This is a genomic window from Chroogloeocystis siderophila 5.2 s.c.1, from assembly GCF_001904655.1.
Lineage (GTDB): Bacteria > Cyanobacteriota > Cyanobacteriia > Cyanobacteriales > Chroococcidiopsidaceae > Chroogloeocystis > Chroogloeocystis siderophila.
Window position 1 is genome coordinate 1 of the sequence record NZ_MRCC01000003.1, and the last position, 57671, is coordinate 57671.

54 protein-coding genes, 1 tRNA gene, 1 pseudogene and 1 riboswitch (1 of these 57 running past the window's edge) are annotated in these 57671 nt (G+C 42.6%); of the genes and pseudogenes, 26 read left to right on the forward strand and 30 right to left on the reverse strand.

Features of this window, described 5'->3' with window-relative positions; all coding sequences use genetic code 11:
* Window positions 1–37: 37 nt before the first annotated feature.
* The gene (locus NIES1031_RS03425) at window positions 38–679 is read right to left on the reverse strand and encodes a site-specific integrase (RefSeq protein WP_073548124.1); all 642 of its coding nucleotides are present in this window, start codon (window positions 677–679) and stop codon (window positions 38–40) included.
* A 46-nt stretch (window positions 680–725) separates the two neighbouring features.
* On the opposite strand from NIES1031_RS03425, the gene NIES1031_RS03430 reads away from it, so the two are divergent.
* Window positions 726–790 (forward strand) — tRNA-Ala (locus NIES1031_RS03430).
* Window positions 791–881: 91 nt separating this feature from the next.
* On the opposite strand, the gene NIES1031_RS03435 is transcribed toward NIES1031_RS03430, so the two are convergent.
* From NIES1031_RS03435 to NIES1031_RS03455, 5 genes are all read right to left on the reverse strand, one after another.
* Complete coding sequence (locus NIES1031_RS03435; RefSeq protein ID WP_073548125.1) at window positions 882–1697, reverse strand: pentapeptide repeat-containing protein; 816 nt, start codon at window positions 1695–1697, stop codon at window positions 882–884.
* 55 nt (window positions 1698–1752) lie between these two features.
* The gene (ccmP, locus tag NIES1031_RS03440; protein ID WP_073548126.1) at window positions 1753–2394 is read right to left on the reverse strand and encodes a beta-carboxysome protein CcmP; all 642 of its coding nucleotides are present in this window, start codon (window positions 2392–2394) and stop codon (window positions 1753–1755) included.
* A gap of 236 nt (window positions 2395–2630) precedes the next feature.
* A complete protein-coding gene (locus NIES1031_RS03445; protein WP_073548127.1) occupies window positions 2631–2936 on the reverse strand; it encodes an RNA recognition motif domain-containing protein in 306 nt (101 codons plus the stop codon).
* A gap of 270 nt (window positions 2937–3206) precedes the next feature.
* Window positions 3207–3386: a hypothetical protein gene (locus NIES1031_RS03450; protein WP_073548128.1), complete on the reverse strand. Its 180-nt coding sequence runs from the start codon at window positions 3384–3386 to the stop codon at window positions 3207–3209.
* A gap of 246 nt (window positions 3387–3632) precedes the next feature.
* The gene (locus NIES1031_RS03455) at window positions 3633–4184 is read right to left on the reverse strand and encodes a dTDP-4-dehydrorhamnose 3,5-epimerase family protein (RefSeq protein ID WP_073548129.1); all 552 of its coding nucleotides are present in this window, start codon (window positions 4182–4184) and stop codon (window positions 3633–3635) included.
* Between the two features lie 2269 nt (window positions 4185–6453).
* On the opposite strand from NIES1031_RS03455, the gene uraH reads away from it, so the two are divergent.
* From uraH to hpxO, 3 genes are all read left to right on the forward strand, one after another.
* Window positions 6454–6816 carry a hydroxyisourate hydrolase gene (gene uraH / locus NIES1031_RS03460; protein ID WP_073548130.1) on the forward strand — a complete coding sequence of 121 codons (363 nt, stop codon included), beginning with the start codon at window positions 6454–6456 and terminating at the stop codon, window positions 6814–6816.
* Between the two features lie 538 nt (window positions 6817–7354).
* Window positions 7355–8791 carry a uracil-xanthine permease family protein gene (locus NIES1031_RS03465; protein WP_073548131.1) on the forward strand — a complete coding sequence of 479 codons (1437 nt, stop codon included), beginning with the start codon at window positions 7355–7357 and terminating at the stop codon, window positions 8789–8791.
* Between the two features lie 53 nt (window positions 8792–8844).
* Window positions 8845–10002, forward strand: a complete 1158-nt coding sequence (gene hpxO / locus NIES1031_RS03470; protein WP_073548132.1) for an FAD-dependent urate hydroxylase HpxO — start codon at window positions 8845–8847, stop codon at window positions 10000–10002.
* Window positions 10003–10128: 126 nt separating this feature from the next.
* Here hpxO and NIES1031_RS03475 read toward each other — a convergent pair whose 3' ends face one another.
* The 6 genes from NIES1031_RS03475 to NIES1031_RS03500 form a co-directional block, all read right to left on the reverse strand.
* Window positions 10129–10830: a globin family protein gene (locus NIES1031_RS03475; protein ID WP_073548133.1), complete on the reverse strand. Its 702-nt coding sequence runs from the start codon at window positions 10828–10830 to the stop codon at window positions 10129–10131.
* A 376-nt stretch (window positions 10831–11206) separates the two neighbouring features.
* Window positions 11207–11983, reverse strand: a complete 777-nt coding sequence (locus NIES1031_RS03480) for an ABC transporter ATP-binding protein (protein ID WP_073548134.1) — start codon at window positions 11981–11983, stop codon at window positions 11207–11209.
* 41 nt (window positions 11984–12024) lie between these two features.
* Window positions 12025–12876, reverse strand: a complete 852-nt coding sequence (locus tag NIES1031_RS03485; protein ID WP_073548380.1) for an ABC transporter permease — start codon at window positions 12874–12876, stop codon at window positions 12025–12027.
* A 38-nt stretch (window positions 12877–12914) separates the two neighbouring features.
* Window positions 12915–13961, reverse strand: coding sequence for an ABC transporter substrate-binding protein (locus NIES1031_RS03490; protein WP_073548135.1), 1047 nt, complete (start codon window positions 13959–13961; stop codon window positions 12915–12917).
* Window positions 13962–14189: 228 nt separating this feature from the next.
* Window positions 14190–14337, reverse strand: a riboswitch (guanidine-I (ykkC/yxkD leader).
* A 348-nt stretch (window positions 14338–14685) separates the two neighbouring features.
* Window positions 14686–16917: a selenide, water dikinase SelD gene (gene selD, locus NIES1031_RS03495; protein ID WP_073548136.1), complete on the reverse strand. Its 2232-nt coding sequence runs from the start codon at window positions 16915–16917 to the stop codon at window positions 14686–14688.
* A 12-nt stretch (window positions 16918–16929) separates the two neighbouring features.
* Entirely contained in the window at window positions 16930–17907 is a 978-nt protein-coding gene (locus tag NIES1031_RS03500; protein WP_073548137.1) for an NAD(P)-dependent oxidoreductase, read from the reverse strand.
* Window positions 17908–17938: 31 nt separating this feature from the next.
* On the opposite strand from NIES1031_RS03500, the gene NIES1031_RS25390 reads away from it, so the two are divergent.
* Both NIES1031_RS25390 and NIES1031_RS25395 read left to right on the forward strand, forming a co-directional pair.
* Complete coding sequence (locus NIES1031_RS25390; RefSeq protein WP_236738704.1) at window positions 17939–18166, forward strand: glutathione S-transferase N-terminal domain-containing protein; 228 nt, start codon at window positions 17939–17941, stop codon at window positions 18164–18166.
* 87 nt (window positions 18167–18253) lie between these two features.
* Window positions 18254–18427 carry a glutathione S-transferase family protein gene (locus NIES1031_RS25395; protein ID WP_236738705.1) on the forward strand — a complete coding sequence of 58 codons (174 nt, stop codon included), beginning with the start codon at window positions 18254–18256 and terminating at the stop codon, window positions 18425–18427.
* 110 nt (window positions 18428–18537) lie between these two features.
* On the opposite strand, the gene NIES1031_RS03510 is transcribed toward NIES1031_RS25395, so the two are convergent.
* The 4 genes from NIES1031_RS03510 to NIES1031_RS03525 all read right to left on the reverse strand — a co-directional run bounded on the left by NIES1031_RS03510 (window position 18538) and on the right by NIES1031_RS03525 (window position 23346).
* Complete coding sequence (locus NIES1031_RS03510) at window positions 18538–19770, reverse strand: M20 metallopeptidase family protein (RefSeq protein WP_073548138.1); 1233 nt, start codon at window positions 19768–19770, stop codon at window positions 18538–18540.
* A 45-nt stretch (window positions 19771–19815) separates the two neighbouring features.
* Window positions 19816–20508 carry a Uma2 family endonuclease gene (locus tag NIES1031_RS03515; protein ID WP_236738706.1) on the reverse strand — a complete coding sequence of 231 codons (693 nt, stop codon included), beginning with the start codon at window positions 20506–20508 and terminating at the stop codon, window positions 19816–19818.
* Between the two features lie 60 nt (window positions 20509–20568).
* A complete protein-coding gene (bioD, locus tag NIES1031_RS03520) occupies window positions 20569–21243 on the reverse strand; it encodes a dethiobiotin synthase (protein WP_073548139.1) in 675 nt (224 codons plus the stop codon).
* 186 nt (window positions 21244–21429) lie between these two features.
* Entirely contained in the window at window positions 21430–23346 is a 1917-nt protein-coding gene (locus NIES1031_RS03525) for a serine/threonine-protein kinase (protein ID WP_073548140.1), read from the reverse strand.
* Window positions 23347–23663: 317 nt separating this feature from the next.
* On the opposite strand from NIES1031_RS03525, the gene NIES1031_RS03530 reads away from it, so the two are divergent.
* Together NIES1031_RS03530 and NIES1031_RS03535 are read left to right on the forward strand one after the other, a co-directional pair.
* Window positions 23664–24680 (forward strand): ribose-phosphate pyrophosphokinase, encoded by a 1017-nt coding sequence (locus NIES1031_RS03530; RefSeq protein WP_015191018.1) that lies wholly within the window; start codon window positions 23664–23666, stop codon window positions 24678–24680.
* A gap of 156 nt (window positions 24681–24836) precedes the next feature.
* On the forward strand, window positions 24837–25151 hold the full coding sequence (locus NIES1031_RS03535) for a DUF6888 family protein (protein ID WP_407919479.1): 315 nt from the start codon (window positions 24837–24839) through the stop codon (window positions 25149–25151).
* Between the two features lie 33 nt (window positions 25152–25184).
* Here NIES1031_RS03535 and NIES1031_RS03540 read toward each other — a convergent pair whose 3' ends face one another.
* The 3 genes from NIES1031_RS03540 to NIES1031_RS03550 all read right to left on the reverse strand — a co-directional run bounded on the left by NIES1031_RS03540 (window position 25185) and on the right by NIES1031_RS03550 (window position 27157).
* Window positions 25185–25613 carry an NUDIX hydrolase gene (locus tag NIES1031_RS03540; protein WP_073548141.1) on the reverse strand — a complete coding sequence of 143 codons (429 nt, stop codon included), beginning with the start codon at window positions 25611–25613 and terminating at the stop codon, window positions 25185–25187.
* Between the two features lie 6 nt (window positions 25614–25619).
* Window positions 25620–26081 (reverse strand): DUF3531 family protein, encoded by a 462-nt coding sequence (locus tag NIES1031_RS03545; RefSeq protein ID WP_015191016.1) that lies wholly within the window; start codon window positions 26079–26081, stop codon window positions 25620–25622.
* Window positions 26082–26236: 155 nt separating this feature from the next.
* Window positions 26237–27157, reverse strand: a complete 921-nt coding sequence (locus NIES1031_RS03550) for a Sll0314/Alr1548 family TPR repeat-containing protein (protein ID WP_073548142.1) — start codon at window positions 27155–27157, stop codon at window positions 26237–26239.
* A gap of 275 nt (window positions 27158–27432) precedes the next feature.
* On the opposite strand from NIES1031_RS03550, the gene NIES1031_RS03555 reads away from it, so the two are divergent.
* Together NIES1031_RS03555 and rsmG are read left to right on the forward strand one after the other, a co-directional pair.
* Window positions 27433–28155: an ABC transporter ATP-binding protein gene (locus NIES1031_RS03555; RefSeq protein WP_073548143.1), complete on the forward strand. Its 723-nt coding sequence runs from the start codon at window positions 27433–27435 to the stop codon at window positions 28153–28155.
* Window positions 28156–28183: 28 nt separating this feature from the next.
* Window positions 28184–28861 carry a 16S rRNA (guanine(527)-N(7))-methyltransferase RsmG gene (gene rsmG / locus NIES1031_RS03560; protein ID WP_073548144.1) on the forward strand — a complete coding sequence of 226 codons (678 nt, stop codon included), beginning with the start codon at window positions 28184–28186 and terminating at the stop codon, window positions 28859–28861.
* A 49-nt stretch (window positions 28862–28910) separates the two neighbouring features.
* On the opposite strand, the gene NIES1031_RS03565 is transcribed toward rsmG, so the two are convergent.
* From NIES1031_RS03565 to rpiA, 3 genes are all read right to left on the reverse strand, one after another.
* The gene (locus NIES1031_RS03565; protein ID WP_073548145.1) at window positions 28911–29657 is read right to left on the reverse strand and encodes a superoxide dismutase; all 747 of its coding nucleotides are present in this window, start codon (window positions 29655–29657) and stop codon (window positions 28911–28913) included.
* Between the two features lie 306 nt (window positions 29658–29963).
* A complete protein-coding gene (locus NIES1031_RS03570; RefSeq protein ID WP_073548383.1) occupies window positions 29964–31145 on the reverse strand; it encodes an aldo/keto reductase in 1182 nt (393 codons plus the stop codon).
* 79 nt (window positions 31146–31224) lie between these two features.
* Window positions 31225–31935 (reverse strand): ribose-5-phosphate isomerase RpiA, encoded by a 711-nt coding sequence (rpiA, locus tag NIES1031_RS03575; RefSeq protein WP_073548146.1) that lies wholly within the window; start codon window positions 31933–31935, stop codon window positions 31225–31227.
* A 176-nt stretch (window positions 31936–32111) separates the two neighbouring features.
* Here rpiA and NIES1031_RS24155 point away from each other — a divergent pair, with 176 nt between their 5' ends.
* Together NIES1031_RS24155 and NIES1031_RS24160 are read left to right on the forward strand one after the other, a co-directional pair.
* Window positions 32112–32471 (forward strand): NAD(P)/FAD-dependent oxidoreductase, encoded by a 360-nt coding sequence (locus tag NIES1031_RS24155; protein WP_178378035.1) that lies wholly within the window; start codon window positions 32112–32114, stop codon window positions 32469–32471.
* 243 nt (window positions 32472–32714) lie between these two features.
* Window positions 32715–32885 carry a hypothetical protein gene (locus NIES1031_RS24160; protein ID WP_178378036.1) on the forward strand — a complete coding sequence of 57 codons (171 nt, stop codon included), beginning with the start codon at window positions 32715–32717 and terminating at the stop codon, window positions 32883–32885.
* Window positions 32886–32938: 53 nt separating this feature from the next.
* Here NIES1031_RS24160 and NIES1031_RS03585 read toward each other — a convergent pair whose 3' ends face one another.
* The 3 genes from NIES1031_RS03585 to NIES1031_RS25405 all read right to left on the reverse strand — a co-directional run bounded on the left by NIES1031_RS03585 (window position 32939) and on the right by NIES1031_RS25405 (window position 34747).
* Window positions 32939–34105 (reverse strand): cysteine desulfurase family protein, encoded by a 1167-nt coding sequence (locus NIES1031_RS03585; RefSeq protein ID WP_073548147.1) that lies wholly within the window; start codon window positions 34103–34105, stop codon window positions 32939–32941.
* A 5-nt stretch (window positions 34106–34110) separates the two neighbouring features.
* Window positions 34111–34347 (reverse strand): hypothetical protein, encoded by a 237-nt coding sequence (locus NIES1031_RS25400; RefSeq protein WP_236738708.1) that lies wholly within the window; start codon window positions 34345–34347, stop codon window positions 34111–34113.
* 112 nt (window positions 34348–34459) lie between these two features.
* Window positions 34460–34747, reverse strand: a complete 288-nt coding sequence (locus NIES1031_RS25405) for a hypothetical protein (protein WP_236738709.1) — start codon at window positions 34745–34747, stop codon at window positions 34460–34462.
* A gap of 124 nt (window positions 34748–34871) precedes the next feature.
* Between NIES1031_RS25405 and NIES1031_RS03595 the strand changes: the two genes are divergently transcribed.
* Entirely contained in the window at window positions 34872–35726 is an 855-nt protein-coding gene (locus NIES1031_RS03595) for an FAD-binding domain-containing protein (protein ID WP_218596654.1), read from the forward strand.
* An 84-nt stretch (window positions 35727–35810) separates the two neighbouring features.
* Here the strand turns inward: NIES1031_RS03595 and NIES1031_RS03600 are convergent.
* Window positions 35811–36866, reverse strand: a pseudogene (locus tag NIES1031_RS03600) (potassium channel family protein).
* A gap of 127 nt (window positions 36867–36993) precedes the next feature.
* On the opposite strand from NIES1031_RS03600, the gene NIES1031_RS03605 reads away from it, so the two are divergent.
* The 8 genes from NIES1031_RS03605 to NIES1031_RS03640 all read left to right on the forward strand — a co-directional run bounded on the left by NIES1031_RS03605 (window position 36994) and on the right by NIES1031_RS03640 (window position 47875).
* Entirely contained in the window at window positions 36994–37410 is a 417-nt protein-coding gene (locus tag NIES1031_RS03605; RefSeq protein ID WP_073548149.1) for a hypothetical protein, read from the forward strand.
* Window positions 37411–37613: 203 nt separating this feature from the next.
* The gene (locus tag NIES1031_RS03610; RefSeq protein WP_073548150.1) at window positions 37614–39389 is read left to right on the forward strand and encodes an ABC transporter ATP-binding protein; all 1776 of its coding nucleotides are present in this window, start codon (window positions 37614–37616) and stop codon (window positions 39387–39389) included.
* A gap of 176 nt (window positions 39390–39565) precedes the next feature.
* Entirely contained in the window at window positions 39566–40564 is a 999-nt protein-coding gene (locus NIES1031_RS03615) for a helix-turn-helix transcriptional regulator (RefSeq protein ID WP_073548151.1), read from the forward strand.
* A 54-nt stretch (window positions 40565–40618) separates the two neighbouring features.
* On the forward strand, window positions 40619–41116 hold the full coding sequence (locus NIES1031_RS03620) for a DUF29 domain-containing protein (protein ID WP_073548152.1): 498 nt from the start codon (window positions 40619–40621) through the stop codon (window positions 41114–41116).
* Window positions 41117–41299: 183 nt separating this feature from the next.
* Window positions 41300–43879, forward strand: a complete 2580-nt coding sequence (locus tag NIES1031_RS03625; protein ID WP_073548153.1) for a TonB-dependent receptor — start codon at window positions 41300–41302, stop codon at window positions 43877–43879.
* Between the two features lie 212 nt (window positions 43880–44091).
* Window positions 44092–44922, forward strand: coding sequence for an iron-siderophore ABC transporter substrate-binding protein (locus NIES1031_RS03630; protein ID WP_178378037.1), 831 nt, complete (start codon window positions 44092–44094; stop codon window positions 44920–44922).
* Between the two features lie 50 nt (window positions 44923–44972).
* The gene (locus tag NIES1031_RS03635) at window positions 44973–45932 is read left to right on the forward strand and encodes a ferredoxin family protein (protein ID WP_236738712.1); all 960 of its coding nucleotides are present in this window, start codon (window positions 44973–44975) and stop codon (window positions 45930–45932) included.
* Between the two features lie 128 nt (window positions 45933–46060).
* Complete coding sequence (locus NIES1031_RS03640; protein WP_073548155.1) at window positions 46061–47875, forward strand: ATP-binding cassette domain-containing protein; 1815 nt, start codon at window positions 46061–46063, stop codon at window positions 47873–47875.
* 94 nt (window positions 47876–47969) lie between these two features.
* Here the strand turns inward: NIES1031_RS03640 and lepA are convergent, their stop codons facing one another.
* Window positions 47970–49781, reverse strand: a complete 1812-nt coding sequence (gene lepA / locus NIES1031_RS03645) for a translation elongation factor 4 (RefSeq protein WP_073548156.1) — start codon at window positions 49779–49781, stop codon at window positions 47970–47972.
* A 359-nt stretch (window positions 49782–50140) separates the two neighbouring features.
* Between lepA and NIES1031_RS03650 the strand changes: the two genes are divergently transcribed.
* From NIES1031_RS03650 to nblB, 5 genes are all read left to right on the forward strand, one after another.
* Complete coding sequence (locus NIES1031_RS03650) at window positions 50141–50368, forward strand: hypothetical protein (RefSeq protein WP_015190992.1); 228 nt, start codon at window positions 50141–50143, stop codon at window positions 50366–50368.
* A gap of 173 nt (window positions 50369–50541) precedes the next feature.
* Window positions 50542–52251 carry an ATP-binding protein gene (locus NIES1031_RS03655; RefSeq protein ID WP_073548157.1) on the forward strand — a complete coding sequence of 570 codons (1710 nt, stop codon included), beginning with the start codon at window positions 50542–50544 and terminating at the stop codon, window positions 52249–52251.
* Window positions 52252–52304: 53 nt separating this feature from the next.
* Window positions 52305–53339, forward strand: a complete 1035-nt coding sequence (locus tag NIES1031_RS03660; RefSeq protein ID WP_073548158.1) for a M42 family metallopeptidase — start codon at window positions 52305–52307, stop codon at window positions 53337–53339.
* A gap of 137 nt (window positions 53340–53476) precedes the next feature.
* Window positions 53477–53938, forward strand: coding sequence for a CBS domain-containing protein (locus NIES1031_RS03665; RefSeq protein WP_015190989.1), 462 nt, complete (start codon window positions 53477–53479; stop codon window positions 53936–53938).
* Between the two features lie 108 nt (window positions 53939–54046).
* Window positions 54047–54718, forward strand: a complete 672-nt coding sequence (gene nblB / locus NIES1031_RS03670) for a phycobilisome degradation protein NblB (RefSeq protein WP_073548159.1) — start codon at window positions 54047–54049, stop codon at window positions 54716–54718.
* 575 nt (window positions 54719–55293) lie between these two features.
* On the opposite strand, the gene NIES1031_RS03675 is transcribed toward nblB, so the two are convergent.
* The 3 genes from NIES1031_RS03675 to NIES1031_RS03685 form a co-directional block, all read right to left on the reverse strand.
* Entirely contained in the window at window positions 55294–56613 is a 1320-nt protein-coding gene (locus NIES1031_RS03675; protein WP_073548160.1) for a bactofilin family protein, read from the reverse strand.
* A 47-nt stretch (window positions 56614–56660) separates the two neighbouring features.
* Complete coding sequence (locus tag NIES1031_RS03680; protein ID WP_236738713.1) at window positions 56661–57152, reverse strand: DUF3122 domain-containing protein; 492 nt, start codon at window positions 57150–57152, stop codon at window positions 56661–56663.
* A 251-nt stretch (window positions 57153–57403) separates the two neighbouring features.
* A protein-coding gene (locus NIES1031_RS03685) for a universal stress protein (RefSeq protein WP_073548161.1) crosses the window boundary here: on the reverse strand, window positions 57404–57671 show its 3' portion. The gene runs 260 nt beyond the window's last position; 268 of the gene's 528 nt are visible here — the last part of the coding sequence; the start codon falls outside the window, past its right edge — the gene reads right to left on this strand; it ends in the stop codon at window positions 57404–57406.

The window sequence follows — 57671 nt, forward strand, 5'->3', positions numbered from 1 at the left end:
GTTCATCCTTTTTTTCTAGCGCACCAACGCTTTTTTCTCAACTGCGTAACTCCTGCTCAGATAATCTAGCACCAGTAAGAAACAGGAACTTCACAAAGGGAGTGTAGTGCGGTGCTAGCTGTTCAAAGCCTTGAGAGATAGCTAATATCTCTGTGACTGTAAAAGGTTTGATTCTAGTCACTGGGGACTTCTTAAGCTTGATATTTAGATAGGGGTTAGCATCCACCAAACCTTGGGATATTGCCCAGTTGTAGCAGGCTCTGAGCATAGATAGCCTGTCCTTGATGGTTCTAGGTGCTAACTTAGAATCAGTTAGACTCAGTGGCTCTGTAAGGCTAGGGTTAACCTTGGCTATCATGGTTCTGACAGCCTTGTAGTGATTGGCTCTAGTTGCAGGTGATAAGTCCAAACTAGACACCCAAGCATCCCATAACTCTAACAACCTACTGGGCTTAGGCTTGTTTTGCTTTGGAGCTAGCCTATATTTGTCCAAGCTGGAATCAAAACAACCAGCTAAGATGTCAATCTGTATCTTATTAGCGATCGCCTTGGCTGTATTCAGATCTCTTTTATTGTTGTAGGTTCCTCCAGGTATTGGATTAAAGCTAAACCGCTTGCCTGAGAAACTGAACTTCAGTTGGATAGAGCCACAGTGATCTATAGGTTTGATTTCCCTCATGTCCCAAAGCTGTCCCAAATATGGTGGGTTAGCCTTGGAAACCTATAGCTCAGCTGGTAGAGCGCTGCGATCGCACCGCAGAGGTCAGGGATTCGAGTTCCCTATTCTCCATACTTTTCTTGTCTTAAGTTTCCTCTAGGCGATCAAAGCTTGCCATAATCGCCGAATCTATACCAATGTCACTATTACGCATAATTACATCTTAAAAGTTCGCTTTGCTCAAGTTAGCTCCTGTAAAGTCAACTTCGTTAAGCATAGCGCCGGTAAAATTAGCCTTACTTAAGTTCGCGCCGGTAAAATTAGCTTGGCTTAGGTCAGCGCCGGTAAAATTAGCTTTACTAAGATTCGTCCACCGGAAGTCAGCCTTGAAAAGATTTGCTCCACTGAGGTTTGCACCGAAAAGATAAGCACCAGTGAGATGCGCTTCAGTGAGATTTACTTGCACAAGCTCAGCCATATACAAATGAGCGCCAATTAACTCAGCTTCGTGAAGGTTGGCATGACTCAAGTTTGCATGATTCAAATTAGCTGCCATCAAGTTAGCATAACTGAAATTCGCTCGTCTTAAGTCCGCTGCACTGAGGTCTGCCTCTCTTAGGTTAGCTTTGCGTAACTCAGTTGCAATTAAGTTAGCGTGACTCAAGTCAACTCGCCTTACGTCTGCGCCTTTGAGGTCGGCTCCAATCAGATTAGCGTAACTTAAATCTGCTCCTGCAAGTTGAGCTTCCCTTAACTGAGCATCGACAAGTTCGACTTGTTGAAGATTAGCGTCAATAAGTTCAGATTTGTTTAAATTAGCTGCACTTAAATTAGCTTGAGTAAGGTTAGCTGCAATGAGTTTAGTTTTGCTGAGATCTGCCCTGCGGAGGTTAACTGCAACTAAATTAGCACCTCTAAAATTAGCTTCACTCAAATCAGCTTCGCTCAGATCTGGTTTAATTTGGATGTTTTTCTTCCTCCACTCAAGCCACTTTACTGCACCCTGCTGTAGTAATGCAAGATGCTCCATATTCGCCATCCAAAATCTCCTTCAATCAAGCAGCACCAATTTTCAACTTTAACTTATGACTACACTATTCCTTACGCCCCATTGCAGGGTTTTCACGTCCCACAACGTTTTCAATTGCTGCTAATGCAGCACTCGAACCTGCTAAAATGTCTCGTTCTTCTCCACCTAAATAGAGGCGTCCAAAGCTGCCAACTGCCTGAATTTCTAAAATGTTAATTAAAGCTGCTTTCTCGGCTTCATTCGCGGCTAAAGCAGCATAAGCCGCTGGCTGAACTTCCATCACATAAAGCGTTTGTCCTGCTAAAATCATTTGTCCTCTACGCGTGCGATTGATTAATTGTGTATGATGCGCGTCAATATTGCGAATAATTTGGCTGGAAATAACGTATGGTTTGAGACGTTCGCGCTCGCGGACACCTAATGTCTCTAAAATTGCCTTACCCGCAGTCCGCGTATCGCCTTGGTTACTTGAATGAACTTCCAGAAGTCCGTAGAGGCGTTCGACAACTTGCACTCCTGGGCGTACAGAAGTTGATTTTAGGGCAATGTCCATAATTCGGTTAATTTCTATACCTGGCGAGATTTCAATCCACAGTGAAGCATCGCCTGGCAAAGGCAAGAAACCTAACGCTACTGTCCCCATATAAGCTGCGTGCTGAGGCTGCAACCTGTCTAGAAATACATAACTGCGTAATTCTATACCCAAGGTTTAAATCTCCGTCATCTTAGAATTTTGCAAGTGCAACATCTGAGTTTACACTTTGTGCTTCTGAAATCTGAAGTGCATTTGCTCACGCCTAACGCTAGCTTGATACAGTTAGATACTTACACGATATGCGTCATTGATACAAAAAAAAGGCTCAAGCAATTTGCCTAAGCCTCTTACATCATATTAGTTCGTAAGGGCGATCGCCCTTACGCTAACGCACTAGTCTCGCGTGTTTAGTAGCGAGCCGAGTAATTACCATTTCGACGATTACCACCACCACTAAATGAAGTGCGATTTTCTCTTGGTTTCGCCTTGTTGACTCGCAAGGTTCGTCCCATCCATTCTGCGCCGTCAAGCGCATCAATGGCTAAGTCTTCCTCTGACTCTGTATCCATTTCTACGAAGCCGAAGCCACGCACCCGACCAGTTTCACGGTCAGTGGGTAGTTGAACGCGTTTTACAGAACCATATTCTGCAAAAACCGCGCTGAGGTCTTCTTGTGTAACCTCGTAGGATAAGTTACCTACATAAACTGACATACCTTGTCTCCTAAATCAGAAAGTTGTAGAGTTCTAGATTTCGGAGAGAAGCCTGTCAAAACTAAAAGGAAAAAGCCCATCAATTCTAAAAACAAACGCTGCAACCGAACTGTACTCTTATACTTCTCTATATTAGCATATGACTTTTATTTTTTTACTGCACGTATCGCAAAAATGCATTATTAAAAAATACTTAAACACGACAGTATTTTTATATAGTTATTGAGTGTTTTAATACTGAGCGATCGCGCTACAAAAATAATGACACTTTTAGCGAATGGCTGGATAGCGAAACGGTATCACTTCTTGTAGCAAGCAAGCCGAGTTGCTCACACCACTAATCGTGAGTGTTGGATGAGAAAGACCACTGATATGGAGATCGCCAATGTTGCGAACTGGACTATCGGCGCTGATAGCACTCAGTTTAGGGCTAATACTCGTGTGTGTCACTTCAATGTCACAATAGCAACCGCACCGCGATCGCCAAAAAATATCATTTTCTACGAGTTCGCTTCCACCTAACCAAGCTGAATTTGTGCAAGTTCCTCATTGATTAACTGCTGCGAGTGGCGAATGGTATATGTCAAATCGCATTCAGAGCTAAGCATAAAGCAACTAGGAGGACTATAAACTTTTATATCAACTTTGACAAGAATGCTAGCACAGCACGCGCTGACAGTGCATTATCGACAACGATCACGATTCAACTTCTAGCAGGAAAGATTGAAATAAACACCAAGCCAAATCTTTTTGTGAAATTTCACTAACAGGGAGCGGCCAAACAATATTAAATGTTGGGTCATCATAGCGCAGACCGCGCTCATAGTGTGAAGAATAAAACCCGCTCACCTGATACACTACCTCAGTATTATCCACAAGCGTTTGATAGCCGTGCGCGCACATTGCTGGTATGTACAAAGCCCGATGATTTTCAGCGGTTAGTTCTACACCGATGTGTTTAAGAAAGGTTGGAGAATCAGGACGCATATCGATGATAACGTTGTAAATTGTGCCTTGAGTACAGCGAACTAACTGTGCTACGCGGACTGGGGCAACTTGATAGTGCATTCCTCGCAGCGTTCCTTTTTTATAGTTGAAAGCTAAATTACATTGTGCAACAACTGGTTTAAGACCATGCGCCGCAAATTCACGCGCACAGAAGGTTTGAGCAAAAAAACCTCGATTGTCTTGCTGCTGCTCTAAGTCAATAATAAATGCATTTTTGAGTTTCGTTTTTGTAAATTTCATCACTGTCTCCAGAAGAAATCTCGCTCGATTTACTGAGTGTGAATGAGATATTTAGCTGTTTTAAGCGCGTGTATCCTCAAAACACAAAGTTTCTCCAGATAGTTTGAGTAAATATAAATAGTTTCTGCGCGCCATTTAGCACACTCAATTCACATTAAAATTCGCGTAGAAACTCATGAATTTTGCCAAAGCAACGCGATAACTTTGTTATTTGCCCCGTTACTCCCAAAATTCAACCAATATTCCCACTATTCAGAGAGACTCTTGGCAATCGTCTTTACTTCGACAATTATTAGTGGTGTCTCCAACTTGAAAGATTTGATTGTGAATCACGCGGTTGTTCGACTGTACAAGCGATTACTTGATAAATATTGAGTACATGAACTAACTAACGCCAGGGGATGCTATCCTCACCACCTTAATTTTTTTCTATGCCGACCAAGCTGCGTTGTTTAAAATGATACCAAAACATACTTGAGGAGAAGCGCCACGACTATCACAATTTGAAAGATGCTCAACTACCCTCACCACAAAGCTTTCTAACTTCTTAGTTAGCCGTAAGTTTCGGCATGGATAACACTGCTCTTCTTGCTTGATAAGCATAACATCAAAACATTTTCTTTTTTCATATCTATAATCCATTTGTTGATATATTACTGATGACTTCGCGTTTTGCAAAAGAAAAATAATTAAATGCCATACATTATTTATTCTCCTTTGATGTATTTTCCCAAAAGTATAGATTGCGTTTTGATTCTTTAGGTATTTGAGACGTGAATCTCAATAAACTCATAATAAATACAGAAAGCAAAAATGAGCTAATAAAAGCAGTAATAAACCCAACCATAAATCCTGTTAAAAACATGAAAGGTAGCCTACAAGATTCAAAAGAAAGGTATTTCGAACGCTTAACTTGTAAAATTGTAATCTTTTATTTTCAAATCTTCTGAGGAAAACTATTTTTTTAAATGCTATAAATGTTTTTTATCTCGTAATGTATCCATAATTTATCAGAAGTCAGTATGTTGATAAACAGATAACTTCTGCGTTAGTAGTACTCTTAAAGATTGCATTTTAACAAAAATCATTGTTTGTATACTATTTAAAAAACAAAAACTTGTCGATACAGATAAGTTTAGGATCTGTTCAGTCCACATAATGTATTATGAAAAAAGCAGAGTAAAACGACCTTAACTAATACCATATCACTTTAAATTTACTACAAATAGCAGCAGAGGGGGAGAGGAGAAATGATTTGTAGTTTTTATTTAGTGAAATAGTATAATTCGAAAGGTTTAATAATTGCGTCATATCTTCAACTAGAAGAGATAGAACGCAAAGTCGTTCACTATCAGGTATTTTGCTACTAGCAAAGCGAAGCAGTTGCTGCTGTAATAGGGTATACCTGTAACTGTTTATCGCTTTACTTATTTATTTTACTTGCAAATGGAGTAGTGAAGCTAATTATTAATCATTAACTGGAATTTGTATGTACTTAACGCTGCGGTCCAGTTTTTCTATAAAATTATTATAGTATTGCTGAAATTGACTTTTAATGATATCTGCATAAACAATAAGCTTTCATTCAGAATGAGACAACAGGCTTTGTTCTAGAAAGTTGTCAAGCTTTTCTCCTTCTGCCTTATTAGCAAGCTACTTTTTATACGCACTTTTACAGAGGATATAAATATTACCATTTAGAGTCTCTGTTGATTATACTGGCAGGTAACGCGCCGAATTGAGCCATGAGTATAGTAAACGACTGCACAACATCTTTTAATTAACTAGATGGTTTGATAGCGCGTTAGTTCGCCAGAATCTCGCGTTTGATGATAGCGTCTTTCTTATTCTGCCAAGCTTAGGTAGGCTTTGATAATTAAACGTTTTGGAATGAAACTTAGTAATTGCGTTTTTTACCTAAAACAGAGTGCGCCAGGGTAATACTTCAATCCCCAGTACTACTTCAAACATCATTGTGCTGTTGAGCGTGAAAACTTGTCGATATGGATTTATGGAGGAATAGAGTATTAGCTGCGATCGCCTTGTAATAAAAGAAAGGTAGAGGGCTTTTATATTGAAAACAAGAATTCTTCCCTCTGCCAAAAAGGAATACAAGCCCCTAGTACTCACAAGCAAAAAATAAATCTGCCTTCTACCTCTGTAATTCTGCTTCCATAACTCGCAAAATGTATCGCGTACTGTATCTTTGTTTCTGTATTAAACTTAAATTCAGCAACACTGGCTAAAAAGTACGGTTAGCTTCAAAACTATGGCAGGTAAACTAACTACGCACGTTCTAGATACAGCGCACGGTTGTCCGGCTATTAATATGGTCGTTGAGCTATGGCTGATAGATGCTCAATCTGGACAAAAAACACTACTGAAAACTATCACGACAAACAATGACGGTCGCACTGATGCACCTTTGCTATTTGATGAAGAACTCAAAGTTGGTGTGTATGAATTAGTTTTCGTCGTGCATGATTATTTTGCACAAAAGTTAGATAATTTGCCTAATCCGCCTTTTCTTAATCGTATCCCGCTGCAGTTTGGTATTGCTGACACTACAGTACATTATCACGTTCCTTTATTAGTGTCTCCCTGGTCATACAGTACCTATCGCGGTAGCTAGTATCACTTTGTTGTGGTTGTCCAACGGTAAATGAACGCAATTTATAAAAAATAAACGTTGGTAAGAAGTAAGTATCTATTACTGGTCAAAATAAAAATATTAATTATCAATCGGTTGGCTTATACCTTCAGTTAGCCCTTTTAACAGGCACTTGCGCGATACAGTTTTACAAAAGAGTAGTGAGTTTTGTTATTTTAAATACAAAAAACTAGATAAACATAGTTATACCTTATGTCATGTACTGTCATTGCAGTATACAGAATACATTGATGTCTTAACGTGTTAGGTAGTAATTATTATTTAGCTACTAAAAATTCTACATCTTAGACAAAAATATCAATAGTATCTTCCATACTCGCGTTTACAGCTTTAAAAACTCATAAATTTACAACGCTCGAAAATGTTAATTATGAGCTTAAGTTCACAAATCCAATTTAAGTTGGAATAATGTTTGCCACAGTATAAATAATTACTATCACTTAGCGCACTAGAATAAAACTTGACTATTGATTTTGTTTTAATACAGTCTTAATTTAAAATGACAAACATTAAAATCACCTCTGAAGAACGTGTTGATGTCAAGCCAGCGAGTGGGTTAATTTATGGTTTAAACGACAGACCTCCATTTGTAGAAGCTGCGCTAGCAGCAGCACAGCACGTACTAGCGATATTTGTCGGTATCATTACACCACCACTTTTGATTAGTAATGCGTTGCAGTTATCGCCAGTAGATACAGCATACATTGTGAGTATGTCACTGTTTATCTCAGGCGTTGCAACGTTTATTCAGGCAAAAAAAATAGGACCAATTGGTTCAGGTTTATTAAGTATTCAAGGAACAAGCTTTTCGTTTTTAGGACCCATCATTGCAGCAGGAACCGCAGTCATTGAAGCTGGGGGTACGCCTGAAAGTGCGTTAAGTCTCATCTTCGGTTTATGCTTCTTTGGTTCATTTATCGAAATTTTCTTGAGTCGTTTTCTGCATTTGGTAAGGAAGATTATTACCCCGCTGGTTACAGGTACAATCGTCAGCATCATTGGCTTGACGCTGATTAAAACAGCCATCATTAGTATCGGTGGAGGAGTTGTTGCGCAGCGAAATAATACTTTCGGTAGTCCTCAAAGTTTAGGAGTTGCAGCGTTAGTCCTCATCACAATTATTGTCCTCAATATCAGCAAAAATCCAATCTTGCGGATGAGTTCTGTTGTGATAGGACTAATTATCGGCTACGTTGTGGCTAGTTTTTTGGGAATGGTCAACTTTAGTGGTTTGCAAGGACTACCTGTGATTGCAGCGCCTATTCCATTTCGGTACGGACTGAGTTTCAACTTTGCCGCATTTATTCCGTTTATTCTGCTTTATCTGATCACAACGATTGAATCAATTGGCGATTTGACAGCAACATCAGCAGTATCAGGTGAACCGATTAAAGGTAGCGTTTATATTCGGAGAATCAAAGGTGGAGTGTTAGGAGATGGCATTAATTCTTTAATTGCTGCTGTCTTTAATACATTTCCAAATACGACATTTAGTCAAAATAACGGCGTAATTCAAATCACTGGGGTTGGTAGCCGTTATATCGGTTATTTTATTGCGGTTATTCTTGCCTTATTAGGTTTATTTCCTATTGTTGGCGGCATTTTCCGCAGCCTACCGCAGTCTGTTCTCGGTGGCGCTACACTCATTATGTTTGGCTCGATTGTTGTCGCTGGTATTAATATTCTTTCGTCAGTTCAACTTGATCGCCGTGCGTTAATCGTTGTCGGAACATCGCTGGCAATTGGGTTAGGTGTGACGTATGTTCCTGAAATCCTTGATGCAACGCCAACACTCGTGAAAAGTCTTTTTTCTTCAGGAATCTCAGCCGGTGGACTAACAGCAATTGTTTTAAACTGGATACTTCCACAAGAACTGAGCGAAAGTAGCCTAGAAGAAGACGAGATGAGTTCTGAGGACTTAGCTTCCGAAGCTTAGGACAAAATTGCTAAAGAAATTACGAGAACCCATTATCAGCGGAGGCAAACACAATGTATAACCTCAAGGTTGTGGTTATCGGTGCAGGAATCGGCGGTTTAACCACAGGAATCTCGCTACGTCAAGCCGGATTCGAGGTAGAAATTTATGATCGCGTCAAAGAATTACGCCCAGCAGGTGCGGGAATATCGCTGTGGTCAAACGGTGTAAAAGTCCTCAATTGCCTTGGTTTAGGTGAGAAAATGGCGCAAATCGGCGGACAGATGGATCGAATGCAGTATCTGACTAAAACTGGTGAATTACTCAATGATATCGATTTGCAGCCCTTGGTTGAAGAAGTCGGACAACGTCCTTATCCTGTAGCGCGCACAGATTTGCAACAAATGCTACTCGATGCTTATCCAGGTGAGGTCAACCTCAATCATAAATGTATTGGGGTAGAAGAGGATGCGCAAGGAGTCACCGCCATTTTTGAAAATGGACACCGTGCTATAGGTGATTTACTCGTTGCTGCTGATGGAATTCATTCAATTTTGCGGCGCTATGTGTTAAATGAAGAAGTGCAACCAAAATACGGCACTTATGTTAACTGGAACGGCTTAGTACCTGCGAGTGAAGATTTAGCACCAAAGAATAGTTGGGCGATTTATGTAGGAGATCACAAGCGCGTGTCGATGATGCCAGTAGCACGCGATCGCTTCTATTTCTTTTTTGACGTACCCCTACCTAAAGGAACACCTGTCAACCCAGATTACCGTGCAGATCTCGCGGAACACTTTCAAGGATGGGCGCAACCAGTCCAATTGCTGATTGAGCGTTTAGAGCCGTCTCAAACCAACCGTGTTGAAATTCACGACGTAGGACCTATAAATAAAATGGTACGCGGTAGAGTGGCTTTATTAGGAGATTCTGCCCACGCAACCTGTCCCGATTTGGGGCAAGGTGGTTGTCAAGCAATGGAAGATGGACTTGTTTTAACGCAATATCTACTCACAACTAATTTGGGCGTAGAATACGCCTTGCAGCGTTATGAAGCCGAACGCAAAGAGCGAACAGGTGCTGTTGTTCAAAAGGCACGCCGACGAGCAGAAATGATTCATGGTGTCGATCCAGACATTACGCAGAAGTGGTATCGACAACTCGCCCAAGAAGATCCCACCGATGTCACAAGCGCGATTTCTAAAGTTATTTTGGCAGGACCATTACATTAGTATCTTGCCTGAGTGCGAGTCGCGAATGACTTCGTCACTAGAAGAACCCTATCTACAGAGAGTGTGCAGAGGCATCCTTTGTATGAGTAGCCGCGACTTCAGTCACAAGGGCATCTACGAGGCATTCTATACAATTTTTGCAGATTCGGTAACAGATCTTATATTACTGTTATCTGGTTGCGAACGAGAGTAATAGAAAATCCCTAAACCTAGTAAACCAGCTATGATAGCAATCAACAGTATTAGTTTGAGATTGACGCTAGGTCTACTAACTGAAGTTGACATGACAGCTGCGTTACTCTCACTATGTTGAATAGACTGCGGCGACTCTTGCTGCGGTGAAAAATTCGCAGATATCAATCCTGGCGTGCTTACAGTTGCAGTATTCAACTGGGGCGATGGTGCCATTGACGATTTTTCAGCAGACTGCGCTCCTTCGAGCATCATTTCCGCAAGCACTCCATATGCATCCGCCCATGCTTGCTTAACTTCTGGTGTCCAGTCCTTGCCTAAGTACGATTCAAAAGTTTTCAACAATGCTGCACCCACCATTGGATAGTGTTGCTGTAGTGTGCCATAGCTGACGTGTCTTGCACCTAGGTTTTGCAGCGTTATTTTCAAAAGTTCAGGATTACGCAGATTGCTAACGACTAATATTAAAGACATGATCAGCTTTTGATGCTGCTGATCCATATCAGTTTTGGCAAATAAAGGCTGAAGTTGAGGATAGTCGGTTAGCAAATTATTGTAAAAGCTAGCAGCAAACTCATTAGCATAAGGTTTAACACGCTCAAAACTTTGTTCTAGAACTTCAACCTGAAGCGCCATATTTGATTACCAGAGTTATGTAATGTTTAAAAAATCAATATGTTCTTAATCACACAACTTGGTTAAATCTGAATTTCCTTTATTTCTAGATACCAAGCTGCATATTTTATTAATACCTTGAAGCTAGCTTGATAACATCCTAAATTTTACGGATAAATTGCTAGGAAGTTCCTACAACTCAATAGCAAAACGATACCCCACGCATTCTGTTACGACGAAAGTAGGGCAAGGTAGCGCTAGAGACAAACAACAAAGAGTATTTTCTGTTGAGCGACTAGCAATCAATGATAATTATGTAAAAGCTTCTACATCGCTTTATGTAATGTGTACGAAGATCGTGTCAAAGTTCAAAATGTTTTCAAATGCATGTTTTTGATTAAGCGACTGCTGCAACGGCTTCTTGCCCGTGTCGGCGGAGTAACTCCATTAATTCGTCGCGGTAATCGTGGAAAATTGAGTGACGTTTTACTGTATGGGTGCGATGCGGTAAGTTGATGACCATCTCTTTGCGCACAGTACCAGGGCGCGCACCTAACGCATAAATGCGGTTCGAGAGAAAGACAGCTTCTTCAACATCGTGGGTGATCATAAAAATTGTAATGTTAGTACGCTGCCAGAGATCGAGCATGAATTCGTGCATCGATTCTTTGGTGTGAACATCCAACGCGCCGAAAGGCTCATCCATTAATAAAACATCAGGTTCTGAGGCTAGCGCCCGCGCAATCGCCACTCGCTGCTTCATCCCGCCTGATAGTTCTTTTGGTAAAGATCTCGCAAATCGTGTCAGTCCAACCACATTCAGATAGTAACTCGCTTGTTCGCGTCGTTCTTTCTTCGGTACGCCTTGCAGTTTTAACCCAAACTCCGTATTCTCCTGCACGTTCATCCAAGGGTAAAGCGTATAGTGCTGAAACACCATACCGCGATCAGGGCCTGGTGATGTGATGCGCTTGCCATCAATTCTGACTTCTCCAGTGGTAGGAGTATCAAGTCCTGCAATTTGTCGCAACAGAGTAGATTTGCCTGAACCTGATGCACCAACTGCACAGATAAACTCGCCCTGCTCAATCATCATATTGATATCTTTGAGGACAACTAAGTTTCCTTCTTTGGTTGCAAAGTGCTTACTCAGATTATGGATTTCCAAAAACATAAATTAAATCTCCCTGTTGTCGTTTTTAGATGGCAATGTAACTAGCGTTTTTGACTTGCCCATTTACACGAAACTCTTAATAAATACTGAAAGAGTAAGTCGAATGCTAATCCGATAATTCCGATGACAATTAATCCAACAAAGATTTCATCGGTTCGCAAAAATCGACCAGCTACACTGATTCGCCGCCCCAAACCTTCATTTGCTGCAATAAGTTCCGAGACGATGACAAGTTGCCATGCTGCTGCTAAGTTAATGCGACACGCGTCAATAATTCCTGGCAAAACATGGGGCAAAATAACTTGAGTCAAAACTTCCCAGCGATTACCTCCCAACATATAAGTAGATTCGATGAGGTCTTTGGGGACAAACTTGACTGTATCCATGACCATTAACGAGTTAAAGAAAAAGACCCCAATAAAGATCAGCGTCATTTTTGGTTCTTCGCCGATGCCTAAATATAAAATAAGTAGCGGAATAAATGCGGGAGCAGGCATATAGCGCATCAAGCCAAAGAGTGGTTCGAGCAAAGCCCGAATACTCGCAAAACTACCCATCAGCACGCCAATCGGAATTGAAACGAGTGCCGCAAATAGAAAACCAACACCAACTCGCCATAAACTCGCTACGGTATCTTTAAGAAGTTCGCGGGTACTCCACAACCGCCCAAAGGCTTCTAGAACGTCAGCCGGCGAAGGTAAAAACGTTGGGTCAATGTTACCAAACGTTGTTACTAACCACCAGAGGACTAATGGCAAGGCAATTGATGTAACCATTAATACACTGCTCAACGACCTCGGAATATCTTCATTCAGCCGCCAGAAAACAGTGGAACGCATTGTTTTTGGCTTGAGCAGCGAGCGAATTGAGCGATGATTAACGCTTTGACTCATATTTTCGTTTCTCATGTGATAAAGAATGCGCCCGAACTTTAGGATCTGTTGATTTTTGCCGCATAAGCTTTGACAAAGCGATCGTCAAACAATCTACTATTATCCGGTGGTGCTGCTGCTAATCCAACGGATGTGAGAAATTGACCCATTTGGTCAGCCGCGAACTGCAACGAGGTCATATCGTTTCCTGGTTGAAAGGCTTTTAAGTTTTCCTCAATCGTGAATAGCTTTGTCCCTTCTGCGTATTGTTGGTATTCTTCGACGCTGACGCCTGCGCGTTTTGCCATAATTTCGTAAGCATCGGCTTGATTTTTTTGGATATAGTCCAACGTGGCAAACCAAGCATCGACAACAGCTTGCACGCGATCGGGGTTTTGCTCGACATACTGGCGTGTAAATACAAGGTGGTCGGAGATAGATCCAGGAAAATCTTTGGAACTAAAAAGTTCTCTACTTCCTGGACGCTTGAGCGCCTGCGTCGTAAAGGGTGCAAACACCGCAACAGCATCGACTTGTCCCGCAACAAAGGCGGCGGCGGCTCTCCCTGTTTCTAGTGGTACGAACTGAATATCTTGCGCTGATAGACCTGCTCTTTCAAGTCCTTGGAGCAAGAGAAAATGATCGACGGTGCCTTCTTCAGCGGCAACTTGTTTGCCTTTGAGGTCTGCAACCGAGTTAATTCCTTCGCGAACAATCACTTTGTCATTACCCGTCGAATTATCGTTAACAAGAACAATCACTTGGTCAGCGCCACCAGATACTGAACTTACCGTATCGCCCAGTGTTTGGCTGTTTGCGTCAATTTGTCCAGCAGCGAGAGTATTAATCGATTCGAGATAGCCATCAAACCACCTTAAATCTACAGGAACATTGTGTGTCGCAAATATTCTACGTTCTTGGGCAACCTGCCAGGGAAACCAACCAGGCCAAGCACTGAATCCTAAACGAACTGCACCAGCAACCGCCGACGACGCCTCGCTTTCGGTTGTCGTTTTAATATAGATCGCAGGGTTGACGCATCCTACTACAAAACTCAATGTAATGCAAAAAAGAATGCCGTAGGATATGAGCGATCGCTTCTTCATAAGATTTTTATTAAAAAATAAAATTATATAGCAGTTGTTTATGCGTTTGATGAACTATAGTCGAACTTCAATTTTGTAATTCCCCAACTCCTATTTTGTGTTTATTGAAACGAGGATTCTGCGTCATTATCAGCATTCCCAAAAATGCAATTTAACAATCAAATCAATGGGGAGAAAACCCCCATAGAGAAAACCCGAAAGAAATCAGTTGTACTAAACAACCATAATTCCTCCCGGGTTTTTCTCCCGCCGTGTGGCTAGCAAATTTCTAGATCAACTCGTTCCTGAGTACTAGCCTGCCTCTCTTGGACCAGACATTCAATTGACTAACTCAACGTCGTGGCTAATTTGAATCGGAACCCTAGAGGCAATTAAATTGTATATATACAAGAAATATCAGCGGTATAACACAAATGATGTATCAAAGACTACTAAATTTGAGTCTCTTCTGTAACTTCGTTAAGAAATCTTGACGTAATTGAGTTGTTAAGGTGTTAAAATGTACAGAAGATTTAGCTTGGAACTGGCTATATAAGGTTATTGGGTCAAAGCAGTCAATCAACAGGCGGGAAGGTTTTTAAAACGCCTAGCGACTAAAGTCGTGGCTCAAAAACTAAGTCCACCTCCGTGGACTAATGAGAAAATTAAAGTTGTAATCAACGATGATAGCTTTTATTTATGTAGCTGCGGTTTCAACCGAATCAGCTTAGCGATCATCTTGCCTTTATAAAATAAAAGTCACTGGATTGCTTTGCTGTGCGGATGTTTTCACTACACCAATAATCTGACAATCAGAGTAACCTAATTGCCGAAGTGCTGCTAGACAATCATTTGCTGTCTGATGCGGAAGTGTTGCTAAAAGACCACCTGATGTTTGAGGATCGAAAAGTAAAGGATAGCAGGGATGAGTCTCTACCTGATTTAAGTTAGAAATATAGCGTGACACTCGCATATTTTCGGGATGTAGCGAACTGACAATTCCTTGCTGCGTTGTCGCGATCGCACCATCTAAAACTGGAATTGCTGACAATTGCAACTCAACAGCCACACCTGATGCTTGTACCATTTCGATTAAATGCCCTAGTAAGCCAAAACCTGTAATATCAGTACAAGCCGTTGCTCCGTGTTCTAGAAAACAAGTTGCAGCAGCAGCGTTAGATAGTAACATTGACGCGATCGCACTATCGAGCCATTTACCTTTCGCTTTTTGGCGCATTTGTGCAGCGAATAACGTTCCGGTTCCTAGTGCTTTAGTAAGAATGATGACTTGACCAGGTTGCATCCCACTTTTACGTAATAATTTATCAGGATGAACCAAACCGTTACACGATAGACCAAACGCGAGTTCTGCACCTTCGGTAGTGTGTCCGCCGACAAGCGGTGTATTTGCTTCAGCTAAAACTTTGACTGCACCTGATAAGAGTTGAAATAGCGTTTCTGCGACTTTTGTTTCTAATGCATAGGGTAATGTAGCGATCGCCAATGCACTTTGCGGTACTGCTCCCATTGCAAAAATATCACTCAAGCAGTGATTTGCACTAATCTGCCCAAACAGGTAGGGGTCGTTAATCAAAGCGCGAAAATAGTCGATTGTATGCACCATTGCCAAGTTTGCGGGGACTTGCACCACCGCAGCATCATCCGGCGCATCTAAACCAATTAAAATATCTTGGTGGTTCACTAACGGTTGTTCGATTCGTTGCAATACACGCGCTAAAACCGTACTTCCTACTTTAGAACCGCAACCAGCGCAGCGCATGGGGTAGGGGTGAGGGGAAGATAGAGTGTCTTCTGATTCCATTTCTGGTAAATCGTCAAAGCGCTGCATAAAGCGGCGATCAATCCAGTCTTTCCAGCGCCATAGTAGTTGAGAAGGCCCAAAACCAAAAGCACCACGGGCGGCGATCGCTTTGCCGTTACCTGTACCAATTAAACTCAAGTATTGTTTCTGTGGCTTGTAAGGTTTTAATGGTTTTTCTTGTAAACTGCGCTGCAAGTTCTCAAAAAGGGGTTTTCCTTGACGGACTGCAAACACGCCGGCTTTCGGGCGCGGATGAGCAACCATTGTTGCAACATCTCCGGCGGCGAAGACATCAGGATGCGAAATTGATTGTAAATTGTCATTGACTTGCACAAATCCAGCCGCATCGGTTGCAAGTCCTGATTCGCGCAACCATTTCGGGGCGGATGCTTGCGTTACCCAGAATATGCGATCGCACTCGACTTTTAATCCTGACTCGCAAATAACTTTATGCAGTTGAACTTCTGAAACAGTTTCTTGTAAATGTAATTGTACTTTTCGCTGTTGCAAAATATGTTGCAAGCATCGCCGTACCCACTTGTTATAACTCGGCATGAGTTCCGTATCGCGGTGAAATAAGTGAATTTCTAAGTGAGAAGAATGCTGTGCCAGAATTCTATGTAAGTGGCTTTGCAGTGAAAGCGTTAACTCGACACCACCCGCACCTCCACCGACAACACCGATACGAATTGGCTGCTGCGGATTTTGCTTGACATTTTCCACAAATTGATTCCACTGCGCGAGTAGTTGCGAAATTGGTTTTGCGGCGATCGCATACTCGGTAGCGCCAGGGACAGATATCGTTGCTGGAGTACTACCAATATCGAGCGAAACGATATCAAATGCTACAGGTGGACGCTGCGCGCAAATCACTTGCTTATTTTCTAAATCTAGTTTTATCGCTTGGTCAATATATAGCTGTGCTTGGGCAAATTGCGCCAAACGACGCAAATCAATATGACACTCTTCCCGCGAGTAGAAACCTGCGACATGACCTGGTAACATTCCAGAATAGGGCGTATCCGATGCTTCGGTAATGAGTGTGATGCGGACTCCAGGAAGTGGGTTCATCCCAAACATTCTTAGGGCGATCGCATGGCTGTGCCCACCACCAATCAACACCAAGTCTTTGACAATCGGATGCGATGCTTGCATAAATTCAAGAGATTATCCCTGTACTTCCACGTTAAGACAATTTTCGGGTGGTTGACCTTGCGCTACGCGTAGAATATTTGCTACGACAGCGTTAGCAATTCCCGTTGCAGCAATATCGGTGTGTCCACCTAAATGCGGCGTCAGTGTTAAATTCAAGTTTGCTTGCAATAGTGGGGAATCGGATGCTAAAGGTTCCTGCTGAAATACATCAAGTCCTGCACCTGCAATGACTTTATTTTGTAAGGCTTTTACCAAAGCGTTTTCATCTATCCACGCACCGCGAGCCACGTTAATTAAATACGCAGTAGATTTCATTTTTTGAAAGTCTTGCCAACCAAAAGGCTGCGTCACATTATCCGCTGAAGCGGCAATAATCACAAAATCAGAGTGTTGTAGTAAATGCGATCGCTCTAGTGGAGTTCCCAACCACTCCAAACCAAGCGTATCCGCTAATTGTGGATCGAGTTGTCGCTTAATTCCTAATAATTGAACCTCAAAAGCCCGTAATCTGCGTGCAATTGCTTGTCCGATACCACCTAAACCGTAGATACCAACCGTTTTTTTCCATAAACTTTGTCCTTCAGCTTGATTCCAGTCAAGTTCACTACCGCGATAGTTACGCGCTAAAGCTAGCATATGTAATATTGCAAGTTCCGCGACAGATTCAGCATTACCCGTACCAGGTGAAGGAACATTGGCAACATAAATTCCACGCTGTGTCGCCGCAGTTATATCAACGTTTTCGACACCAACTCCTGATCGCTGAACAAGACGCAACTGCGGTAAGCAATCCATCAGCGCAGCATCGACAGGTTGAATACCTGGAACTAAAACAAACGTATCCAGTGCATCGAGAACAACGCGATCGTGCGGTAAAGTAATGACAGTTTTAGGAGAAAAATGATGAGCGATTCGCTGTGCTAAGTTACCGGAGGACGTTACAACGACACGCCCAGGAAAATTTTCAGACTCGTGTATGCGATCACTCATTGCTTGGCAAGACTTAACTTAATTTACTATCATGATTGACCTCTACACCTTCACGACCCCAAACGGACGCCAGGCTTCGATGATGTTGGAGGAAGTTCAACTTCCCTACAACGTCCATGTGATTGATATTACAAAGGACAAGCAATTTACACCAGAGTATATTGCAATTAATCCAAATAGCAAAATTCCGGCAATTATTGACCAAGACACAGGAACAACAGTTTTTGAATCAGGAGCAATTCTCATTTATTTAGCATAAAAAACCGGAAAACTGCTACCTACGGATCAACAACAACGCTTTCAAGTTTTGGAATGGCTAATGCTGCAAATGGGTAGTGTTGGATCCATGTTTTGTCAACTCAATCATTTTAAAAAATTTGCCCCTAAAGAAATTCCTTACGCAATTCAACGCCACGAAAAAGAAACTTTACGACTTTACGGCGTACTCGATCAACAACTTGCCAATCATGAATTTCTTGGCGGTGATTACTCAATTGCAGACATTGCAACCTATCCTTAGGTAGCCATTTATGAATTTCAAGAGTTAACGCTGGACAATCATCCCCATCTCAAACGTTGGATAGAAACCATGCAACAACGCCCAGCAGTACACTGTGGGATGTCAGTACCTTAACTAAAATTCTCCACACAACGCACAAAAATTTCTACGCCCATACTCAACGCCGTTTCATCAAAATCAAAACGGGGATGGTGGTGGGGATATACCAAGTTTCGACTTAAATTTGCTGAACCCAAAAAGAAGTAGCACCCAGGAACTTGCTGCAAAAAGAATGACATATCTTCGCCTCCCATAGTTTGACACTCAGGGACAATTCCTAACGGCGTTTCTACAACTGTTACGGCTTGCGATCGCACAAATTCTGCCATACCAGGATCGTTTATCACTGGGGGATACAGTTGTGAATAATTCAATTCATACGTTGCGCCATGACTTTGACAAATTCCCGCAATAGTTTGCTTGATGCGCTGGGCAAAATACCCTTCAAACTTCGGGTTAAAATATCGTACTGTACCGCTCATGTTTGCTGTATCCGCAATCACATTGAGTGCTGTTCCTGCATGAAGTTTGCCAACAGTCACAACGGCTGATTCAATTGGATCGATATTTCGTGCTACGATTGTTTGCAAAGCATTAACAATCTGCGCAGCCACTACTATGGAATCAACTGTTTGATGCGGCATGGCACCATGTCCGCCTTTACCCAAAATTGTGCAGTGAAACGTTTCAACAGCTGCCATTAGCGCTCCACTCCGCACGCCTACCGTACCCAAAGGCAGATTATTCCATAAATGTAAACCAATAATTGCATTAACATCGGGGTTTTTTAACACTCCCGCCTCAATCATCGGTTTAGCGCCCCCTGGTCCTTCTTCTGCTGGCTGAAAGATAATTTTTACAGTACCGCGAAATGTATCACGGTGTTGCGAGAGATAGTAAGCTGTACCAAGTGCGATCGCGGTATGTCCATCGTGTCCGCAAGCGTGCATTACTCCATCATGCTGCGAACGATATGGTACATCATTTTCTTCCTGAATCGGTAACGCATCCATATCCGCCCGAATCGCCAACACAGTTTCTTTTTCTTTCTGATCTCTGACCTCTGACCTCTGACCTCTAATAGTAGCGACAATTCCTGTTTTAGCAATTCCAGTTTGATACTCAATACCCCATTCTTGCAGTTTTTCAGCAACAAATTTGGCAGTCAAGTGTTCTTGAAAACCAAGTTCTGGGCATTGATGCAACTTGCGCCGCCACGCGACTAATTGCGGCTGCAAAGCTTGAATATCAAATCGAATGCGGGATAAATCAATATTAAGAGGTTTTGAGGAAGTAGAAACCATTACTCTTTAAACTAGATAAATGTGCAAAGCATACATCGATGCTGCTTACGCTACCTGTAGCCTAACCCATTCTCGAAACGCGCGTCGCATTGCTTTTTTTCCTGCGGCTTGATGCTGCTGAATAAAAGGAATGATTTGCTGTACCCGAATCTTAGGAAAGGCGAGACTTGCATCGGTTTCAATATATGCTTCACCTTGAAGTTGATAAATTTTAATTTGTCCTTGGTCATAACGCCAAATTTCAGGAACTCCTAAGCGGGCGTAAATTGGCATTCGATCAAGAGATTTACTTGTTATGTCGATTTCTAGAACTAAATCGGGGGGTGGATCTTGGGTAAGGTCAAAATTTAATTTACCGCGAATAACTGACTCGTGCTGAAAGTAAAAACAGTTGTCAGGTTCCACTCCTGCTAGCAAGTCAGGGCGTTTCCAAGTCGTCGAACCAAGTGTTTCGTAATCAACATCGAGGACATCTGCTAAATCTTGCACTAAAACACCGACGGCTTCTTTGTAGTATTCATGTTCTGGTAAAGGAACCATAATTTCTAAGATTCCTCGGTCATATGCAAGTTGAGCAGCACGATGATCTCCCAATTGAGTTAGTATTTTTTCAAATGTCTGCCAGTCAACGTTTTCTAATAAGACACTTTTTCCCACAGGCACGTTGAGTAGAATGTCAGTATTAACAGTTACGGTTGTTGTATCTGGAGTGACTAAGTGTTTTAAGGCAAGCTGCATAATATTTTTATGATGGGTAATGGATAGTGGGTAATAAATATTCTTGCCAATTACCAGTTTTCAAGTCATTTTGATGAGATCCAAGTCTAAAGCCGCAGCAGCTTGTGCTAATTTCTCTAAATCGGTAGGGTCAGCAAAAAAAGGTAAGCAACCTAAAACGGGGATATTTGTCAGTGATTGAATTAATTCAGGCGGAGTTAAATCTTCAATTTCCTGTGGCGATCGCGCTTGAGTGCAATTGAGGACAATTCCTTTAAGCAAAACGCGAGTTTGTCGGGCTAACGCAACATTAGCAACAGCAGCGGCGATCGCACCTAAACGTACAGGAACAACAAGCACCGTAGGTAAGCGCCATTCGGCGGCTAAATCGGCGACAGTAAACTCGGAAGTTACAGGCGAACCTAATCCGCCTAAAGCTTCTACTAGGACAAAATCTCGCGATGCTCTTAACTGTTGTAACGTTCGCCAGACAATTGCCAAATCAATATCGCGGTTTTCCTTCGCGGCGGCGATGGGTGGCGCTAGCGGGGCTTCAAAGTAAAGTGGTGTAATTTCCGCGATCGATTGATTGAATGAAAATAGCTGCGAGTAAAGTTCGCGATCGCCAACTCCTGATTGAATTGGCTTCATAATTCCCAAGTTGCGGAAACGATTTCGCCAGTAAGCAGCTAATGCTGTTGTTAAAACGGTTTTTCCCGCCTCGGTATCTGTTCCTGTAACTAGTAATGCATTCACATCAATTCACTTAAGTAATGGGTAATTATAGTAGGGGTCAGAGATCAGTTGACAGTGAAGAGAATGTGGGAAAACTTTGTCAACTATCAACTTAGCGTGTTCGATGTCATAAGTATCTCTTCAATTGCTATAGGTAATGGGTAATAGATATTCTTGCCAATGATCAATGACCAGTAACTGGTTAACTTATTGTAAATTTTCGATGCCGATATTTACTGCAAAGTCAACATCTTCTTGTGCTGTCGGAATGACATCAATTTGATAATCACCAGTTTGCGATACTTGTGATTGCCAGTTTAATAAATTCGTAGCACCCTCGATGAGTTGTCCATCAGGATTGCGAATATCTAAGGTAACATCTCCCTGGGCTACCGCTACCGATAAGACTTGCCCTTCTTGTACGTTAACTAAATAACGCGTTATTTGCTGTGGTCCTGTGATACCGGATGGCGTGACAGTTTCTCCAGGATTTACCGTGATTCGTTCGGGGACGACAGTCGGTACGACTGTTGATGGTGGAGTTTCTGTAGGCGTTGGTGTGGGCGTTGGGATGACAGGATTTTCGAGTAAAACATCAAGCTGATAGCTGCTTTCTTCAATTCCCTGCACAGGGCTGAGTTGAATTGTATACTCGCCAGTAAACGGCAATGTTCCTTGATAGCGCGTTACCCTGCGGGCTAAGTCTTCAATCGGTGCTTGATTGGGTCCTAATACTGTTAAAAGAACGCCTTCTTGCGCGAGAGACGCACTCAGTTGTTGTCCTTGTTCGCCATTGAAGGTGTAATTTGCAGTCGCATTCGCTTGCAGCGTACCAGCAACACTCGCTGTCGCACCAGGTACGAGATTTAACTGTTGACTAAAAGTTGTCGGTTCAGGAGATGGTGTTTCTGTCACCGTTGGCGTTGGCGTCGGACTTTCGGGGACGACTGGAGAGGGAAACGACTGGGGTTCTGGGGTGCGGGTACTTAGAAAATAACTAACGAGGAATAACGAACCAAATCCGGCGACTAAAGCAACACAAATCCCTATTCCAATCACCGCCCAAGGATTTTCCCAGATTTCGCGTTTTCGTGGCGCGGGAATTACGGGATCAGTTTGCCTTGGCTGACGCGAATTTGAAGCAATTAAATCAGGGCGACGACCGACGGCGATCGTTTGAATTTGCGACACTTCGGGTGCGGTAGGTGCAGGGGAGTTTGATGATTTTGGAGATGCGATCGCCCTGCGTTGCAGATTGGGTAGTTGTGGATTTGTTGCCTGAAGATGATCGACAGCAGATAAAGCTTTCGCAACTTCTACAACCGATTGATAGCGATCGCCAGGGCGAATACTCAACATTCGGTGCAACACCGACGCAAATTCTGGGCTAACTGTTACCCACTGTTGCCAATTCCACGTCAGTTCCGTATCGTCAAATAATTCTTGCGGTTCTTTTCCTGTCAGCAGGACGATCGCCGTTACGGCTAAAGCATACAAATCGCTATTCGGGTAGGCTTTTCCTGTTTGTAGTTGTTCGCTTGGTGCATAACCTAATTTGCCTACTGTAGTCGGTTGTGATAAATTTTGTCCTGATTGAAACTGCGTTGCTAATTCTTTGACAACACCAAAATCAATCAATACAGGTTTGCGATCGCTTTCACGCAAAATAATATTATCTGGTGAAATATCGCGGTGAATAATACCACGCGTGTGTAAATGCGCAAGTACTGGCAATAATTGTCGAATCAACTGCAACACCGCAGCCTCCGAAAAAGTTTGCCCTTGCGCTTTGTGTTCTTCTAGTAAGTCGCGATAAGTTTTGCCTTCAACGTAGTCCTGTACGAGAAATAGACGCTGATCTTCTTCGAAATTGGCACGAAATTGCGGGACTTGAGGATGTTGAATTTGATATAAAGTTGCAGCTTCGCGTTGAAATAGCTCTTTTGACTTTTCTAAATGAAAACTATCATTTTGGTTTGGAATCAGTTCTTTCAGCGCGCAGAGTTCGCCAAAACGCCCTTGATCTTGCGCTAAATACGTACGCCCAAATCCTCCCTGACCCAAAATTTGAGTTATGCGGTAACGGTTTTGTAGTACACTTCCCAGTGGAATAGGTGGTTGCATCGTTTTTGATAAATCTTAAGCTATTCTTCAAAGTTCGACAGTTCACTTTTTAAGACCAAGTAATTTTACCTAAAAGGTCTCGGTCAACCTGCAACTTCGTAATAAGATTCTTTGCTGCTCGCTAGATTTGATTTAAGGAGTAACAATTATTCAGCATAGTTTTCAACACAGTTCGTATTCTAAGTCCTACAAGCCAATCATTCAAAATTCAAAAAAAATAGTTTAACTTGCTATTACTAAAAACATTATCCAAGCTTATAATTAAAATTCCCTGTGATTGTGCAATAAGTCACTAAAGCAGTGATGATAAGATTTCAATGAAGGTGCTCCGAGGGTCTGCCGTGCTCAGTTCTGCAACTTTGACACTTCAGTCAGCTCCTACTGCGGTTGCTGATAATAACCGTCTGCGCTTATTTTCTGGCTCTGCTAATGTACCGTTTTCCCAAGAAGTCGCTCGTTATTTGGGCATGGAATTGGGACCGATGATTAGAAAGCGCTTTGCAGATGGCGAACTTTACATTCAAATTCAAGAATCCATTCGTGGTTGTGATGTTTATCTCATTCAACCGACTTGCCATCCCGTTAATGATAATTTGATGGAATTGCTGATTATGATCGATGCCTGTCGTCGGGCTTCGGCGCGGCAGATTACAGCAGTTATTCCTTACTATGGTTACGCGAGGGCGGATCGCAAAACAGCGGGGCGCGAATCGATTACTGCTAAATTGGTGGCTAACTTGATTACTCAAGCAGGAGCCAATCGCATTGTAGCGATGGATTTACATTCCGCGCAAATTCAAGGCTACTTCGATATTCCCTTTGATCATGTTTATGGTTCGCCAGTTCTCATCAACTACTTGGCAAGTAAGCAACTTGCTGACTTGGTTGTCGTTTCACCTGATGTCGGAGGTGTTGCTAGAGCAAGAGCGTTTGCGAAAAAGTTAGATGATGCACCGCTGGCAATTATCGACAAACGCCGTCAAGCACACAATGTCGCGGAAGTGCTCAATGTCATTGGTGATGTTGAAGGTAAGACTGCGGTACTTGTAGACGACATGATCGATACTGGCGGTACGATTACTGAGGGTGCTAAGTTATTGCGCGAACAAGGAGCGCGTCAAGTTTATGCGTGTGCGACGCACGCTGTATTTTCACCACCAGCAATCGAGCGATTATCGAGCGGGATTTTTGAAGAAGTGATCGTCACTAATACAATTCCTGTTCCTGAAGATCATCGTTTTGCACAACTCACAGTACTTTCAGTAGCAAATCTCATCGGTGAGACTATCTGGCGCGTTCATGAAGATAGTTCGGTAAGTAGTATGTTTCGCTAAATAGAAAGCGTCTGAGGGAGAATTTATTACTCCTAATACTACTGCTAAATAAATTTTAAGCTTACTTCCTCTCAATCAGTATTGAGAGGACTTTTAGTTTATGTCACAATTGAGGAATCAAAGATTTTTCATACGAACGAATAGGCTCAAGTTTGTTTGCGAGTCTGTCAGATGTTATCTAATTTGTACCAAGACATTCACTTATTCCGGTTTGATGATAAAACTGAAGATGTATATATTTTGGCAGGCAATGACTTGCAAAATTTTGAAGAAATGAGCGTGTCTGAGTTAAGAGCATATGTATTAAAACATCGAGACGATCTTGAGGCTATTCGCACTCTTTCTCATCATCCTCATCTTAAGGAAAAAATAATGCCATCCTTAGTTGATGAAAAAAGTGTACCAATCGAGGAAAATATCAAGGCAGTAGAAGCAACTCTCAAGCAAAGAATAGAGCGCGAAAACTATTAGAGAATTTACTCAATTATTGTCTACTACTCTTATTCATAGATATTTTAAAAACTGCTCTGGTACTAGTTTAAATTCTCCAGTTTTAAACGCGTTGCTCTCAACCCAAAGCGCGGTTTTTTTTCGTTTACCTTCTTTAAAATCAAGCGTATCGATTTGATAAAATTTGGGATCGACAAAATCGCACTGATAAACGAAAAGAATTTCGTGTCCTGGTTTATTGTTGTAGGTAAACAAACTTTCGATGCAGTCGAGATAGCGAATGTTGGTGATTTCCGCTTGAATTTCTTCATAAAACTCACGTTGTAAGGCGTCGCGGCTCGTTTCTCCAAACTCAACACCGCCGCCCATTGCGCGATAAAAAGTTTCTTGTTTACCAGGGTCGTAGCCTTGAGAAAGAAAAACGCGTTCGATATCCTTAACTAATCCCAAAGCTAATACGCGAATTTCACCAGGTTTGTGCATTGTGTTTTAATTATTACTACCGTCGTAGATAAAGCTTGAACGGCTCTCGCTATCTTCTACTGTCCAGTCTTCATTTTCGCCGCCAATGTACAATGTCGCAATACTGACGTATTCCTGGCTAAGCTGCTTTAAAGCATTGATGAGAATATCCAGGGCGATCGCATCACTCGTGCCTAAGTCAAACCAACAACGCCCCCATGTTCCCTCATATTCAAATTCTCCCATATTGTGCATCAGTGCCATCAAGCTTTCATCAGCCGTTTGTTCGTCATAATGCATATAGCTGAGATCGAGTCCTTGCTCTTGCACTTGTAAATTTTCCGCGTTGAATGCGCCGAGTTTACCGAGATAAAACCAGGAGTTGAAGACTTCTTCGACATAGCGTTTCTCCATCTCAGATGGAACGGTAGTAAACTCTAGCCAAATCCACACATCAAAAGGATCGAACTCGCGGAACTGTACCTGCATCGTTTTGGGGTAAAAATTAAAGAAGGTTGACAACTTGTCTATACCAATCTTAATCAATTATGAAATTTGGAAAATTTTTGAGTTGGTAATTGGTAATAGAGTTAAAGTAGCTGGGTTGGCTACTGGCTTGTCTTATCAACACGAGAAACACATGATTAACTAGCACCGCTAACGCGTTGAACCGTTCTACTACGTTCGCGTTCAATTTGCTTAACTAAACTTGATGGAAGTTGGTCTTTTTTAGCGATCGCGCGGTCAAAGTTTTCCACGGCGGCTTTCAATGCGGACGGATTATTTTGCTTTTTGCCTTGTTCGGCAAGAATTTGGGCTTTGAGATAGTACAACTCAGGATTATTTGGAGTCGCTTGTAAAGCGCGATCGACGTAAGTTAACGCTTCGGTATATTGATCCAAATCGCGATAGCCAATTGCTAAACCGCGATCAGCTAAATACCTAGGTCCGGCAAATCTTACAAGTCTATCAATCGCTTGCTGTGGGCTGGAAAATGGCAAATTAACGGCTAACATCAAATCCATATAGCCCCGCAGAAGATTTAGTTCGGGATCGTTAGGCGCAATGGCTTCAGCTTTGTCTAAATATGCATAAACTTGTCGCAACTCAGATAGCGCTTGCGGTGTACCGCGAACTGTTCCTTCACGTACCAAAGCTGCTGCACCTTGTAAAAAGTGACCGACAGCAGCATACAAATTACCACGTAGGGGGTCTTGCGCGATTAGCTGTCTTCCCGCTTCTAAGGTGCGCTTGCCATAATTACCAAACGCATTTATGTCATCGTTTAAAGTATACGCCAATGAAGCTTTCATTGCGTAAGCTAAAGGTTCATTCGGTTCGCTTGTCTCGGCTTGATTGAGATAATTTACGGCTGCTTGATAGTTACCTTGCTCGAATATGGCTTTGAAAGCAGCTTCTGTATTATCGCCAATTTGACGCTGGTTGGTAGCACGAAATGGATCTTGAGCTAAAGTCGGGCTAAATCCCAAGCTAAGAGTGAGTAAAGTTGTACTTGCCCAAACAGCAAATGTGTGTTGTACCTGAGAAAACCATCTTTTGCGCATTTTCAACCTCCAGTCAATTGTGCAGCTAGGTGTAAGACTATCTCCCAATCAATTCCTTATCCCTAAAAAGTCAACGTAACAATGCCAGAATGAATTCAGTCCTGTTTGTGACAATTACAGCACAAGAACTCATGAACTTTAAACCATTGTTAGTGTTCCCTACAAAAGCAGAGTTTAATCAGAGTCGATAACAACTAGCATAAACACAACGCTAAAAGCCAAAGGCGAATAGCTCATAACTCAACTTGGTCTAAATTTTTTGGTAATCTTAACGGATGCTCTACCTCAAAAATCTTGTTTATCACCCTCCTGCAAGCCAAACAGCGATTCTTAAATCAATTGATCTGCAATTAGCACCTCAAAACTTAGGACTGATTATTGGTCCGAGTGGTTCGGGAAAAAGTACCCTACTAGAGATTTTATCTGGACTTGTCGAAGCAACATCAGGAGAAATCGCGTGGCGCGATCAAGAACTTAGTGCTGATTATCTACAACAACTAGGTGGATTAGTTTTTCAATTTCCTGAACGTCATTTTTGCGGTGGTACGATTTTGGAGGAATTGCGCTTAGGACATCCGGAATTAGGTACAGAAAGAGTGCGCCAAGCTTTACAAGAAGTTGGGTTAGAAAATTTATCTTTACAAGCTGCACCTCATGCGCTAAGTGGTGGACAGCAACGGCGTTTGGCTTTGGCGGTGCAACTTATTCGTCAACCGCATCTCCTACTACTAGATGAGCCAACTGCTGGTTTAGACTGGTCAATGCGGCGACAGTTAGTGAATCTACTTGCAAAACTAAAACAGTACTGGACGTTACTTGTCGTCACGCACGATGCGAGTGATTTATTAAGCATTGCGGATAGTTGTTGGACGCTAAATCATGGCGTGTTGGAAGCTGTACCAGATCCAGCTTTACTCGCAGTCAAAGCTAAAGCTACACTTGCAACTGTCGATAAAACCTCAGTTTACACGATTGAGGAAGCCTCAGAAGCAGGGTAGAGTGATTGAATAGCAACAAAATCTAGGCATGGAAACAGCACCAATGCTGCCGCAAATGTTGGATGTATGGCAGCAAATGAATTGGCAACCTACACAAGCGCAACAAGCAAAGTTTCAACGCCTTTACGAATTGATTTTGGCGGGAAATCGCCAGCTGAATTTAACCCGCATCACTGCGCCTTTAGAGTTTTGGGAGAAGCATTTGTGGGACTCATTGCGCGGAATTGCACCCTATCTCTCTACGCCAGAGACAACTATGAAAGTAATTGACGTTGGTACAGGCGCAGGTTTTCCAGGGATTCCTATTGCGATTGTTTGCGAGCGATCGCACGTCACTCTCCTCGACTCGACGCGCAAAAAAATGACTTTCCTCGATAGCCTAGTAGCAGAACTTGACATTCCAAACGTAACTACGTTGGTGGGTAGGGCTGAAAGTATTAACCAACTTCCGCAGCATCATCAAAGCTACGATGTCGCGCTGATTCGTGCTGTTGGTTCGCCGCATCTCTGTGCTGAGTATACCTTGCCATTTTTGAAGCCGAATGGCTTGGCAATCCTCTATCGCGGTCAGTGGACAACTGACGAAACTGAAGCTTTACAAACTAAGATTAAATCTTTGAGGGGTGTCATTGAGAAAATTGAAGAGTTTGTGACGCCTTTAACTCATAGCGTTCGGCACTGCGTATATTTACGGAAAATCTCCTGAAGGGGTTTGGCGTTGGGGTTTGGCACTGCCAAACCCCTTCCCATATTCGTTACGCTGTTTTGGTTGCTTGGGCTAATCGTTGATTAATCTCGTTCCAATTAACAACGTTCCACCAGGCATTGAGATATTCTGCACGGCGATTTTGGTATTTGAGGTAATAGGCGTGTTCCCACACGTCGTTGCCCATAATCGGATAGTTACCCTCTATAAAGGGACTATCTTGATTTGCGGTACTGGTAATTTGATAATTACCATCGCGAGTGCGAACTAACCACGCCCAACCACTACCAAACTGCCCTTCGCCAGCCGAATTGAATTGTTTTTTAAATTCTGCAAAGCTACCAAAATTTTGGTTAATCACTGTCGCGATTTGTCCGGTTGGTTTGCCGCCACCGTCAGGACTCATAATTCGCCAAAACATCGAGTGATTAACGTGACCGCCACCATTGTTGCGTACACTGGTGCGGATATCTTCTGGAACGCTGTTAAGATTGCTTAAGAGTTGTTCTGCGCTTCTACCCTTGAGTTGAGGATGCTTTTCTAGCGCCGCGTTCAAGTTTTTGACGTATGTTGCATGGTGGCGATCGTGGTGAAAACGCATTGTTGCAGCATCAATGTGTGGTTCGAGTGCATTGTATGCGTAGGGCAGAGGTGGTAACTCAAAACTGCCACTACCACTAGGAGATTCCGCTGCTAAGGCGGTTTGCAACAAGGCATGCGGACGCAATGTATCAATTGCAACTGCACCAGCACTTGCCCCTAAAAGAAATAATAAATTCCGTCGATTAAGAGTCATAAGTAATAAATGCTACTCAATTAATAATCAAAATTTGTTTGTTTTTTATTTTCGCAGTAACTGGTTATACCGTATATAAAATTGATAATATTCTTTACTCGGAATTGGCATAGAAAAGTAAAAACCAATGACGATTTATAGGTTGACAATCTTTAGTAGAAATGTTTGTAGTAATAATGCTTATTTAGATAACAGTTTGCCGCAACCTGAAATATAAAAAGTTGCAGAATGATGGTTTCAGAAATTATTGAGATAGGCATTGTCAGCCTTACAAGACATAATTGAGTTGCTCAAAAAGAGTGATTTTTATTGCTTGGATAAGCGTTGAATTGCAGCACCGCCTAATAATTGATGCGCTTCTTGCAAGATAGCAGGAATTTTTTCGGCGTGAGGACTATTTCTGAGACAATGTTGTAAATCGAGTTGGTTGATGTTGGCAGCATTTGCACCAGGAAACCAGCTACCACCGCTACCTAAGAGGTTGTAGCGCATTTTTGCATAGTCAACCATATCGTAGGCGATCGCTAAATTTCTTAACCACAGAATCACCGGAATATTCACATCGCCTGGCGTTTCGCTGTGTTTGGGTAAACCGACGTGCCAAGTTTTTGCCCAACTTTCGCCTAATGATGTGATCGCCGCTTGCTCTAAACGTGCCAAAATCGGTGGTAAAATCTCATCTGCGTGCTCGAGAAGTGCTAAAGTTTTTAAGTGTTCGTCAAAGTCTTGCGGACGTGCAGCACCGATACTTAATGTGTGGACTTGCGAGTGACTCAAGCAAAAGAGATTATTGAACACAATAGGACTGAAAGGATTGCACAAGTCTACAAGTTTTTGTGGTGGTTGATAAAGCTTTCCGCCTTTATCCGAGGGACTAATGATAAACACGCCCATGTCATGACGCGTAGCAGCTGCGATCGCCGCCCAGTTGTTTTGATTGATATAGTACCAGTGCAGGTTAACGTAGTCGAATAAATCGGTTGCGATCGCCTGTAAAATAATGTCTGTAGGTCCGTGTGTAGAAAAGCCGAGAAACCGGACTTTTCCTTGGGCTTGTAACTTTTGCACAACTTCTACACAACCGCTAGGGCGCACGCTTTGCTGCAATGATTCAGCATCGTTAATACCGTGAATTGCGAGTAGATCGACGTAATCTAGCCGCAAATTTTTGAGTGACTGCTCAAACTTTTGCTGAAATTCGCGCGTGTTGTCACTCGGATTAATTTTAGTCTGGACGATCAGTTCCTCGCGGGGAAGACTCGGTAGAATTCGCCCTAGCTGATACTCTGAAGTGCCATAACCACGAGCGGTTTCAATATGATTTATACCAACTTCTATGGCTCTACGGATTGTTGCTTCGAGGTTTTTCTGATTATTCCTCGGAATTTGCGATGCTGGTACATCTTGCCATTTAAATTGATAGCGCATTCCACCGCAGGAAAACACTGGCATTTGGATTTGCGTACGCCCAAATCGTCTGTATTGCATCATTAACTAGAAGCAAGGAGCGAAGCTGAGTAGTTAGTATTGGTTTTCCCATTACCAATTACCCATTACCTCCTTATTGTTACATTTCTTTTACTACTGGTTTACCGTCTTGAACTTCACCAATAAGAACTAAATCGGTTACACCGACAAAAATGCCATTTTCTAAAACACCAGGAATGTTGTTAAGTGTTTTTTCTAACTCGGCTGGATTGTCAATACTATCGAATCTGACATCTACCACCATGTTGCCTTGATCGGTGATCACAGGTCCTGCTTTTTTCACGCCCATACGCAATTCTGGTTTACCGCCGAGTTTCTCAATCGCCCGCATAACGGGAGAAATTGCCATCGGAATCACTTCAACAGGAACTGCAAAGCTAGAACCTAAGCGATCTACAATTTTGGAGCTATCGACGACAACAATAAATTGATCGGCGAGGTAATCAACAATTTTTTCGCGGGTATGCGCCGCACCGCCACCTTTGATGAGATTCTTTTGCGGATCGACTTCATCCGCACCATCGATCGCAATATCAATGTGGTCTACTGCATCGAGCGTTGTCAACGGAATACCATACTGTTTTGCGAGAACTGCGGCTTGAAAAGAGGTAGGAATCCCGACAATATCTTTGAGTTCACTAGACTTGAGGCGATCGCCTAAAAATTGAATTGTATACGCTGTCGTTGACCCCGTTCCTAATCCAACAATTGTCCCAGATTGTACGCGATCAGCAGCAGCTTTACCAACTTCCTGCTTCATCAATTTCACGGGATCTACGCCTGCGGTCATTCGCAAAACTCCTCAAGTAACATCAGCTATTGTCCATCTTACGTGGCAGCTGCGCGTTTCTAAACATGATTTTTTGAAAAAAACGATACGTGAAGCAATATTTTTTACTTACAAAATTCAGAAAATCCACTAGCCGCGTAGCAAGCATTAATACATAGTACATTTGAACTGCACTGATGCGATCGCGGTTACGTTATGACATATACGCATACAACTCAATTTCTAGCATTCATCGCTCATATTACTCACTAAAGTCCGCTGCTTTACTCAACCATGCTAAAAAGTTAGGAGTTAAAATACGACAACCCTGCGGTGCTGAAGCACTACTTCTGCGTACCAATCGAGTTGTAGGTGTAAAAACATCGCTGGGCGCTTTATATGCAACCTTTGTTGTTGATGCAACTGGTAGTCACCACTGGCTAGCGCGTCAATTAAAATTACCAATTACGTACTATAGCCCGCGTTTAATTGCCCGCTACGGTTACGCTACAGGAGAAATTTTCCAATCTTCACCCGCGATCGCCGCAGATAACTAAGGTTGGACATGGACAGCCCAAGTACGCCCCCAACTGTATCAATGGACGCGATTATCCTTCCACCAACCCATCGATAAACACTGGATTTCCCCACAATTTGCCCAACCGCAACTCATTAAAACCAACGCTGCCGACGTCACCTGACGCATCGTCGAACAGCCAGCGGGTAAATGTTACTTTCTCGTTGGCGATGCAGCATCCGTAATCGATCCAGCCGCATCTCACAGCGTCCTCAAAGCCATTATGTCCGGTATGATGACAGGACACATGATTACCCAAATCCTCAACCACACCCAACCCGAACAAGCTGCAACTCCAGCCTACAATCACTGGCTACACACCTGGTTCCACCACGACATCAAAAAACTCCAACAACTCTATGCCACCCTACCAACTCTTCCTCAATGGCTCTAATCCTTTGTGTTCTTTGCGTCTACCCTGCCCAAAGGCTACGCCAATATGGTTCGTTACACTATCATCGCCTGCTGACGCAAACTTGTAATCGTTGCGATCGCATATTCTCCCACGCGCTCAATCTCCTCCTCGGTATTAAACCGTCCAATTCCAAACCGAACCGATGCATAAGCTAATGTTTCAGAGTGTCCCAACGCCATCAAAACGTGAGAAGGCGCAGTTTTTGCCGAAGAACACGCCGCGCCTGAAGAAACCGCCATGACAGGCTGCAATCCGAGTAACAGCGCTGCACCATCCACACCCTCAACCGAAACATTCAAATTCCCTAGTAATCTTTGCGTAGGATGCCCATTCAGGTGAATTCCAGGAACCTGACTCAACTTTTGCCACAACTTATCCCTTAACATTGTCAAGCGCTGTGTTTCCGTTGCTTGTTCGGCTAAGGCAATTTCTACCGCCTTCGCGAATCCCACAATCTGCGGTGGATACAGCGTTCCTGATCGCATTCCGCGTTCGTGTCCCCCACCGTGTAATTGTGGCGCAAGTTGCACTCTAGGATTGCGCCGCCGTACGTATAATGCGCCAATACCTTTAGGACCATAAACCTTGTGTGCAGTCATTGATAATAAATCAATTTTCATCGCCTGCACATCTAGCGGAATTTTACCAATTGCTTGCGCAGCATCAGTGTGAAATAGAACATTGCGATCGCGGCACATTTGCCCAATTTCTGCCAAAGGCTGCAACACGCCAATTTCATTATTTGCTGCCATTACGGAAACTAACACCGTATCAGGGCGAAATGCTGTTTCTAATTCAGATAATTCGATTAATCCGTCTTTTTGAACTGGTAACAATGTAATTTCAAAACCAAGCGATCGCAAATACTCACACGGATCGAGCACTGCATTATGCTCAGTTTGTACAGTAATAATATGCCGTCCTTTTTGAAAGTAAGCTTCAGCAACTCCTTTAATTGCTAAATTATTCGCCTCTGTCGCCCCGCTAGTAAAGATTATTTCTTCAGGTGTCGCAGCAATTGCCTCTGCTAGTATATTCCGTGCTTGTTTAACCGCCGCCTCTGCTTCCCAACCATAAAGATGACTTGTGCTCGATGGATTGCCAAAGCGTTCTGTAAAGTATGGTAACATTGCGACTAACACACGCTCATCTACAGGTGTAGTTGCATGGTTATCTAAATAAATTGGGCGATGAACCATATTTCCTAACTTAATGCTTGTCTTATATTTTTTAATATACCGAGAACTTTATATAACTCATTTTCACACTTAAGCAGCGTCAACTGCTCAGATAGTGCATACTGAGGAATGTCTTGTTTAAGAAGCTTGAGAAATATAAATTCACTACCGTTTGTAACCAATCCGAATACCAGCTTTTCTGGATATGGGCTGCTTAGCATATAAGCTGAAGCTTGTGGTATTGCTGTAAATAAAGAAAACACAGTATTCTTTGATTCAATAACGAGTAGCCAAAATTGTTGCTTTAAGACTAAGACATCAATTTTAACTTTTGATATTTCTCCTTCATCTTCTTGGGGAATTTCTATAGATTCTTCAGATTCTTCTGTTTCTATATAAAGGAGAACGATAAAAACCTGCTAAGTCAAGGAGTGGTAATAATATTACCATTTTTACTAATTCTTCAGAAATCGGACGTTGCTTAGCAAGATTTAAGTAATTTGATTTAACTCTATCTAGATAGCATTTTTCTTGTTCAGTAGGTTCTACATAATGTTCTGATAAATATTCTGCAAAGAATTGTTCTTCATTAACGAGTTGGAAACAAAACTTTTCTTCTAAGTAAGCAATACCAATATTACGAGATTGAATAACTTGAATCATTTTCTTGACAAGAAAAAAATATTTTAATTTGTGTTATCTTTTAAAGAGTATGTTATGTACAGTTAAACTTTCATTAAGTATTGATATTTAAATTATAGAAGACATAGTTGAAATGAGCAAAAATATGCAGCGTGAATTTGCTAGCCGTGATGAGTTAGTTGCCTACTTACGCGAACAATTTCCAGAAGCAGCACGTGACAATCATATTTCTCAAATTGTGGGAGGACGAAAAGCCGCAGAAGCCGCATTAGAAAAAGTCGATGCAGCACAGTATGCTAAATCGCGAAATTTTTTAACAGGTGCAGTAACAAGACTTTCACCATACATTCGATATGGAGTTCTCAGTTTAGCTGAAATTCGAGACTATGTTTTGCAAAAAGTGAAACATCAAGATGAAGCAACAAAACTCATTAATGAACTAGGTTGGCGTGATTATTGGCAGCGATTGTATGTCAAGCTAGGTAATGGTATTTGGGAAGATCAAGAACCTTATAAAACTGGCTACAAAGTAGAAGAATATCAACAAAAATTACCCGAAGATATTGCGCATGGAACGAGTAAACACGTGTGTATCGATAGCTTTAGCCGCGATTTAAGGGAAATTGGCTATTTGCATAATCATATGCGGATGTGGCTAGCAGCATATATTGTGCATTGGCGGCGTGTGCGTTGGCAAACTGGCGCAAAGTGGTTTTTAGAACATCTTTTAGACGGCGATCCAGCAAGTAATAATATGTCATGGCAGTGGGTTGCAAGTACTTTTAGCCACAAGCCGTATTATTTCAATCGCGAGAATTTAGAACGTTACACCGAAGGAGTGTATTGTCGTCAATGTCCTTTATATGGTAGTTGTGACTTTGAAGGCAGTTACAAAGAGTTAGAACAAAGACTATTTCCTAAAGGAGAGTTTAGCAACAATCGTGGTAGTCAGAGTTGGCAACGGGGTAAGAAGGGGCGAGGGGAGGGAAAAAGTGATTAATGGGTTAGTAGCTAGTGGCTAGTGCGTGAGTTTTGAATTAAAAGAATTGTCTCAACACTCGTAACTCATCTGCGCCCTTGGTTCCTACCTTTGAGAGCCTCGGTATCTAATATCGCGTTTTAACACGTAATTCTTGGCAAATTGGGGGATATCACCGCGATGTCCCATGACGATGACTGTATCGCCTACTTCGAGTAGCATCTCGTGTTTGGGGTGGATCACCATTGTACCGTCAGTTTTTCGTAAGGCAACGACAATAAAGGCTCCTTTCCCTCTAATTTCGATATCACTAACGGTTTGATTTGCTAAGGGAGAATCCGCAGGAATGGTTAACTCGTCAACTTGTACGTCAATTCCTGCAAGCAGTTCATTTAAAGTATTACGTCCATCATCTTGCTGTAAAAAGTCCATTGATGCAGGATGTGTAATCATATGTGCCATTCACTCAGCACCGATCGCTGCTGGAAAAACAACTTGATCTGCTCCAGCTAAGCGGAGTTTTTTCTCGGTTGAAGGTAGTTCACCACGCGCAATAATTTGTAAATTGGGGTTAAGTTCGCGGGCAGTTAGGGTGATGAAGACATTAATCGCATCGTCAGGAAGCACAGTCGCTAGAACTTTCGCTCGTTGAATTCCGACACCGTCTAATACGGTTTCATCTGCTGCGTTGCCTTGTTTGACAAAATAACCTTTTGCTTCAGCCTTAGTAATGCGATCGCCACTGCCATCAATCACAATAAACGGTTGATTAACTCGTGCTAAGCGTCGTGCTAAAATTTCTCCAATGCGCCCAAAACCACAAATAATGACATGCTGCTGTAGCTTGTCCATTTTGCGTTCCCTGCGTCTAGAATGTAGCGCTTTATTGATTTCACCTTCTGTCACCATCTGCACGATACCGCTGACGATAAAAACCACCGACGTGTAGCCTGCAACAATGACTAAAATTGTAAATACTCGCAGTGCAGGTGAGGTAATCGGTCGTACTTCGCCATAACCTACACCAAAAATGGTGATGGCTGACAGATAAACGGCATTTAGTAAACTCCAGCCCGCAAGAACATACCCCATCACCGCAATTATGATGGTAGAGACAAACGCGATTGCTCCCAGAATAATATTCCTAAACGAGCTTTTCATTCAAATTGAAGTAAATGTAGCGTAATTCTCGTCTACCAGAGCAAAAAATGTGATTTCAAGCATCATCTAATCAATAGCAGCTAATGGCATAATTTTTTAGCTACTGCAAATACTCTTCTAGAATTTAATGAATCAACCGATTATTTGGGTACATGGCGATTGTCTCAGCCCATACAATCCAGCGCTAAAAGCTTACCCAGATGTTCCAGCGATTTGGGTTTGGGACGATGTACTGATTGCAGAATGGCAATTAAGTCTCAAACGCCTGACTTTTATTTACGAATGCTTACTCGAATTACCTGTAACAATCCGGCGTGGCGATGTCGCCACCGAAGTGGTTGCTTTTGCTCAAGAACACAATGCTAACCTCGTTGTCACTGCCGAAAGCCCTAGCCCGCGCTTCGATGCGATTTGTGATGAAATCGAAAACTCGATGTCATTAGAAGTGCTAGCTATCGAACCATTTTTAGATTATGACGGCTATATTGACCTCAAGCGTTTCTCTCGTTACTGGAAAGTAGCACAGAAGTATGTATTTCGGTAAAAAATGGTAATAGGTAATAGCAAAGATGATGTTGGTTACTTAAGGTTTCTATCACTTAAATTAGATGGATTTTACTGTGAATAGATAAACTACTTGTAGAGGAAACTTCAGTACTTGTGTGAGATAAATAGTATCAATCTATTACCCACTACCTATTAGCTATTACCACTAAAATTTCTCATATTTATAGCTTCCTACCTAATATGAATGTTCCTCTTAAACAGTATACTAAGCTACTAAGTAGCTACTTGAAACCACAGCAAGGTCGTGTTGTTTTGTTTGCTGTTGCGTTACTTACAAGCATTGGTTTACAAGTTCTTAGCCCGCAAATTTTAGGCTATTTTATTGATACTTCAATTGCTGGCGCATCAGGGCAAGTTTTATTTGTTGCAGCATTACTTTTTATTAGTGCTGCTTTCCTAACACAGTTATTGTCTGTTGTCGCAACCTATTTAGGTGAAAACGTTGCGTGGACTGCGACTAATGCACTCAGAGCAGATATTGTAGAACACTGTATCCAATTAGATTTATCTTTCTATAAATCACGTACATCTGGCGAGTTATTAGAAAGAGTAGATGGTGATGTTAATGTTCTATCGCGTTTCTTTTCGCAGTTGGCAATTCATACATTGGGTAATGCCATCTTGCTACTAGGTATTCTAGTAGCGCTATTTTTCGAGAATTGGTTAGCAGGAGTCAGTTTAACGCTATTTTCGCTCTTTGCTTTGACGATATTATTGAGTTTACATTCTTTTGCAGTAGCACCCTGGACAACTTATCTCCAAATCAGCGCAGAATTTTTTGGCTTTATCGGAGAACACTTAATTGGGAGAGAAGATATTCGCGCCAATGGTGCGGTTAGCTATGTGATGCGGCGTTTTCATCGAATTTTGCAACGCTGGCTACCAGTTTATCAAAAAGCTCGTTTTACAAGTACTATTCTTTGGTCAACGTCGGTTGGTTTATTTACAATTGGCAATGCGATCGCCCTTGGGGTGAGTGCCTATCTCTGGAATCAAAACGTAATCACCATCGGTAGTGCTTACCTAATTTTTCACTACACTAACTTATTGAACCAACCCATCGAGCGCATCCGCGAAGAACTCGAAGAATTGCAACAAGTCGAAGCGAGTATTCAGCGCATCCGCGAAATCTTACAAGTACAGTCGCGTTTAAGTACAGGAGGCGATCGCCCTCTTTCTCAAGGTGCGTTGTCGGTAGCGTGCGAACAAGTTTGGTTTGCTTACGAATTAGCACAAACACCTGCAAATTACCTAACGCCTCAAGAATGGACTCTTCAAGACATTTCGTTTTACCTTCCTGCGGGTCAAGTTTTAGGTTTATTAGGGCGTACAGGTAGTGGTAAAACGACATTAGCGCGACTGTTGCTACGGTTTTATGACGCGCAATTGGGTTGCATTCGTTTGGGAGATGTAGCGATCGCCGAAACACCATTAACAACACTCCGACAACGTGTTGGTTTAGTTACGCAAGATGTGCAACTATTTCAAGCAAGTGTGCGCGATAATCTGACCTTTTTTGATTCTACAATTCCCGACGCCCAAATTTGGCAGACACTAGAACTGTTAGGACTTGCACCCTGGCTGCGATCGCTTCCTGAACACCTCGACACTCAGCTTGATTCTAACGCTGGTGGACTTTCTGCTGGACAAGCACAACTTTTAACTTTTGCGCGTGTTTTTCTCAAAAATCCTGGTTTAGTTATTCTTGATGAAGCATCTTCTCGTCTCGATCCGCTCACCGAACATTTAATTGAACAAGCGGTAGACAAATTACTCAACCGCTGTACAGGAATTATTATTGCCCATCGTTTACAGACTGTACAACGCGCCGATCAAATCTTAATTTTGGATCAAGGACGCATACTAGAGTACGGCGATCGCCACAGCTTGCTCAATAACCCTCATTCTCGTTTCTCTCAATTATTAAAAGCAGGAACAACAGATTTTTTGGTGTAGCCTGCTAAGGAGGCGGGAGGCAGGAGGAATCCCGTTTGCCTTTCTTCGGTGACTATAGTCGCGACTTAATAAGAGCCATTAGCTGTTAGCACTAATCTCTTTTCTAACGTATTATTAGTTAATGCAAATAATTAGCATTTATCTTCACACATCCTGATTTCGTTGGAGATCGCTCGATGCGCTTAACACTTTCAGATGCAGATTGGGGTGAATTGTGGCAAGAAGACACCACGATCGCCCAATCAGATTTCTCTGAACAAGTCTGCCAATTTTCTGGAAAAATCGGGAGAGGAAGCGATCGCTATATTCCGCTACGCAATGGACTGTACTTGATTATTTGCGATTATCAACTGTGGGAAGATGTCACTTTAGATAACCTATCTTCTTATGATTACCCAAACTATCTTTGTATCAGCTTTGTTGTTTCTGGAAAGGTGAGAACAATTCATCATGGGCTAACAGACTATGTTTTTGAAGTGCCTGGAAAAAACCACATAGAATTTGTGTCTGAAGGTAGAGAAACAGAAGATTGGTCAGCGGGCGATCGCATCATTAAAATTCGAGTAGGTATTACAACCGAAGTACTGCGGGAGATGAGTCATGAGTCCGTTGCTACCTTGCCCAAAGAATTAAGGCTACTCGTTGAAGAACGAGAGTTACCACCTTTTTATCGCTTGGAAACAACTACCCCTGAAATGTATATGGCGCTACAACAAATTGTGAATTGTCCTTATCAGGGATGGACTCGTCAGTTTTATTTAGAAAGTAAAGCACTAGAATTACTTATTTTATGGATATCTCAAGCAAATAAGCTTGACAAAACTCCTGAATTATGCGTCCTTTCTCCAAGTGATATCGATTGCCTTTATCGAGCAAAAGACCTTTTAACCTGTAACTTAAGGCAACCTCCTTCATTGTTAGAACTAGCGCGACAAGTTGGTTTGAATGACCGCAAGTTAAAGCAGGGTTTTCGTCAAGTGTTTGGTACAACAGTTTTTGGCTATTTGCACGATCGCCGAATGCAGCAAGCACAACAGTTACTCATTGCAGGGCAGATGAATGTTAAAGAAACAGCGCGGTTAGTAGGTTACGCCAGTCAGAGTTCGTTTAATGCAGCATTTAAGAAAACATTCGGAGTGAATCCCAAAGCGTTACAACGAGGAGTAAAGCAGTAAGAACTGCATATACTGAAGCTAGATGAATAACAGCAGCATCAGGAGTAGCACGATATGACTACACCTTCAGAAACGCAAGTAGGCGCGACTCAGTATGAGGTAGATTTTGTGTCCTGGGTTGAACAACAGGCGGCGCTGCTAAAGGAAGGACGCTTGAGTGAACTAGATGTCACGAATCTGATGGAAGAGGTGGAGGAGTTGGGACGATCTGAAAAACGAGCGTTGCGAAGTCAGCTGATCCGAGTGATTAAGCATTTATTGAAACTAAACTACCAACCCAACGCCTTTTATTACCTCAACAGTTGGCGTAGCTCAATTGCTGAAGGACGTACTCAACTCAAACTGATTCTACAGGATTCGCCCAGCCTCAAACCCTATTTGGCAGAAGTATTTGCTGATTGTTATCAAGATGCCGTTACCGAGGCAGTCACTGAAACTAGATTGCTCAAAAAGACGTTTCCTCTAAAATACCCCTACTCCCAAGAGCAAGTACTCGATCCGATGTTTTTACCGAGGGCTGATACATTCAATGATACTGCTGAGGATCGCTAGTCATGCCTTACCACTCATTGCCTAAGATTTAAAAAGTCCGGCTGGAACAAAAAAAAGTCCCGTTGAAACAATTTGCGATCGCGCATTGCCTGCCCGCATCCTGTAATCTTGTTTGCAAAAGATTATCAACTAAGGGATGGAATAGCAAAGAAATATTCTTACTCCCTCAAGGTGTGTGGAGCAATGCAAAGTCAACAGTATCGACTAATTTGGATCGCAAGTGCTTTTTCAATCATCATTGTCTCTCCAAGCTGGGCAAGTGAGGTAAAGGAAGCCGAGAGTTGGCAAGAGATAGGTGAACACATAGAACTTAAGCACTCAACGTCACCTCAAGAAATTCCTGCACTGAATAAATTTGAACAACCTGCAACGACGTTAGACGAATGGCGCGATCAAATTGCTCAAACCACAATTGTGCCAATTACGGGAATCCGGCTGAGTACGGTTGATGTAGGCATTGAGGTCATCTTAGAAACCGCAGATGGGCAATTGTCTGAACCATCAACTTCTGTTGTAAACAATACCTTGATTGTAGAAATTCCTAATGCTGTGCTGGAACTGCCCGATAGTAATGAATTTCAGCAAACAAATCCAGTAGAGGGGATTACGCTTGTCTCAGTCAGCAGTCTAACGAACAATCGCGTGCGGGTGGCAATTACCGGATTGTATGCACCGCCAACAGCAAAGGTTAGGGCAGCAACAGAGGGTTTGGTGTTGAGCGTAGCTTCGGGAACCAACATTGATGAAGCTGAGGATGAAATTCAAATTGTAGTAACAGGAGAGCAAGACAGATATGCTCCTGAGGATGCTACAACAGCTACAAGAACTGAGACTCCCTTAAGAGATATTCCACAATCGATTCAGGTAGTTCCTAGCCAAGTGATTCAGGATCAACAAGCTAATGAACTAGATGAGGTGTTACGCAATGTGAGTGGTGTAGCGATTGATAGTAACTTTGCAGGTGCTCTTGATCGGTTTAGCATTCGCGGGTTTACACAATACAATATTCTCAGAAACGGCTTCAGAGAAGGCGAGGGGGGAATTAGAGAGACTGCTAACTTAGAACGAGTAGAAGTGCTCAAAGGTCCAGCTTCAGTTTTGTACGGTAATCTCCAGCCTGGAGGAATTGTTAACCTGATTACCAAACAACCACTTGAAGAACCTGTTTACTCATTTGAGTTATCGGTTGGAACAGAAGAATCAATTCGTCCTGTAATTGATTTTACGGGTTCCTTGAACCAAGAGCGATCGCTTCTCTACCGGATAAATGCACTCTACAACTACTCTGATACCTTCCGTAACTTTGACCAAACCATTCAGCGTTTTTTCGTGGCTCCGGTGTTAGAGTGGCGCATCAGCGATCAAACCAACATAACCGTTGAGATGGATTACTTGAGCGATGAACGCCCGTTTGATCGCGGTTTAGTTGCTATTGGCGACGGTATTATTGATGCCCCAATTACACGAATTCTCAATGAACCAGATGATTTTTATGAAACCGAAGAGTTTGGCATTGGCTATCGATTCGAGCATGAATTTAGCAACAACTGGACACTACGAAATGCATTTCGTTACTTTGTCTCAAACACTCTCGATTTGGGCACTGATCCCACCGAATTTAATGAAGAAATTGGAGAATTATCGCGCCAATTTCGTTCCAACAGTAGCCTGCGTAAAAATTATTCGTTGCAAACCGATCTCGCAGGTAGATTTACTACAGGTTCGATCGAGCATACACTAATCATTGGAGTAGATCTCGGTCGAGTGGATTCACAGGAGGACACAAGAGTAGCGGCTGACGGATTCACACCGTCGATCAATGTATTTAATCCCGAATACGAAACCATTCCTAGACCCTTACGAAGCGATTTAGAAGTCATTAGTACCCAATATACAGATCGACTCGATACAATTGGCATTTTTGCCCAAGATCAGATTACATTATTGGACAATTTAAAGGTCTTGATTGGCGGACGGTTCGATATTGTCGATGAAGATTACACTGATACGTCTTCCGGAGAGGAGTTCTTTGAAAACTACTATGACGAAGCCTTTAGTCCAAGAGTAGGAATTGTATATCAGCCGATTGAACCGATTTCGCTCTATGCGAGTTACAGTCGATCATTTACGCCCAATTTTGGTGTCACGGTGGATCAAGCGAGACTAGATCCAGAACGAGGAACGCAGTACGAATTGGGAATTCGCGGTGAATTTTTTAATTCCCGATTGATTTCCAACTTAGCAGTTTATGAAATTACAAAATCGAATGTTGCAACCGGCGATCCAGATAATCCAGGATTCTCGATTAACATTGGCGAGCAACGCAGCCGAGGTATTGAATTAGATGTGATTGGTGAAATTTTACCAGGCTGGAATATAATTGCTGCTTATGCCTATACCGATGCGGAAATCACTGAAAGTACCGATTTTGAGGTTGGCAACCGCCCCTCTAATGTGCCTAAACATAGTGGCAGCTTATGGACAACCTACGAAATTCAGTCAGGCAATTTACAAGGGTTAGGATTTGGTATTGGTTTGTTCTTTATCGGAGAAAGGCAAGGTAATCTCGCTAACGACTATCAGCTACCAAGTTATGTCCGAACCGATGCTGCAATCTACTACAGACGCGATAACTGGAGAGCGGCTCTCAATGTCAAAAATCTCTTCGATACGACGTATTACGAAACCGCAGATTTTGGCAGAACTACAATTCGACCAGGTGCTCCTCTCACTTTAACTGGAACAATCGCAGTCGAGTTTTAGGTATGCGTATGTGGTACTTGCAATTGAACAGAATCCTTCTGTATTACAGTCGTAAGGGCGATCGCTGCATTAATAAGCACAGGTATTATGCTGTTCAATGGTTGGTAGCAACTATCACAATCCTTTTCATTTCGGCTTGTCATAATCAAGCGTTTTATAGGAACGATACTGCCAAATTAACATCATCTGACTGTCGCATTGTAATTCATGCTATGGGCGAAGCCTGTGTTCCACTTAATCCTCAAAAGGTAGTCGTGTTGGGAGGAACAGAGCTTGATCCAGTCTTAATGCTAGAACCTAACTTTATCGCAGGTCAACCAAATACACTCACCTACATCAAAGAAAAATTACCAAATCAGTGGGCACAAATTGAAGAGATTCCTAGTATCGGAGATGATCCGAATTTGGAGTACCTCTTGCTACTGAAGCCAGATATAATTCTGGGACACACTTCAAGAGTTGAACTTATTTACGATAAACTCGCACGAATTGCACCAACAGTTCTGAGTAATTCAGAGGACTGGAGGGCGGTTTTTAGGCTTTTTGCTGAGGCATTAGGCAAACAAGATTTAGCAGCGCAAATCTTAAATAACTATCAAATCAGATTGGCAGAATTCAAACAAAAAATGGGCGATCGCCTTCAGAAACTTGAAGTTTCAGCGCTGAACTTTCGTCCAACAACGATTTCAGTTTATCCCAGCAACTCATTCTGCGGCAGCGTTCTGCAAGAAGCGGGTTTACGTCGCCCTCCTGCACAAGAGAAATACAATGCATCTGGAGCAGATTGGGAGATCAGCAAAGAAAGCTTTCGTGATATGGATGGAGACATCATTTTTGTATTTACCTGGGCGGGAAGTTTACAAGAAAGACTCAAAGCAAAATCGACGTTGCAGAAATTGCAGGCAGATCCACTTTGGTCGCAACTTAAAGCCGTAAAACAGGGCAAAGTGTATGACGTAGGAGACTATTGGCTGGGTGTAGGTCCCGTAACAGCTAACTTGATTCTTGACGATTTATTTCGATATCTTCTCGGTTCAACCTAATAATTGCACTCTTGTGTATTGAGTTTATGAGTCACTGTTTTTGTTCTGTTGTGTCTAAAGCCAATGGTGAGGATTTGATTGGCTGGGCACACAATTTTGATCGCTATCTGTTAATTGAAATGCCCTTACCTTGGTCTGAAGATCTCTGGGAAAAAGGTGATGTGTTACCGCAAGCCGTAGTTGATAAAATTAAACAGGTCAAAGCATCTGGAACCAGCCTTGAACCTTTGGTCTTTTGCCCAGACCAAGAGTATTCTCATCCTGATTATACTCGCATTTTGTACTACGACCGTCCTGCTCAACAATTTGCTCAATTTCGCAAACAGGAATTTGTTGTGCCAACAGCAAAACTGACAGATTTAGTAACAGCATTGCTAGACTCATCTGAGCATATATCTGAATTTGAGTCATGTAGGCAGAATAGCGATCGCATTCGAGAATTCTTTGTTTGTACCCACGGTAATGTAGACGCGGCTTGTGCTAAGTTTGGCTTCCCAATTTACCGAAAATTGCGCTCTGAATATGTGCCTGCTTCTCATGGAAATTTGCGTGTTTGGCGAGTGAGTCACTTTGGTGGACATCAGTTTGCCCCTACCCTGATTGATTTTCCAGAAGGACGGTATTGGGGGAGATTGGAACCAGAGATGTTAGATTTACTGGTATGGCGTCAAGGAAAGGTTTCTGAGTTACGTCCGTTTTACCGAGGATGGGCTGGACTAGGATGGGTTGAACAAATTGCTGAACGCGAGATCTGGATGCAAGAAGGTTGGGACTGGATTAATTACCTAAAAATCGGAAAAACACTAGCAATTGACTCTTCAGACGAAGATTATCCCGACTGGGTAGAGGTTCGCATTGACTTTACCTCAGTTGATGGTAGTGTCTCTGGTGCTTACGAAGCCCGAATTGAAGCGAAAGGCACTGTTAAAACGATGTGGACTTCAGGCAAAGACCAACCGTTGTGGGAAGTGAAGCAGTATTGCGTTAATCGTCTAAACAGAGTTGACTAGTTATGGGTTATTCGTTAACGAGAATCATTTTTATAGCTGGAGAATATAACTCTGCCGATGTCACAAAAATGACCTACCACTAAACACGATCAAGACGTGAATGTAGCGATCGCCTTGTTTTTATCTGAATGAAAAACTCTGTTTCTATCTGGCAACTTCTCTGGCGGATGATTCTTTATACGCCAAAACTCTATTTAGCAGACACGATCCTGTGGCTGTTTATCATGGGATTACCTGCAATTCCAGGCTTGCTTGTCCGCGAGTTCTTTAATACTCTCACTAATGACTCACAACTCAACGCATCTCCTCAAACACTTGTTGCATTATTGTTAGCAACTGGGTTAGCAAGAATTCTCGCAATTTTTACAGGTCGCGTTACCAAAACTCAGCACCGGTTTACGATGAGTTCTCTGCTACGCCACAATCTTTTAGCACAGTTGCTGCAACGTCCTGGCGCACAACCTTTAAGCACCAATTACAAGGTTGCTACAGTATCTCCTGGAGAGGTATTGAGTTATTTCCGCGAAGATGCGAACCAAGTTGAAGATAACGTCGTTGGGACTAATGAAATTTTAGGCGAAGGAGTTTTCGCACTGATCGCGTTGGTGATTCTTTTCAGCGTCAATGTGTGGTTAACTTTGTTTGTGTTTTTGCCATTAGTTGCGATCGCAATTGTCATTCAACGCGCTGAAACCCGTATTAAACGCTATCGCCGTGCAAGTCGCCAAGCAACGCAAAACGTGACAGGATTAATTGGTGAAATCTTCAGTTCAGTGCAAGCAATTCAAGTTGCAGGTGCTGAACAACCTGTACTAGCGCGGTTTCGGCAACTCAATCAACAACGGCAACGATTGATGGTGCAGGATCAAGTGTTTACCGCTATCCTCAATTCAATTTTACAAAATCTTGTTAGCGTCGGTACAGGGTTAATCTTGCTGACGATCGCGCTATCAAGGAATGCGATCACAATTAGTGTAGGAGACTTCGCGCTATTTGTTTACTATCTGTCATTTGTCACTGAGTTTATCAGTTCATTAGGAGGTTTTCTGGCACTATCCAAGCAAACTAAAGTCTCTTTTGAGCGCATGGGTTCATTGGTACAAAAAGATGGTGTCGTTACTGCAACGAATCTTGTGACACCTCAACCGTTGTATTTAGATAATATCTGGGGACAAAAGCCCAAGCTACCATTAGTTGTGCAACCATACCGCGATACGCAGAGTTATCTCAATGAGTTGAAGGCAGTTAACTTAACATACCTCTACCCTGGTACAAATCAGGGAGTTGTTGATATTAATTTAACAATACAACGCGGTAGTATTACTGTAATTACAGGTCGCATTGGTGCTGGCAAAACGACACTGCTACGTGCCCTACTTGGGTTATTACCCAAACAAGGCGGTAAAATTTATTGGAATGGAAAGGAAGTTACCGATCCTGCTACTTTTTTTATACCGCCGCGCAGTGCTTATACCCCGCAAGTTCCGCAATTATTTAGTGGTACTCTCCAGGAAAATATCACGCTGGGATGGCAACAAGGAAACATCGAACAAGCGATCGCTCTAGCAGCTTTTGATCGCGATCTTGCTACCATGCCGGAAGGACTGGAAACTATCATTGGAACCAAAGGAATGCGTCTTTCTGGAGGACAGTTACAACGCGCCGCAGCAGCACGGATGTTTGTCCATCAACCAGAATTACTTGTCTTTGACGATCTTTCCAGTGCGCTTGATATAGAAACTGAGCAACTTGTCTGGTCGCGTTTATTTGCTGCAAGTACTCAAGATAAAATAGCAGAATCTACTTGGCAACCGACTTGTCTTGCAGTATCACACCGTCATGCTGTTCTTCGCCGTGCTGACAATATTATTGTCCTTACAGCAGGTAGAGTCGTCGCTGAGGGAAGCTTTGATGAGATCAAGTCTTTTATTAAAGAGGGGTGAGTTTTGAATTAGAAGGTTTTTCTTAACTCAACACGTGCTACGCATTGCGGTAGCTAACAGCACTCACAACTCATAACTCTCTCAAGCTCCCCTGCTAAGCTTGATCCAACCGTAGTACTGCCATAAACGCCTCTTGTGGTACATCGACAGTTCCCACAGCTTTCATGCGCTTTTTCCCTTTAGCTTGCTTCTGTAGGAGCTTTTTCTTACGGCTGATGTCACCACCGTAGCACTTAGCTAAAACGTCTTTACGCAAAGCTGGGATGTGTTCGCTGGCAATCACTTTACTACCGATCGCCGCCTGAATGGGAACTTTAAATTGATGACGGGGAATAAGTTCTTTCAGTTTTTCTGCCATGGCGCGTCCGACATTGTAGGCTTTATCGCGATGGACAATCATCGCCAGTGAATCAACAGGGTCGCCGTTAATCATAATATCAAGTTTGACCAATGGGTTTTCGCGGTAGCCGATGAGTTGATATTCCATGCTGGCATAACCGCGCGATCGCGACTTCAATTGATCGAAAAAGTCAGTAACGACTTCTGCAAGTGGCAACTCGTACGTTAATGTCGTGCGCCCTTGTGTCAAGTACTTCATATCTTTAAAGATACCGCGCCGATTTTGACACAACTCCATCAAAGTCCCAACATAGGTTTCTGGGGTAATCATGTCAACTTGAACATACGGTTCTTCAATTTTTTCGCGTTCGTTGGGTGCAGGTAACGTACTAGGGTTATCGATATACAACACCTCGCCCTTAACCGTTGTAACGCGGTAAACCACAGAAGGGGCGGTAATAATCAAATCGAGATTATACTCGCGCTCTAAACGTTCTTGCACAATTTCCATGTGCAGTAATCCCAAAAAGCCGCAACGGAAGCCAAAACCCATTGCACTTGATGTTTCCGGTTCAAAATTTAACGCCGCGTCGTTGAGTTTTAGCTTATCTAACGCATCGCGCAAATCTTCAAACTGATCCGCATCGATGGGAAACATTCCACAGAATACCATTGGCTTGGCTTCGGTGTAACCTGGTAAGGGTTCTACGGCTGGTTTTGTTGCTAAGGTAATCGTGTCGCCTACGCGTGCATCTGCTACCGCTTTGATTGCAGCAGCAAGATAACCTACTTCCCCTGCATGAAGTTCGTCAACTTGCTTTTGAGTTGGAGAAAGAACGCCCAATTCGTCAATTTCGTATTCTTTCTTTGATGCCATTAAGCGAATGCGATCGCCTTTTTTGACCGTACCATCCATCACGCGAAAATAAACAATCACGCCTCGGTAACTGTCGTAGTAGCTATCAAAAATCAACGCGCGTAACGGATCATTGACGGTATCTCGCGGTGGTGGGACGCGCTGAACAATTGCCTCTAAAATTTCATCAATCCCAATCCCTTCTTTTGCCGAAGCCAGAATCGCGCCACTACAATCAAGCCCGATAATTTCTTCAATTTCTCCAGCAACGCGGTTTGGTTCGGCTCCTGGCAAATCAATTTTATTCAAAACAGGGATAATTTCTAGATTATGTTCCAGTGCCAAGTAAACATTTGCCAGCGTTTGCGCCTCTACCCCTTGCGAAGCATCAACTACAAGCAACGCACCTTCACACGCTGCTAAACTCCGAGATACTTCATAAGAAAAGTCAACGTGTCCTGGGGTATCAATCAGATTTAAGACATAATTTTGACCATCTTGAGCTTGATAGTTCATCCGAGCCGCTTGCAACTTAATTGTAATGCCGCGCTCCCGTTCCAAGTCCATGTTGTCGAGAAACTGCTCTTTCATTTGCCGAACTTCTACTGTACCAGTGGTTTGTAGCAAGCGATCGGCAAGGGTCGATTTCCCATGGTCGATGTGAGCAATAATAGAGAAATTACGAATGCGCTCTGCGGGGACGTCAGTCATATTTTTTGATCTAGCAGCAAGCAATACTGTTAAGAAATAGGAATCTTTAACGCATTTTAAACTTTTTTGAGCTAAGACGCTGCGATTGATTAACGGCGATCGCTCCTTATATAGTAGCTGTCAGGTAGGAATTAAAGCTAAGCGATTGCTACACAGTACAAGATTTATTCTAAGTGCGCATAGCTTCTATCAGTCTTAAGCATGAATCTGTCTATCTGCTTTTTAGTATTGCTTATTTGGGGGCGTACAATAGACAATAGAAGGTGTGTCTTCTTTGAAATCTGACAAAATAAATTAGATTGATTGAAATTCGCAAAGCCATCGCTAGTAAACTTCTTTCCAAGTCTTTTTAAGTGCTTATGAATGAAAATGCCATTGACTCAGAAAGTTTAACTGACAAAGTAGAAATTGCCGTTCACTTGGATTCAGAATTAGTCGAACAAATTCAACACTTAACCAACGATCCGAGTAAAGTAATCGAGGCGGCAATTCGACAGTGGTTGCGGGGTGAAACTCAGCGTGATGACGAACTTAGCCGTACTTTCAGACGTACCCCCGTACCACCACGCGGTGAATGGAACGATTAACGCCGCATAACAGACAATCAAATCAGCACACGGCAAGAGCAAATTAACGTCTTTTGCCAAATATCTTTTTAACCGTAGCTATCAAATTTCCCTAAATTCTGTAAATTTGTGTCAAACTCGAAACAACTATCAATCTAGCTAGATTACTCGCCACTCGTATACTTCAGCTTGTAATGAATGTTAATGCCAATTATTCTCAACCGTCACTTTCTGTGCAAAACTTAGACTTGCTCGACACGATATCCAATCCGCTAGGAATTATAGGTGCAGAGTTAGCTTTTATACAAAATGCAGACGGTTGCTACTTAGCTTTTTATTGGCAACAGGCAAAGGAACATGGAATTACCGACGAGCAAATAATTGGAACAGCGCTTGACGAAATTTTTACCCCAGTAAACCAGAAGGATTATCGCGAAAAGCTGCAGAAAGTCATACAAAGCGCAATGCCAGAACAATCTCAGTGTTTGTTTCGTTGTGCAGAAAAATTGTTTTTTTTAGATATTACTCTTGTCCCAGTATTAACAGCTAGCGCTCAAACGAATACAGTTTTAGTCATGGGGCGATCGCACGAAGGACAAGTAAAAACCGCGAACCACCCCACAGAAACATTTGCCAGACTCAAAAAACAGTTGACGCAAATCGCCCGCAACATTCGTCGGACGTTAGATTTAGATATTATTTGGCAGCAAGCAGTTGATAGCTTAGGTAAAACCTTAGGCGCAACGCAGTGCATTATTTATTCTTATTTACCAGAACAAGGTTATCTTCGCGCGGTTGCAGAATACACGACTGAGCCAAGTCCTTCAATGATCGGGTTAGAATTGGCGATCGCGCAAGATCCCAGCTTTTGTCAAGCACTCGCAACATTACAACCGATCATTATTGAGACAACTCAACAGATACAACTGATCGTCGCCACCTGTTATCAAGACCAACCTAATGGGTTAATTAGTCTAGTCTACGACACTACTCAACGCGAGCAAGACTGCCCGCAACAGTGGAGTGTCGCGGAAAAAGATCTGGTAGGAGAAGTTGCGGATCAAATTGGAACGGCGATCGCCCACGCAACACTTTATAAAGAACTCGAACTCGCACGCCAACAAGCCGAAGAAGCTTCGCGACTCAAAAGCGAGTTTCTCGCAAATACTTCGCACGAGATCCGCACGCCACTTAACGGCATGATCGGCTTTTTAAAATTAATTTTGGAGGGCATGGCAGACGACCCCCAAGAGCAGCAAGAATTTATTCAAGAGGCGTATTCTTCGGCAATTCATTTACTCGATATCATCAACGATATTTTAGACATTGCCAAGATAGAAGCTGGCAAGATGGAACTAGAACTAGGTCCTGTCAAGCTTGATGAACTCTTTGTTGCGGTAGAAGAATTTACACGCACTCAAGCTGAACAGAAAAACTTGAGCTTTCACATCTGTATGCCGGATACCTCAGATGAAATTATTCTGCACGGTAATTATCAACGACTCAAGCAAGTGCTACTCAATTTAGTCAGCAACGCGCTGAAATTTACTCATGAAGGCGGAATTACAATTAATGCTGATGTTGTCCGCAAGAAGTTTACCTTCCAAAATCAGGAATTTCCAGGGTTAGTCAAAGTCCGCGTTGCGGATACAGGAATCGGTGTTTCGCTAGACAAACAAGACAAACTCTTTCAATCGTTTAGTCAAGTTGATGGTTCGCGGACGCGACAATACGGTGGTACAGGGTTAGGACTGACAATTTCGCAAAAATTAGTAGAAGCAATGGGCGGTACAGTTAACTTCTACAGTATGGGCGAAGGACTAGGCTCTACTGTGACATTTACTGTGCCACTCTATCAAGTACCCGTGATGGTATCAATACCAACGGAAAATTTTGACGTGTAATGTAACTAGGGGCTAAAGGCTAGTCATTATTCAGTTTCCCAAATCTCTTACGCATGTACGACGAAATATTTAACCTGATTGAAGAATTGGTGATGCATCATTCGCCGAGTGGTGCTGAAGCAGAGATTAATCAATTGTTACTACAAAAATTTGCCGCCTCAGTAGAAGTATGGCACGATCGCGCGGATAATATTATTGCGAAAATTCCAGGACAGGATGCGAGTCGAGCGATCGCAATTACTGCACACAAAGACGAAATTGGTGCAATTGTCAAAACAGTGGGCGATGCGGGACAAGTCGAAGTCCGCAGGCTAGGAGGTTCTTATCCTTGGATTTATGGCGAAGGCGTTGTTGATTTACTCGGTGATAAGGAAACGATAAGCGGTATTTTGAGTTTTGGTTCGCGTCATGTATCGCACGAATCACCGCAAAAAGAATTGCAAGAAGATACTCCAGTCAAATGGGAAAACGCTTGGATTGAAACCAAGTGTACGCTAGAAGAACTCAATGCAGTGGGAATTCGCCCAGGAACGCGTGTCGTCATTGGTAAACATCGCAAACGCCCCGCGCGGTTAAAAGATCATATTGCGAGTTATACGCTTGATAATAAAGCTTCAGTTGCAATTTTGCTAGCATTAGCCGAAAAAGTTAAACAGCCAGTTGTCGATACTTATCTCGTGGCTTCGGCAAAAGAAGAAGTAGGTGCGATCGGTGCGCTGTATTTTAGTCAAAAACAGCATTTAGATGCTTTGATCGCCTTAGAAATTTGTCCCCTCGCGCCAGAATACCCAATCAAATCGGGAGAAGCACCTGTAATTCTATCTCAAGATGGATACGGAATTTACGATGAAACACTCAATGGACAACTAAGACAAGTGGCACACAAACTAGAGATGTCAGTGCAGCTAGCAACACTAAGCGGCTTTGGTAGCGATGCTTCAATCGCCATGAAATTTGGTCATGTACCGCGTGCGGCGTGTTTGGCATTTCCTACACAAAATACCCACGGCTATGAAATTGCGCATTTAGGTGCGATCGCCAACTGCATCAAATTACTCCAAGCTTTCTGCGAAACTCCCTTCGACTAAGAACTGTAGAGTGACTTCCTTCACCCCTCGCCCCTCACTTCTTTCTTCTAGTTACAAACCATGAACCTGCGCAGGTTAAGAGCCTGAATTTTATACAATGATCCCAGAGGACTTGAATTGTAGATAGCTGTAATTAAATGCCTAAGACTGTTGCCGAGGTGATGAGCCGCGATCCAATCGTCGTGCGCCCAGAAACACCGTTAAACGAAGCTATTCAGATTCTGGCAGAGAAACGCATCAGCGGTTTGCCTGTGATTGACGATGATGGCAAATTAGTCGGCATTATCTCTGAAACAGACTTGATGTGGCAGGAAACGGGTGTTACTCCGCCTGCTTACATTATGATTCTCGATAGTGTGATTTATTTACAAAATCCAGCCAAATACGAGCGCGATTTGCACAAAGCACTAGGGCAAACTGTCGGGGAAGTGATGAGTAGCGATCCAGTTACTGTTTCGCCAGATAAGTCTTTACGAGAAGCTGCCAAGTTAATGCACGATCGCGAAGTTCGTCGCTTACCTGTGATTGATGCCGAAGGAAAAATCATTGGCATTCTCACGCGTGGTGATGTCGTGCGGGCAATGGCAGCGGATGAATAATGATTAGGAGTGATGAGTGACTAGATGAGTTTTGAGTTAAAACCACTCATAATTCTCTTCTACACCTGAAGCCTGACTTCTGACCCCTCTAAACTTGGAATAATTATAATGAGTGTTGCACCTGAAACTGTCAAACAAATGCTTAGTTCTGAAGATTTGGGAGAACGCTTGCGGGCGGTGAACCAAATTCGGGAACTCGAAGATACCGCGCTGGCTTTTGAATTGGCACAAAGCGCAGTTCAAGATCCTAATGCACGTGTCCGCTATTCGGCGGTCAGCCAAATGGATACTTTGGGTGGACAAAACTTGCAAGTGACATTAGATTTATTGCGCGATCGCCTCAAAAATGACCCTGAACCTGACGTCCAAGCCGCTGCTGCGGATTGCATCGGTGCTTTAAAATTAACTGAGGCATATACTGATTTAGAGCAACTCTATCACAGCACAAGTGAGTGGCTGATCAAGTTTAGTATTGTTGCTACATTAGGCGAATTAGGCGATCCGCGTTCGTTTGACTTGCTTCAAGAAGCACTCAATTCAGATATTGACTTAGTAAAAACTGCGGCAATTAGCTCGTTAGGAGACTTGAAAGACGCACGTGCCGTAGAACTTCTAGTCCCTCATGTCTCTAACGCAGATTGGCAAGTACGCTACCGTGCTGCTCAAGCTTTAGGAAAATTGGGTGGAACGCAAGCACAGTCGATATTAAAAGAAATGGTAAATGACGAAGTAGAAGCTGTAGCGCAGGAAGCTAAAACGGCTTTAGAGCAGATGGGTTAGATTACTAGCGCTTAAAGATATCTTGAATTTACTTTAAATGGTATGATCGCTTTTTTATTTAGTAGTACACTTGTTCTCACTCTTAGCAAAAGGCAGGTGTACTATGGCAGCGATCGCGGTTTGCAGTCAAATTTGGAGTGAACTTTTAGATACACCACAATAGAAGATCCTAGGAATGCACAGTAAATGCATCGTGGTTTGGAGCGTTAGGACTTAACCATATCAGAAATTACTGAGCAAGCATAACAAGAAGTCATATGCTCTCTCTTATAAAGATTTATGACACCTCAATTTGATATCAAAATAAAAGCACTACGCGCGTTTACCGATGTGGTATGTATTATTTTATTCTAGACACTAGACCTCCTGCATGAAGAAAATTGCGAATGAATTCGCCGCTAAACAGACATCTACCACTGTAGACTTACTAAGAAAACTCTTAATGGGAGTGTGTGCTCGTCAATTCCGTTTGAGTAGCCCCAAAGAAAGTCGAAGGGCATCTAAGATTCATACAGGAGGTATACTCAGTAAGTAGAAAGATGGTCAGTAGTAATAAGGCTAAGCCGAATTGTAATTTATACTGCTGTCAGTTGACGTTCTGTGGATGTGCGATCGCGTTTGTTGCGTGTCCAAATCCACAATGCACCCAAGCCTAGCAAGATTGTTGCTAGATGAAGCAGACCACCTATGATGGGGATTGTAGTCAAAATTATAAAGACTAACAAGCCCACGACAAGAGAAAAAAAACGCCTTGATGATGTGTTCGGTTGTAGTTTCTGCATCAACCAACGTCCGCCAAGTAGACTAGCGATAATTTGAGGAACAAAGGTTGCGAAGAGGAAGAAACTAACGAATAAGGCAAGGTTAGCGAGTGTTCCTAAACCCATAATTGGAATAATGAGAATCGGTAAAGTGACAGCTGATAAAGCTGTAAGAACAAACGTCACAAATGCGATCGTGATCGCTATGATTCCCACGGCGAAAAATGTGACAATTCCCCATCCTAAACTTGGTAGAGGTTTAGCTTGGGCGATCGCTGCCAAGTTTTGAATCCAAGACGGCAAAAACTTGAACAATAGCCATCCCACCAATACTAAAGCAAGAAAGTACTGTAACTGCTGAACAATTGTTGCTACTGGATCTGGTGCAGATGTTTCGACTTCTGGTAACTCTTCACGTAAGACACCACCAGCGATTTGTGCTTGCTGACTAATGTTTACAACATCAGGAGATCTGTAAGTCAAATTGCCACCGATTTGCGCCGAATCTGCTACGGTTAAACCCGCGCGTAATTGGGGAACTGGAACGGGTGGTTGAGGGAAAAACGGCGGATAAGCTTCAGGTGCGTCGCCTTCAGCACCTATTGCAACATTAATATTACTACCAACGCTACTACGCAGTTCTAATGCTGCCATACTGCCGATGACATTTTGCCCAACACTCCCTGCTAACAGCGCTTGCCATCCGGCAAAAGCTAAATCGCTTGCTACTGTACTACCAGCGACACTTTCAAAACTCCAACCAGCAGCAACAACATCATCCCCGATGCGGGCATTGGAACTCAACTGTGTAACTTGACTAACGACTCGGAGATCGTCGTTTACAGTACCGTTTATGATAACTGCTTGACCAGCAGCTATAAGATCGCCTTGGACTGTACCATTGATTGTAATTAAACGACCAACTGCTATAAGATCGCCGTTGACAATGCCATTAATTGTAATTGTCCGACCAGCAACATACAGGTCGTCGGCAATCACTTCATTTGCAGCGATAATGACTTGATCTCCACTACGACTGACCAATGACCAAACTGGCGTAGCAAAGAAGACGAGTAACAATAGTAAGGTGCAGAGAAATCCTATACCGACAGTACGCCATCTTTTATGCCTCATAATCAATTTCTCCGGTGTTTTTGCTGATGCACCAAAACAATCATTATTTATGCTTTAGCAGCAACTTCCTGCCATTCTTGGACAACAAATCGCGGCACAGAAATATTGATAAAGCGATCGCCAGCTAAAGGTAAACTGAGTTGCAGTGATTCTACAGGTAAGTTAGGCAAAATATTTCTGACATCATATTGACCAATAGTTGGTGCTGGTGCTTCGACTAAAAACACATCATTTGCCGTTAAAATTTCACCCGTAGGCGTTGTTATTCGCAGTGGTTGTGGATGAATTAACTCAGCAACTCCTGGAAATCCAACAAGTCTTAAATTAACTAAAGGAGGTTGTCCAATTTGAACTTGCTTAAATAAGATGACCTGCCAATAATTTCCGGAAGAATCTTGTAATCGCTGCTGCGAACGATAAAGTATTTCTCCTGGTGCTTCAATTTGATTAATCACTGCAAGCACTGGTTGTGATAGAAAAGTTCCTGTACTTAGAAATACAATCGTTGTCCAAATTCCTAGTAATAATAGCCAAAACAAAGGTTTTAAAATAAATCGGTATACCGACCTTCGCTTTCTTCTGAAACGCATCATTTTCTCCTTTATTTCTAACTTGGGTAACAGGTAATAGATAATTGAATTAGTAACAGATTATGTTAGTGATATTGAAACAATATGAAATTACTCTCTTCTTTTCTTTGTATTTTTTGTGTCCTACTCTTCGGGAAGGCTACGCCTATGCAGTTAAAAAAACAACTGCGCTAGTCAGAAACTAGCAGCAGTTTTGAAAGTTATGATAATACTTCAGCTTGTTGCTTTGGGCTAACTTGAGTATCCTTACCACTACTAGATTGAATCGTCAAAACCGAGGCTGGCGCATGGTGAAGGACATAATTACTCACACTACCAAGAAACAACTCTTTAATACCAGAATGACCGCGCCGCCCTAAGATAATTAAATCGGCTTTCCACTTACGTGCATAGTCACAAATCACGCGACTAGGAGTACCAAAAACTTGCTCAAATTCAGCTTTCACACCTGCTTTTGTAGCTTGTTCG

Bases quoted from the DNA above. Each gene is read 5' to 3' on its own strand.
- NIES1031_RS03445 (WP_073548127.1), bottom strand. From the start codon at position 2,936: ATGTCAGTTTATGTAGGTAACTTATCCTACGAGGTTACACAAGAAGAC.
- lepA (WP_073548156.1), bottom strand. From the start codon at position 49,781: ATGACTGACGTCCCCGCAGAGCGCATTCGTAATTTCTCTATTATTGCT.
- NIES1031_RS03480 (WP_073548134.1), bottom strand. From the start codon at position 11,983: ATGTTTTTGGAAATCCATAATCTGAGTAAGCACTTTGCAACCAAAGAA.
- NIES1031_RS03550 (WP_073548142.1), bottom strand. From the start codon at position 27,157: ATGCGCAAAAGATGGTTTTCTCAGGTACAACACACATTTGCTGTTTGG.
- NIES1031_RS03620 (WP_073548152.1), top strand. From the start codon at position 40,619: ATGACTACACCTTCAGAAACGCAAGTAGGCGCGACTCAGTATGAGGTA.
- NIES1031_RS03510 (WP_073548138.1), bottom strand. From the start codon at position 19,770: ATGGTTTCTACTTCCTCAAAACCTCTTAATATTGATTTATCCCGCATT.
- NIES1031_RS03570 (WP_073548383.1), bottom strand. From the start codon at position 31,145: ATGCAATACAGACGATTTGGGCGTACGCAAATCCAAATGCCAGTGTTT.
- NIES1031_RS03625 (WP_073548153.1), top strand. From the start codon at position 41,300: ATGCAAAGTCAACAGTATCGACTAATTTGGATCGCAAGTGCTTTTTCA.
- NIES1031_RS03665 (WP_015190989.1), top strand. From the start codon at position 53,477: ATGCCTAAGACTGTTGCCGAGGTGATGAGCCGCGATCCAATCGTCGTG.
- NIES1031_RS03525 (WP_073548140.1), bottom strand. From the start codon at position 23,346: ATGCAACCACCTATTCCACTGGGAAGTGTACTACAAAACCGTTACCGC.
- NIES1031_RS03610 (WP_073548150.1), top strand. From the start codon at position 37,614: ATGAATGTTCCTCTTAAACAGTATACTAAGCTACTAAGTAGCTACTTG.
- NIES1031_RS03455 (WP_073548129.1), bottom strand. From the start codon at position 4,184: ATGAAATTTACAAAAACGAAACTCAAAAATGCATTTATTATTGACTTA.
- NIES1031_RS03630 (WP_178378037.1), top strand. From the start codon at position 44,092: ATGGGCGAAGCCTGTGTTCCACTTAATCCTCAAAAGGTAGTCGTGTTG.
- NIES1031_RS03650 (WP_015190992.1), top strand. From the start codon at position 50,141: ATGAATGAAAATGCCATTGACTCAGAAAGTTTAACTGACAAAGTAGAA.
- NIES1031_RS03675 (WP_073548160.1), bottom strand. From the start codon at position 56,613: ATGAGGCATAAAAGATGGCGTACTGTCGGTATAGGATTTCTCTGCACC.
- NIES1031_RS03540 (WP_073548141.1), bottom strand. From the start codon at position 25,613: ATGCACAAACCTGGTGAAATTCGCGTATTAGCTTTGGGATTAGTTAAG.
- NIES1031_RS03565 (WP_073548145.1), bottom strand. From the start codon at position 29,657: ATGACTCTTAATCGACGGAATTTATTATTTCTTTTAGGGGCAAGTGCT.
- NIES1031_RS03595 (WP_218596654.1), top strand. From the start codon at position 34,872: ATGCAGCGTGAATTTGCTAGCCGTGATGAGTTAGTTGCCTACTTACGC.
- hpxO (WP_073548132.1), top strand. From the start codon at position 8,845: ATGTATAACCTCAAGGTTGTGGTTATCGGTGCAGGAATCGGCGGTTTA.
- NIES1031_RS03655 (WP_073548157.1), top strand. From the start codon at position 50,542: ATGAATGTTAATGCCAATTATTCTCAACCGTCACTTTCTGTGCAAAAC.
- rsmG (WP_073548144.1), top strand. From the start codon at position 28,184: ATGGAAACAGCACCAATGCTGCCGCAAATGTTGGATGTATGGCAGCAA.
- nblB (WP_073548159.1), top strand. From the start codon at position 54,047: ATGAGTGTTGCACCTGAAACTGTCAAACAAATGCTTAGTTCTGAAGAT.
- NIES1031_RS03605 (WP_073548149.1), top strand. From the start codon at position 36,994: ATGAATCAACCGATTATTTGGGTACATGGCGATTGTCTCAGCCCATAC.
- rpiA (WP_073548146.1), bottom strand. From the start codon at position 31,935: ATGACCGCAGGCGTAGATCCCGTGAAATTGATGAAGCAGGAAGTTGGT.
- NIES1031_RS03660 (WP_073548158.1), top strand. From the start codon at position 52,305: ATGTACGACGAAATATTTAACCTGATTGAAGAATTGGTGATGCATCAT.
- NIES1031_RS03555 (WP_073548143.1), top strand. From the start codon at position 27,433: ATGCTCTACCTCAAAAATCTTGTTTATCACCCTCCTGCAAGCCAAACA.
- NIES1031_RS03425 (WP_073548124.1), bottom strand. From the start codon at position 679: ATGAGGGAAATCAAACCTATAGATCACTGTGGCTCTATCCAACTGAAG.
- NIES1031_RS03435 (WP_073548125.1), bottom strand. From the start codon at position 1,697: ATGGCGAATATGGAGCATCTTGCATTACTACAGCAGGGTGCAGTAAAG.
- NIES1031_RS03585 (WP_073548147.1), bottom strand. From the start codon at position 34,105: ATGGTTCATCGCCCAATTTATTTAGATAACCATGCAACTACACCTGTA.
- uraH (WP_073548130.1), top strand. From the start codon at position 6,454: ATGGCAGGTAAACTAACTACGCACGTTCTAGATACAGCGCACGGTTGT.
- NIES1031_RS03485 (WP_073548380.1), bottom strand. From the start codon at position 12,876: ATGAGTCAAAGCGTTAATCATCGCTCAATTCGCTCGCTGCTCAAGCCA.
- NIES1031_RS24155 (WP_178378035.1), top strand. From the start codon at position 32,112: ATGCGATCGCGGTTACGTTATGACATATACGCATACAACTCAATTTCT.
- NIES1031_RS25405 (WP_236738709.1), bottom strand. From the start codon at position 34,747: ATGATTCAAGTTATTCAATCTCGTAATATTGGTATTGCTTACTTAGAA.
- NIES1031_RS03500 (WP_073548137.1), bottom strand. From the start codon at position 17,907: ATGAGTGATCGCATACACGAGTCTGAAAATTTTCCTGGGCGTGTCGTT.
- NIES1031_RS03545 (WP_015191016.1), bottom strand. From the start codon at position 26,081: ATGCAGGTACAGTTCCGCGAGTTCGATCCTTTTGATGTGTGGATTTGG.
- NIES1031_RS25395 (WP_236738705.1), top strand. From the start codon at position 18,254: ATGTTTTGTCAACTCAATCATTTTAAAAAATTTGCCCCTAAAGAAATT.
- selD (WP_073548136.1), bottom strand. From the start codon at position 16,917: ATGCAAGCATCGCATCCGATTGTCAAAGACTTGGTGTTGATTGGTGGT.
- NIES1031_RS03515 (WP_236738706.1), bottom strand. From the start codon at position 20,508: ATGCAGCTTGCCTTAAAACACTTAGTCACTCCAGATACAACAACCGTA.
- NIES1031_RS03475 (WP_073548133.1), bottom strand. From the start codon at position 10,830: ATGGCGCTTCAGGTTGAAGTTCTAGAACAAAGTTTTGAGCGTGTTAAA.
- NIES1031_RS03490 (WP_073548135.1), bottom strand. From the start codon at position 13,961: ATGAAGAAGCGATCGCTCATATCCTACGGCATTCTTTTTTGCATTACA.
- NIES1031_RS25390 (WP_236738704.1), top strand. From the start codon at position 17,939: ATGATTGACCTCTACACCTTCACGACCCCAAACGGACGCCAGGCTTCG.
- NIES1031_RS03640 (WP_073548155.1), top strand. From the start codon at position 46,061: ATGAAAAACTCTGTTTCTATCTGGCAACTTCTCTGGCGGATGATTCTT.
- NIES1031_RS03530 (WP_015191018.1), top strand. From the start codon at position 23,664: ATGAAGGTGCTCCGAGGGTCTGCCGTGCTCAGTTCTGCAACTTTGACA.
- NIES1031_RS03465 (WP_073548131.1), top strand. From the start codon at position 7,355: ATGACAAACATTAAAATCACCTCTGAAGAACGTGTTGATGTCAAGCCA.
- NIES1031_RS24160 (WP_178378036.1), top strand. From the start codon at position 32,715: ATGTCCGGTATGATGACAGGACACATGATTACCCAAATCCTCAACCAC.
- NIES1031_RS03615 (WP_073548151.1), top strand. From the start codon at position 39,566: ATGCGCTTAACACTTTCAGATGCAGATTGGGGTGAATTGTGGCAAGAA.